Origin of the sequence: Anaerostipes rhamnosivorans (assembly GCF_005280655.1) — a bacterium.
Classification (GTDB): Bacteria; Bacillota; Clostridia; order Lachnospirales; family Lachnospiraceae; genus Anaerostipes; species Anaerostipes rhamnosivorans.
This window is the reverse complement of the sequence record NZ_CP040058.1, coordinates 1,455,344-1,510,199: the sequence shown is the minus strand read 5'-3', so window position 1 is coordinate 1,510,199 and position 54,856 is coordinate 1,455,344. Positions and strand designations below refer to the sequence as shown.

The following is a 54,856-nucleotide window of genomic DNA, read 5'->3' as shown; positions in this document are numbered from 1 at the left end:
TTCACCCAAAGAAAAATCTGATTCACCTACTAACAATAAAAAAAATATGAAAGAAAAAAATAAAAGGAAAATTCCATACATCATCATATTAAAAATCACGCTTGCTATATTCTCTGTTCGATACTTTTTTATGAACAACTGCCTCAAGCACATACAAAAAATTTTTATTAAGTCATACATCGTACAACAAATACTTACTATCATGATAAATAATACAAGATAATTCATTTTATATTTCCTCCTCTATTTTCGTGATTTTTTGATGGCAAATAATTAACCACAAAAAATCTCATAACACAAATGACAATTACGTTAAATATTAAAAACAAAATTCCCCACAAAGATATATGCGCCGAATAAAACACAACACCAATCGCATACATTCCCATTCCGAACAACTGTACCAAATTAAAACAAAAAATAAGAAGACAGTCTATTACAAAACAACAACCATCCAACACACGATTCAACTTCTTACGATCTACTTTTTTCATAAATCTCCTCCTCAAAATAAAAGAAATAGGGACGGCAACTTACCGCCCCATCTTTCTAGTTTGTACTTCCTGACTGAAACTCCACTGTCATGACTGGTTCTGTCCGATTCAAAGAAGTCTCCAAGGCTTCTTTGTACTCTTCTTTCGTTCTCCAACGACTGTTTTCATCCAACGTGTTCAAAAATTTCTTACTAATGAATCGGCTATATCTCAACGGTGCATTTTCATAAGGATTACTTCCAGCAATGTAAACTTGTACCTTCAAGGTACTTGTTTTTCCCAAAGAATCTGTCGCTGAATAAATGATTGCCTGCGTTCCACGATGAAGATTTTTCACTTCTTCCTTTCCAAACTTTTCAGGATCACAAATTACAGCTTCCAGCTTTTTACCTTGTTCATCATCTTCCTTATCCGTCACTACCGGATTCTTTTGAATTTCCTGTAATACTTTTTCTGCATCAGACAGTTCTTGGTCAAAATAGCCAAGATCATGAGCCTTGATCACTGGAGGATGATTATACTTCACATGAACAATTCCTTTTTTCTCTGTCACATTTCCAGCACTGTCTTCTACCCGGAAGGTGACATGAATATCTACCATTTCATCTTTCTTCAAATGTTTGAAATAAGTATCAATGGTTTCCGTTTCTGGTATGTTATCAAAAGTCTTTGTTTCTGGCTGATATCCCATAGAAGATTTGTCATATTCTATTTTTATAAGTTTTACATGGTCTAACATATCGCCATCTTCATTATCAGTACAAATTTTAATTAGCTTCCTTAGATCTTTACCTGTTACTTTTTCATTCTCTAATACAGTAACAGGATCGTTCAGATATAACTCAGGAAAACGATCCCATTGAGCCTGCATTGTAAAATCATTGGTTGGCAGAATACTTCCTGCCATGCTTTTTACGGATGCTGGCTGACTGGACATCTGAACACTTTTTGCATACATCCGGGTTACCGTGCCTTTTACAGAATTATCAGATTCTTCCCGTAACTGTTCATAAGACATTGTCTCACCTTCTGCATGTTTTTTAGGACTTGTTATCCCTGATTTAAACAGATTCCAACTCATGAATTTTGCGTTTGATACTTCAAAATTATTTTTCTGAAGCCTTACGTCTTTTTCTACGGTTTGTACTTGCTCTGGGACATCACCCTTTGCATCTTCCGCTGATTCATACTGTACCCGATAGATTTCTTTCCACTGGGCATATAAAGGAATCGTATCATTATCCTTGATTATTTCTCCACCATATATCTGACCCGGCAGATAAGAAGTTCCCGTTCCGTCCTGTTTTGTATTCCAGCAGACAAACTCATAACCAGCCCTAATCGGTACACTTCCTGTTAAAGTTAAGGATTGTCCATAGATTTTAGTCTGATTTCCCGGTGCCCCATTGCCACCATTGGCATTATACGCAATCGTTCCTTTCCATGGATTCCACTGAGCATACAATGTAACTGTACCGCCATTCTGGTCATGGGCATAGTTGCTGTTTTTTCCATAGGCTGTCCCGGTGCCATTCTGAGCCGTATTCCAGTTCTTAAAGTTATAGCCATGTCTAATCGGCGTTGTCTGGCTAATGCTTAGGCTTTGTCCATAGGTTTTTGTCTGGCTTCCCGGCGTTCCTGTACCTCCATTGGCGTTGTAGGCTACCGTGTGTCGCCATGGTGTCCATTGTGCCGTATGTGTGCGGTTCGCACAGACGATTGCCCCTACAGTCCCCGTCCAGCTTGTAAAGTTATAACCATAACGTGTAGGATTTCCCGGAGCAGTTACATAAGCCCCATCCGCAACCGTCTTTGTTGCTACATTTCCTCCATAACCATTAGAAAATGTAACCGTTCGATTAGGACGAGTGAAATTAAGCGTCGTTCCGCAACCTGTATAAAGTTTTTTATTTCCACCTTTGCTGTCTGTATTATTAATGCCCATACAGCGGGAGTTCACCTGAATGGTAATGTTCCTAGTTGTATTACTATGAACCAAAGGAGCGTCAGAAGTAATGTCACCATCACCCCCGTCCTTTGTATACTCCCGATAGTTTAATCTAAGTCCGTCTGGCTTGTCATAGTCTGCTGAACTCTTTTTATAGTGTGCAGACTGAGTATAAGACAAAGTAAATACAAAAACCGTATATGCATTGTCCGAAGATTGCTTTGTTTTTACACTGCTTACCTTCAGCTTGATGTTATGGTTGTTCGTTCCAGATAAGGAGCAGGTCCATGTGGATGAGTTATTCGTAAAATAGTCCCATCCAATATCCTTAGAATGTTTTACATTAATCCAGACTTTACTGGTTTTCCCGTCTCCCTTGATCTGGAAATAAAATTTCCCAGACTTGTTCATAGTTTTCCAGTCCGCTGTTTCGGAACTGTATGCCAGAACTGGAACAGTCCCCGGAAGTAACATGGTACATCCCAAAACTATACACAAAAGCCGTTTCCACCATTGTTTTTTCTTTCCTTTCATCTTTACATCACCGTTCCTTTTCTTCCAAAACAGAAGTTTTGCGACATTTCATCGTTTTTGTTTTCCCATCCATTTGATGGGTCTGTACCACCTCCACATCTAACAACCCTTTCTGATAATCCACACCATAATAGATGATTTTTATTTTTCCTTTTGAGTTCATTCCTGCTTTTAAATTGCGCTCAAAATCCTGCGCCATTTCTGCGTCGGAATGAAATTCCGAAGTTCCATCCATCGTGTTCTTCACCGCCTCAGAGACACAAGTACTAAGTTCCGTGTCTCTGGTGCTGGTACTGGACATTTTTGAAAATGCAACGATGGTAAGAAGTCCAAGGACAACCACGATCAACCCAATGATTGCATTTTTCATAGCCGCTCCTTTCTATGAAGCTGTTGTTGCTTTCTGTACGATTGTTGTAATCATCGTGTCTAAAGCGTCCCGGACTGCTGGTCCAAGAACTGCTGTTACTGCTCCGATTAAAAATACCCCGGCGAATACGGATACTCCACTCTCTGCTACAATCCCAATTATTTTTTCCATGTTTTTCTATCTCCTTTTCTTTACGATACTGATACTGCTTTGTTTGTAATTGTTGTGATCATTGTCTGTAAGGCCGTTTGTACTGCTGGCCCCAAGACTGCTGTTACTGCTCCGATTAAAAATACCCCGGCGAATACGGATACTCCACTCTCTGCTACAATCCCAATTATTTTTTCCATGTTTTTCTATCTCCTTTTCTTTACGATACTGATACTGCTTTGTTTGTAATTGTTGTGATCATTGTCTGTAAGGCCGTTTGTACTGCTGGCCCCAAGACTGCTGTCACTGCTCCGATTAAAAATACCCCGGCGAATACGGATACTCCACTCTCTGCTACAATCCCAATTATTTTTTCCATGTTTTTCTATCTCCTTTTCTTTACGATACTGATACTGCTTTGTTTGTAATTGTTGTGATCATTGTCTGTAATGCTGTCTGAACCGCTGGTCCCAAGACTGCTGTCACTGCTCCAATAAGAAACACTCCAGCAAATACTGCTACTCCACTTTCTGCTACTACTCCTATGATTTTCTCCATTCTTCTTTTCTCCTTTTCTTTATGAATCTATTGTTTTTGTTTCTTGGGGAGTTACGCTCCCCAAACCCCTAGTGTTTCAGCACCTTACAGCAAGTGAAACATGCTTCCAGGTGTCGTGTTTTTTTTTGGCGGCGCACGAATCCTCATAATTCCTCCTGTTTTCTGTAACAAAAAAAGACTGTAAATATTTTTACAATCTTTAGCCTTCATCTGGTTACCACAGTTCTACAAATTGAATTCGATCTCCGTTATACCATGTTTCCAAATACATTTTTTCTTCATAAACGTAAATTTTTTGTCTAATCCACTTTCCTGCACATTCCTTCTCATAATCATCTATAAGTGTTCCATAGTGTTCTACATCAAAGCACTTCTTTTTAAAACAACTCTCCGGGTGACCAAAAAGTAATTCAGAAAGAGAAATCCCTCCAAGATCAGCGATCTTCTCTAATCGTTCTTCTTTTGTCAGATGAATACCATGTTCCCAAGCAAAAGCAGACGCTTTTGTAACACCTCCTATTATCTGTCCAAATTCCTCTAACGTATAACCATTCTCTTTCCTGATCTTATAAATTCTTCTCCCTATTTCTTCACGATCCAGTATCATAGCACCTCCTGATTTACAGACCCTTTTCTATAATCTGATTTTGAATCAAATAAAAGAATGTGACCCTTTTCACATTCTTTTAAAATCAACGATGTTATTGAAGTCATAGACATTTTTTCCATAGCTTACCTCCTTCTTCTACTCACTTGATTGTGCCAATCTAACATAGCTTTTTCGCTCATATGTTTTGTCAGCGGAAAATAACGTATTTTTGACCTGATACTTTAGAGTAACAACGAACAAGTCGTCACTTTCTTTTGTTACTTCCAATGCTTCATATCCAGCTTCCCTTGTTTCTTCTTTACACTCTTGTATGATGTAATCTGAAAAATCAGCGGCTTTCATCTTTTGGGACATCGCCGCTTGAAATTTCTTTGCATTGTTTACCGATACTTGTGTATTGCTGTAAGAAACCAAAAACAGGCCAAACAGAATCGTTCCCATAAAAACAATGATGGCCTTTGGCAAATTGTCCATTCTATCCCTCCTTTAGAGCGCATAAGCTTCCAACTCATTTTTCGTCTGATACCGGAAAAAGAAAATCTGGATTGGATATTTTAATTCCAGCCGATAACAAGGACGGTCTTCGTAAAAACCGTCACTTGTAACGGTTAAGGTATACTCTTTTTCTCTTGCTTTCAAAAGCCATTCATCTATAACTTCTGATGAAAAATGGCTGGCCTGCATCTCTTCCACTGCTTCCGTTTGAAACTTCTGCGCTTCACTGACGGTTGCCCCGGTAAGCAGGATGGAAAGGAAGAAAAAAGCAACAAACACTAAAAACAATACGGTTGTAACCTGTGACATAATCTGCTTCATAATTCCTCCTTTCTACCTTTCTGAGGATATCCCATCCATATTGATAAGTAACAGTTTTAGACGTTTGGAATCTTTTAATCCCCTTGAATTTTTTACAACATAGAGAATGGAATACTCTTTAACAGAAGATCCCGTATTTAAATTGCTTCCTTCATACAGCGTCTTTTTTTCTTTGCCATCCTCTACCGTTACAAGATAGGTTTTGATTTGACCCGTCAAATCGCCGTCTTCTTGATCCTCTGCCTTAGCAAAAGTACGGGCATCCACGATATCCTCTTTTTTTACTTCCAGTTTTACTGTTTTCTTTGCTGTAATAGCCGGAAACCCTCTTTCCAGCAGTTCTTGATTACTTTTTGACTTCACAGTATCATTTATCTTACTCTGGTCTGACAGTTGATACATAAAAATGCCCCAAAATGCGGCAAGAATGATCCCCGCAACCACAAGTTCCACCGTCGCTTGTTTTACCAGCTTTATGACTTGTTTCATACGCCCTCCTTACCCACACAGGGCTTTTAAAAAGTCCAGCCCTGAGTGTTTCAAAAAGAGGATTGCCCCTGAAAAAAAGGCAACAAACAAGATTGTCACAAAAACGTTAAGCCCCATAGAGCCTACCTCACTGATCTCTTCATCTTCCATTTTTAATCTCCTTTTTATTCATATTTTCCTCTCACAAAAACATCCACCTGTTCTCCATTCAAAAAACTAAGAGAATACCAAGTACACCCTCTGTGAGAACCACTGCTTCCTAAACAATCTGTCCGGCAAAGATCCACACAATACTCTTCCATTTCCTGCAATTCATCTATCGTTATTTCTTCATTAGATCGCTCCATAATCTCTTTCTGCGTCACATAAAACACCTCCCTATAGTGAGTCACAAAGTACTTTAAAAACCCCGATCAGAATTGCTCCAAAAACAATTCCAATCCCATTTTCCGCTAGTTCCTGTATGATCCGGTCTAATTTCACTTCTATCACCTGCCTATACTGCTTTTAACATCATCTTTAAAAATCCCATACACAAAATAATCATGATCGTGCCGATCTGCATGACCATAACAAACGACGGGATATACATATTAGAGCCAAAAAGCGCTACCTTGTTTTCATTTTTCAAGTTTTCCGCCCGGTCAACCAACTGATTATTGTTTTCAATCAAGATTGCCAGCTGGTCAGAATTTTCCCCGCTGTCACCAATGCTATAGAGATTTCCCATCGCTGTTTGAATCTCCGGTGTTGTCACCTCATTGGCGAAATGGTCAAACGGAAGACTGGATTTTGGATGCTCTTCCATTTCAGAAAGCATCTTTTTTACTTCGTCTTTTAAAACAAACGGACATTTGTTTAAAGACTCTTTAATGGATAAGTACAGGTTTTTTCCCTGCAAAGATAAAATCACATTGGTCAGCCACACCGGGAATTTCATTTCCACAAGTTTTCTCAACCGTTTTTTTGCATTATTTAACTTTCTTGCTGGACTGGTCAGCATAAAATAAACAATTCCTACGCCAGCAATCCCTAAGTAAACATTTTTTAGAAAAATGCCTGCAAGAAAAAAAGGAACCGAAATCAACGTTTTCAACATTGCCTGTTTTCGTTCCTTTTTCTTATCCATATGACGAACAAGTTCCCAATCCCGGCTGATCTGTTCTGTATTTCCCTTGGTTGCGACTGTAAGCCAGGAATAATCTGTGGATCGTTGTACTTTTGCAAAGATAAACATATAACATCCAAGGAAAAGAGCCTGTGATATCTGGTAAGACAATTCCTTAAAAATATTGATCTGATCCCTTAACTGCATGAACATGATAGACATTGCCAAGCCTAAAATCATGCAAACAAAAATCATGACAACGGCAAGGACTCTCTGCCATTGTTTATCCTTCTGAAATTTATAAACCCGCTGTTGCCATCGGATCGTATCATTCAAAAGAATATGAAGCATTTGATGGAAGTTTCCACCTTCTTCTTCCACCCGGATTAGATAAGAGTGAAGCCGCCTGATTTCATCACAGTGGTATTCTTTTTCTATGATCTTAAAAGCATGTTGATACATGTCAGGATCATCGACATTTGTCTCGATCAGTTGAATTGCTTTTGTAATACATTCATACATCGGCTCTTCTTCCTGAAAAACCTTTCTCGTTTCCTTTAACGCCGGCAGAATCTTGTGCGGCTCCCGATCGTAACAGTTGATTAGCTGGCGCATATATTTTACAGTATCATCAAACCGCTTCTGCTCATGCAGGCGTTTGAACTCAGATAAAAACACCCGTGGCAGAAGCAAAAAGAAAATTGCACACAAAATCAGGATATATTTAATTTCCAACTGATACAGTTTTCCAAAACAGAAAACTGCAAACAGATACAAAAACAGGTTGCTGACATACTTTGTAAACGTATACTCATAACCATATCCATAAATCTCCGTCTGAAGATTTTTAAAATTAAGCAGTTGCAAGGTACTGATTTTTTTCTTCTTTTTCTTTCCTTTCTTTTTTCCCATATCTACTCCTTTCTCATAAATTCTTCCATCTGTGGATAAGGATTTTTAAATGGATTCTGAATCCCTACCCGTTTCAATTTCTTTTCAATTTCCTCTGTCAAGTCTCTGGAAATCAACTTTCCATCGTTAACGATCAACTGACACACATTGCGATCTTCCTGGTTTTTTCCAAAACAAACAATCTGTTCGATTCGGCGAATAATACGACCATCTGCCAACATTTTACGCCGAACATAAATACCAAGATTCAAATAGCTATAAGTATCACTTTCCATCTTCTCCCCAATGATTGGATCATCCATCATGTTTCGGAGCCGGACCGGGATTTTTCTAGCATCATCCGCATGAAGCGTCGTGATGCAGTTGTTTCCCGTAGAAATATTTTCAATCAGATACTTTGCTTCCGTACTCCGGGCTTCCGAAAGAAGAATCCAGTCTGTCCGAAGTCTTAAACAAGTCACAAGTGCATCTACATAACCAAAGGAAGGATTTACTTTTAATTCCACACAATCTTTCCCCGGATTCAGTTTGGAATAATGTACTTCCAAGTTATCCTCAATCGTGACCACTCTGGTCATCGCCGGAATCGTTAAAGTCAAATACTTTAACAACTCTGTTTTTCCAGCTCCCACAAGTCCTGCAATCGCTATGTTTACCTGTGCCAAAACCATACTTTTTAAAAAATACTGTATTTCCTTTGTACAGTAACCGTCTTTGATTATAGATTCATCCGTAAGTTTCGCATACGGAAGAGACTTCCGAATCGAGATAGTCTTTCCATTGACTGCCGCAGATTCATGGACAATTTCTATTCTTAACCCATTCCCTTCCGCTTCCACGACAGGATTCACAGAAGTCAGGTTTGCATTGACAGATGGAATGTTTCCAACATGGCTGGAAAACTGATTCAAAAATTCATCCGTCAAATGAACGTTTTCCACCAGATAACGACCTTTTTTCACATCGTCAACGATCAACTGACCATTGGCCCAGTTGATGTCTGTAATCTGGTCATTCTCTACAAAGGGAAGCAATGGGCCAAACTGTTCCGGCCTTAACCCTGCTAATTGTTTTTCACTCATTTTTTTGCTCTCCTATTCTTCGTCTTCTTCTTCCCCTCCGACACCTTTTGCAACATGACGCTTTGCAAGAGGAACAAGAACAAAAACTCCAAGTGCTGAAAATACCATCGCTCCAATTCCCATATACCGGACATGACGTTCCTTTGCAGTGTCTTTTGAAAAATCAGCCGCTTCTTTTACCCATTCCACTACATTCTGTTTTTCTGCTGTCACCTTTTTCGGAGCCGCCATCACAGATACGCTTCCAAACATCATCATGCATACCATAACCAACATCATCATTCTTTTCTTCATTTTTCTTCTCCTTTTTTATTTTCTTCTACATATACTTCTCTTTCACAATCCGTTTGTAAAATTTTTTGAATCAGCAATGCGTTTTTACTACAGTTACAAATCAATATTAATCGTCCATCTTCAAACACTCCATAATCACAAACAACAGGCCTTACATCATATCTCATAGAATGTCTCCTTTCTCTCGTATTACCTACAAAAACATCACCTAATGTCATTTCTTTACTCTCATTATCCATCTGTTCTAATAATAAGTCATTCGGTGTAATCTGTAATGTTTTACAAATATCCATTAGCCTATTTAATGATGGAAAATATAAACCGCGCTCCATTTGAGAATAGTTTTGATAATTCATTTCTATGGTTTTCGCAAATTCTTTTTGATTCATTCCTTCTCGTTGCCGATATTCTTTTATATTTCTGGCTATATTTTTACGATATTCCTTTTTAATTGTCTAAACCTCCTTCACCCAATCGAATTAAAAAAAACGGGAGCTTTACAACATAAATTACTGAGTATATGACCAAAACACTAGCAAAAAAGTTTTGAAAATCTTCTGCTGAAACATTCCCTTTTACAAGCCATGGAAGCCATCCATTTTGACAAACAACACAAAACAAAACAGCAAAAGAAAAACAATTCATGACACGTTGAAACAAACGACTAAAGATCTGTACAATAAAACGAATTCCCTTTAACAACTCTATTAAAAAGTGTTCCATACATCCTCCTTTCTTATTTTCTTTACCGTTCCTGTTTTCTTATGCCAAATAATTAAACAGTCCTTAGAATCCTCTAAGGCCATCCAGTTTCCCGGATTTAACCGATGTTCCGAAACAATCTCTTTCTGTTTCCTTGTCAGCTTCTTTGCTTGTTTCAATTTTTTTTCACCTCCATTTTTTGATACAATCCTTGTGAATAAAAACATCTTTTCGCTGTCTTGTTCGTATGTATTCCAAACCTTGTGTTGTTTCATCTACTGCTTTTCCACAGACCGGACAACATTTTCCGGCTACTTTTTCCCTCATTCGTTTATCCCATCTAATCATGATTACCTCTTTTAAACAATCTCCTTTCTACCACCACTCCAGGTCTAAAAACTCCTTGTCTGTCTCAGCCTCAAAATAGGGAGTGACTTCATAGTGATAAATATTCCCGCTTTGATATTGAATACAAAAATCTCCATTAGAATCACAAAAAGCACTGTGAATCGCTCCTTCCTCCCAGCGACCTCCAAGTGCTTTTTGATGCATCTTCATAACTTCTTTTGCAAATTCGATCAAATCTCCCTCAACCATATTCATTCCTTCATTCCTCCGGCATATAAAATTCTATTTCCCCGGAAACAAAAGCATCATAAAGTTCACTCATGACTTGTGTAGTCCTCATAATGCTTCGATACTTTCCGACACAAATCCAACGATTTAAAAAATTCAAACAAATCTTCTTATTTCTTTGTCCAAATTTTTCTAAATAGTATCTTTGCTTTTTCTGTGAAACTACAATCACTTTCTTTTGTTACCTTTCCACCTATTTTTTTCATTTTTATTTGTGTCACCTCCCTCATAGGAATTTCAATCCATTCCTCTTCTTTTTTGTAAACGAAATAATCCCCATGGATCATATTTTCATTTTTCAGAAGTTCTGTTATACTAGGATAAGAATTTTCGTATAACTTTTCAGAAGATAATACAACTTCTACTGATTCAAAATGTTCAAAATAAATTTGCACCTGATATTTCTGCGGTCCATAACATTTATTAAGTGCATATAACACAGCCGGCATCAAAAAAAAACCTAAAACAAAATAAATAAAGTCCATTTAGGAGTTCCTTTCCATGAATCTTCTTTCTTTTTTAAAAAAATTCATTTTCAATTTTACTTCTGCTTCTTTCCTGTTCATCTCTCTTAAAACTACTTATTACAAAGAAAAGTGGGAGCACCTCCTAACATCATTACTAGGAGGCTATCTCCTATTTCTTTTGCTTGTGGTCATTGTTTACTTCTATCGGCGAGAATCTTAACCTCACCTTACAATCATCCAGTTCCCATCCTTTTGAAGCTTCAAGTTAAACTGACTGATCTGTACTGCCTTTGTCTCCTGATCCAGATATTTGACCGCCACAGAAACTTTGATCTTCTCTCCGTCTTTCTGTATCACCGGATTTAAAAGTTCCATAAAGGAATAACTTTCCTTATTCACAGGTTTTAAAACATCCCCTTTGACATAGTAGCTGAGTTCTTTTGCCTGTGCTTGTGGATACAGTTTGAAGAATGTTTTAAGGAAATCTGTTACCTCTTGTGAAGTTTTGGAATCGACTGATCCATCTACCTCCGCAATTTCCGGCTGATAGCCGCTTTTCTCCGGCACACTGCTGATCGTTGGATTTTGAACAATGACCAGATTTCCACTTGTATCTACATGCACGACCACACGATATACAGAAGATACTTCCTTTTGTTTACTTCCCTCTTTGATCTCCTGTTTTAAAGAGAAAATCACTTTGTACTCATTGTCCTTTTCGGACGGCGAAACAGACCAAATTTCCACGTCTTTCACACTGGAAGACGTAGAAACTTTTTGTCCTAACACATCCGCATTCAAGGTCTGAAGTTCTTCTGTCAAGAACTTTCCTGCCTTTTCCGAACGATCACCTACGCCGCTGTCTCCGGCACTCCACGTATAATACGCTTCTGCAAAGTTTCGAACAAAGTTTTCTATCCCGTTTGTGTCCACTAGTTTTTCTTTTTCTACTTTCCTCTCATGCACCGTATGCATGTCAATCGCAGTAAAATTCTTGTAGATTCCAAAAGCGACACTACAAATCAAAAGAATCCACAGAAAAATTACTGATTTTCTGTGGACCCCAACTTTCATTACCCGGACTTTTTCCGGTTTCTGCTTTTTTTCTTTTTTTTGCTTTTTTATGCCTTTCATATAAGCTCCTTTCCTATTCAATCGGTGCTCCGGTATCGGGGCTGGTATCTGCTGGTTTATGTACCTCCCAATCCGAAGTGTCATGCGGTGCTTCGGTATATTCTTCCTCTGTAGTTGTCTCTACAGGTGCTTCCGTCATAGTTTCATCCTCTGTTGCTATTTCAGTCGTTGCCTTTGTCTTTTTTTCTTCTCTTGGTTTCCATATCGTACAGGCAACAAACACACATACCACCAAAACCACAATCCCTATTCCTATTTTTTTCATTTACACATTTCCTTTCTTTTATTTTGAAATTATCCAAAATGGCCCACCGGCACTGGCATCAGATTTGGCTTCACTGGCGATAAGATCAAGGCTCCATGTCTGTTGCGTTCTTTTTCTTGATCCACAATCTGCTACTGTGATTTTTCCATCTTTTATTCCCGTTAACACAATAAAGTGCCCATTATTTGTGAAATGTCCTGGCCCCATAAGAGCCACAACTAATTTCCCCGTTTTTAAAGCATTGATCACCTGCTTTTTATTTTTTTTCACTGCCTTACACTTTAGGTGATATTCCTTTGAAAGTGCCGGAACTATAGCATGCATCGTTGCGTTTCCCTGACAGTATCCATGTTTCTCCGACCAAGCACATGTCTGCCGTGGATTTACTTTTTTTCCGGTTAGCGTGGAAATACAGATTGCCATTGACGTTGGCCCACAGCCGCCACTTTTAATTGTTCCAGTACCATATGGAAGTTTCCACCATGCGGCATCTCCTTGATTATAGTACACAACCTTAAGACCACAGTTCCCTTCCAGCGTCCCAACCTCTGCGGAAGAATCTCCAGTGCTGGTGGAATAATACCGCATGACTTTTTCCGCATGGTTCGGGGTTCCTTTCGCCCCGGCGGGCATACACTCCCGGCTATACTGTTCTGAAAGTGCAAGAGTGTAAATCCCACCATGCTTCTTAATCCATGCAATCCAGCGATCCATACCGTAATTGTATCCCTGAATCGCTACTTTGATATGATCGATATCCGTAGGAGAATCCACATCCGCTTTTTTTAGGGCATCCCTTAATTCCTGTACCCCGGCGTTAATCGAACACTCCGCATGGCCTGTCGGAATTCCGTTTGGCCCTTGAACATGGCCGCCGCTTTTATTTTTTGTTACCAAACAATACAGACCATAGGCTCCTTCTGCGGCCTGCATCGGGTCTGGTTCTCTTCCTCCACTCTCTGCCATCATAAGTGCAAGTGCAAGATCGCAATATTCAGATATTTTATACTTGTCACAATATTTTTGGACCATAGGACGGCGGGCTTCAACTTCCTGTGAAATCCCGATTGCCCCAAAGTTACTGGAAGAACCAGAATCATCATCATCATCTGCAACCAGCACACACATGAATAAAACAAGCGCAAAAAAAGGAAGAGTAGCACCAGCAACTTTTCCAAGTTTTTTCATTGCTTATTCCTCCCTCTATTCTGTCTTCTTGGCATCGGCTGACTTGTTTTATCCTGATGCCCCGTATTAATAGAAGAACGTTCCTTATTCAATTCTTTTGATGCAAAGTTACCAGAAGCACGTTCTCTACTTCTTTCTTTTTCTACAAAAGAAGTTCCTCTGCCCGTAGAAGTATCGTTTGAAACATTTTGTCTTCTCTGTTCATTTTTCATTACAGAATCCTGAGAAGAGTTTTTTTCTCCTACAGGGACATTTCCCCGATTCCGATTCTTACTTTGCATCTGCTCCGAAGACGTTACCGGGCGTTTATGGACTTGTTCTCTCTGTGGCTCTTCTTTCCGGTTTTGTTTCTTCTGTTCCATTTCCCGGCGCTTTTCTCCAACCGTTTTACGATGGTTTTGAAGTTTTTCTTCCCTTTTTTCTTTACGTTCTTTCGGCTCTTCTTTTATACCTTCTTTCAAGTTCTCTACATTGCTATAAACCGCATATTTGGCTTGTGTAGGAACACTTTTGATCTTCTCTCCTGCCATTTTTGCTTTATCAACAACTTTTTGCGGCGTATCTAAGACAGCACCTATTTTTTGTCCAGTCCGTGCCCCTACATTATCTCGTTTTCCTCCTGTTTCCTGTCTGCTCAGGCTGGCTCCAACAGCACCTCCTACGGCTCCAGCCGCACCTGCGGTAACAACATTTCTAAGCCTGCGTTCCATACGTCGTGTCTGCCGCCGCAAAAACATTTGTGGCTTCCTGAAAATTCTTCCTCCTGTCTGTTGTCCATCGTTTTCCAGCTTAAACATGCCCAGAATATCAGGTAGTTTCGTATAGATACCTGCATAGGTAAGAACCTGTAAAAATGCTGTCATAAAAAATGGATAGCTTTTCGATACCGAATAAAACATCGTGGAAATACTAAATGCAACCGTAATGATTAACGTGATCCCGGCCCGGCTCATAATCGTATTAAACAACTTTTCAACACCTCTTCGGACAGTTCCCTCATATCCAGGGATCATAGACAAAAGAGCACTGATCGGTAAAAACATTGCAAAAATGATGAACAAAACTTGAGAAAGAATCATCATTCCGGCAAATAAAGCTACAAAAAAAGAAACTCCGATATTAAACAAAAACAAAAATACCACAGTTCCCAGCCGATTCCCTACTTGCGTTGTTGTTAAATTATTATTTTTCTTTTCCTCAATCTCTTTTTTTACAACCTTCTCCCGGTCTTCTCCGTCATTTTTGTTTGGACTGGTTGATTCCAGTTCTTTCACCCGGTCTTTTCCTAACTTTTTTACATCCGTGGAACCATACTGAAGGATCAGCCACGGCTGTCGGACTTGGATCGAAAATAAGTTATCCCGGATAAGATCCACACTGTCCGTTCCTTTTACAGAACTATCCGGTATTGTGATTTTCGTTCCTAAACTTAATGCCGCACTGCTTATGTCCGTAGAAAAACCATTCACCTTTTTGATAAGATCAGGGGCATAAGCAATAAATGACGCAGACACTAAAAACACAACAACAAAATTGACCACTGCATGAACCGCCTTTGTTGTTTCTCTCTTTAAAAGCCCTGTATAAATCACATAAGCACCCACAATCACAATAAAGAACAATAAAAATCCAGCATAAAAACCATCGGTAGAAATTCCTTTCTTTGTAACCCCCGCAAGTGTCTGAATATTTTTTCCAACCGTCTCAGCCATTTTGGTAATAAAATCTAATTTAAACGCTTCGGAAACGAGGTATCCCGTAGCATTCGAGATATATAAACTCAAACGCCAAATAAAGTTTGTAATCATGTACACGCCGTACATGACACTTTTTCCAATCCCGTCTCCCCAGTTCCAAGGAAGCCAATCCCATCCCGTATCTACATAGAAATCAAGCTGGTAATTATCAAGTCCATAACGAGAATACGCATGGTTTTTATCAATCGTAGAATCAACCAGTCCAGCCGCCTGGGCAACATTGCCCAAACATGCCAAAGCAATCACAATACCAATTGCAACAGCAATGATAATTCCAAGGATTTTCAATACCTTCTTTTTCTTCACTTATCATGCCCCCTTTTCCACTGGCGGACGAGTATCAAACGCATGGAACAAATCTGCAAAGACCGGATGAAATTGAATGACTCCAATATGTCCATATAAATCCTGCATTAATGCCTGACCATTCTCCAAGTTCCGAAGTCGTTCCTGATTTCCTTTATCTTCTGGATCAAGTCCAAAAAATTCCAATGTTTTTTTGATCTCTGTCAAGTCTGTGCTTCTGAACGCAAACTTGATTCCAATGTTATTTTTCATTTTTTCATCCAAAAGGTCATCCACATTCTGAGTGATGAAATAAACACCTGCGTTCATCGCACGTCCTGCACGGACGAGTTTATTACTAAGTGCTTTTCCCTGTGTTACCTGCAAGAAACTCCACGCTTCATCTAAACCCACCGCCTTAAAGACAGAGCGGTCTTCTTGAATGAAGTTTAACGCAAACGATGCAATGACGATCATCATTGCAATACTGAGGACCTCCGTGATTGTATAACTATCTGCTTCTTTATCCGGTTCCGGGAGTATCAGATCAGCAACCTGCAAAACATTTAGCTGTTTATCAAGACTGATAGACCCTTCTACCTTTCCAGATGAAAACAAAAGGATTCCTAAAGCACAGTCCGCAAAGCTTTCTATATGCGTTGCAATCAAGGACGCTTCTCTTGTCCCTTGTTTTTTTAATACGTCAATGACGCTTAAAAGCCCTGGTCTTTCACTGTCCGTGACTTCCCGGATAGCGGACATCAAAATCGGAAATTTCTCAGGATCTTTGTTGGAAATTCCTGTTAAATAAGTGAGAATATCCACCACAAGATTCTTTGCTTCCTCTCGATCCTCATAAATAATATAAGGATCTAACAGTCCGCGATTTTTTTGCTCTGATGTTAAATTTACAATATTTAGCTGATCCCTGATTTCCGGAAGATTTTCTATCCATCCTCCACGCTCGGATTTTGGATCCAGAATAAGAACCTTAGCACCAAACAATGCGGCGTAGTACATAATCATATTAGCAGAGAGCGATTTACCACCCCCTAAAGAACCTAAAAACGCCATAGCCAATGCATTCGTTACCGAACCTTTTACTCCCTGTGCCGCAAGAGCTGGCTGAATATAGACATTTTTTCCGGTATCCACATTGTACCCAATGTAGATTCCATGATCTTCTCCAAGCTGTTGCGTTGCACCAAACCCAAGACTTGCGATAAAATCAGAAGTGACATACTGAATATAGTCGTCCTCAAAACGTTTGCTTGCTGGAATAAATTCTTCAAACAAGCCTCGCATATCGCCAAACGGACGAACAAGTTTGATTTCCAGATCATCGTAAAAATCCCTAATTTCATCACATCTCATTTTGAGTTCGTCTTCGCTGTCTGCACAAACACGGATCACGTAGCTAATCTTGTACATAGAATCTTTTGTCTGATTCAAATCCGTTTCCAGTTCGGTAACATCCTCCAAAGCTTCTACTACTGTCTCAGATGATTCACTATCATTTTGATAGGCATGATCATCCAGATCCTTAAGCTCTTTCTTTTTATTTCTCACTTTTGTAAGTGCTTTTCGATTTTCTATCACTTCTATATTCATAGAAGTATCAACCGGAAAATTGAATTGCTGTTGCTGATAATAAAAAATTTCCGATCCCGGAAATTCTAACTCTCCAACAATATTAGAAATTGTAAAGCAAGAAACATAAGTTTCCTGTTTCTCTCCCACAATCTTCATAGACCGTTGTTTTTCTTCTATAAGACATCGGGATGGACGTAGAAGATCATACCTCTTTACAAGCGTTTCCCCTTTTAGTTTTTCTTTCGGAAGAGAATATTCATACTCTTCATATGGCACCGACACCTGACCATAAAGATGATCTAAAATATATCCAATATCATTTTTGGTAACTTTTCGGAACTGAAATCTCCTTCCAATCTTATTTTCCAAAAGTTTTTCAGCTTTTGAATATCGGCGAATTTCTTTGTCGCTCATACTCAGAAAATCACCCATAACTTTCCTATTTACTTCGCCTATAAAATCTCGGATAGTCTCCTTAAAAGTCTCCTTGAAATTTTGCAAATTCATTTCCTGATCATCTAAAACCAACTTAAACCCAAAAAAATAGCGATACGCCACTTGGCTATCACCAATCATTTCAACAAGCGCATCCGTCTGAGCATCAATTCTTTCCATTGCCACATCCGATAATGCGGATGTAACTAATTCCTTTGATTTTTCCTGCGTTGCCCGGATACTTGATTCCGTAGCGATCTGCAACGCATGAATATTTCCTGATCGTTGCTGAGCAATCAACTGACGAAACCTGTTATGAACCTGTTCTTTTTCTTCCGAGGAAAGAAAAGAATAATTATATGGAATCATTTCATAATAGGCATAGACTTCACCGCTTTGATTCCATATCAGATTGTTTTCAATATATTTAATCGGGAACATATAAATCACTCCTTACATATGTAATTGATTCATTCATAGTTTCTTTTTTTAATTTGACCGCTTTCCCCGCATAGGTAACTTTAGGCTGTAGATAATAAGAAAAAACCGATTTTATAAAACGATATGGTTTTTTCCCATCAAAAGCCTTTTGACTCATGAACCACGTTATCCCAACAGGAAGACAGATATACTTAATCAAAACATTTTGAATCATGGAGAATGGCGGCACATCCGCTAACATAATAATGAAAAGAAACATTGCCACAAACCACGCCATTTGACTAAATGTAACAGGAAAAGGAAGCTTAAAATCATTAATAGAATATAAAACTTTTTCTACACTCCATATATTCGTAAAACTTTTTACTTTTTTCAACTATTTTCTCCTTTCAATGACACTTGTTTCTGTAATCAGAAAATCTCTTTCTGCTTCCAGATCAGTTGCATAAGCATCCAAGTCAATGTCCTTCCTCCGGGCTTCCGATAATTCAGTTTCCAGCATCCTTTCTGCCACATCCCACATCGACCTACAACATCGATAATATTCTAATTCATCAACATGATTCAGCAACTCAAAAATATTACTGAACCACTTTTTCCTTATTTCTTCAATATCTTCTATCGGAATAAAATCCGATATTGATTCTATTTGTTCACATGCACGATTTAATTCCTCTAAATCATATTCCCCTTTTTCCAAGAAAAAAGGAAGTTCTGTATCTACGACTACATAACTTCCTTTCCCTAAAATATATTCAACTGCTGTGACATTCGTAGGCATCACAAACCATGTCCCTGTTTCATCTTTACTTTCTTTATTTTTTAAACAAACTCTCACTTTTTCCCCTTTCTTTCTATTCCATATTTTTTCTCTAGCTATGCGGCCGCAACTCCGTCCTCCTTTCTCAATTAAATTTTAAATAAATTACTTTTGTACCATTCCTTCACCCCCTACCCCCTATGCCCATCTCCCATAGGGGGAATCTCATTTTTTTGTTTTGGCTTATCTTTTATATTCGCAGATTCCATAGTCTGTTACTTCATAATTTCCTGTTCGGTACAAGAAATCTCCATAGTCTGCATAATCTATGTATTTTCGGATGGGATCCGGAATATCTCCTAATTCCCCATCTATAATAAGTTTTCGATAAGCCAACTCCTCCATAGACTTACATTCAGGATAAATTCGACATTCCTGATCCATTTTTTACTTCCCCCTCTATCCTATAATTTTCTTAAACAGATTTAATAACAATGTTTTTACGCCCGCCGTATTGAATACTAAACCTACCGCAATAAGAGCAACAACGCCAAACCCCAAAAGTTTCGTCATCTCTCTTTTAAAAAGTAGATAAACACCAATAACAGAGATACCAACTAACACTAAAGGCTGTAAATTACTAGTCAACCAACTCTGAATGTTTGCACCAAAATTCATTTTCTATTTCCTTTCTATTATTATCTCATTAATTTTTAGTTACGTTAATTTTCCATTTTTCAACTACATTAAAATCACCTCCTCAATGGAGGCTTTTTCCTGTTCCAATATTTTCTTTTGCTTCTTTGTCAATTCCGCATGTTCTACCATTTCATTCAATAGGTCTGTCTCCCGTATGGCATCCAGACCTAAAACCATCTTTAAAGTCGGAGCTACCTGTCTAGCAATCCAATTCATTGTCCTATCCAATGTGTATGGTTCCGGGGCAGTTGTAAGTTTTAACTTTCCCCGGTTTTCTCCAATAAAACACGCCCAACGAATATTCGTTTTCCAATCCGCCCGGCGTTTTGTATCATCCCGGTCTATAAACCGGATATAATAATTAATAATTGAAAAGACTGTTGTTTCCAGATCGTAACGATATAAAAGATCCTCTACAGTATGCTGTGCCCGATCATCTTTAAGTCTTAGCTCAAACCGATTTTTGATGGGCGTTTCATCTACGGGAATACCAAACTTGATATACTGCTCATAATCTTTCTCATATAAACAGATGTAAACATCCGATTTTAAGGATCCAATATAGAGTGTATTTCCCATTCCCAAACGATCTTCTTCTCTGTTTCTAATCAATTCTCCGGAGCGATAAGACTTAAAGGTACGAAACCTTGTAATACACTCACGATCCTGACATTTCCTTGTCAGTTCTGGTACACTCAAGATCCCGGTCATATCATTGATCGCCAAATCAAGCCGTTTCATGACGGCTTTAACCGACATACAAGCTTGAAAAAAATCAAACCACGATCGGCCTTGTGCTTCCAAGAAGCTTTCATACTGCCGACATCCCTTTCCTTTTAACTCTAGCAACACTCCTTTCTCTACATCATCCGATGCCATGATAAAAATATTTCCGATAACATAACTTTCTTGATAATTGTTTGGTGCATGATCTTCATGCACCATAAAATCAATATTCAGTTTCAAAATTTCTTTGATGATCCATTCGACTTCCGTCGTTGGAAATCGAACTTTTACGTAATCAAAAAGAAGTGTCAGCGACGCTTCTGGATTAAACCTTTCCAAAATTTCTTCCATCACTTTTTTTGTATCATCCGGTGGAACAGCTTTTCCACCTTCAATTTGATTTAGGTACTGTCGACTAATTCCTAGTGCCACGGAAAGTTTGCTTTGCGAAATACCGTAATCAAGACGCTTTTTTCTAAATTCTTGTACCCATGCATTCATTCATACCTCCCAATTCTCAATTAAAAAAAAAGTGTCAACTAGAGGCATTCTTGTTGACACCCTGAAAAAGTCCTCTAAGCCCTGATGTTTACAGGACTTTTAGACTGTTGACAGTTGCATTTGTACCCCCCTGTTAGTGTCCGGGGGTTTTAATTTGCTGGTGCGGCAAGCCGCACCAGCAACAGGCGACACCTACGGCTTCCGCTTCGCACGCCGCCTGTGCCGCCTGTGCTACCTATTTACTTACATACGGACCCTAAGATACCGCAAGATCACATCAACATCTTCCAAAATTTTCTTCTCTTCTTTGGAAAGATCGCTGTCTTGATTGGGAAAAGATAATTCAAAATCACAAACAGCTTCCCCTAATCTTAAATAAAACCGATCAGAGAATTCCCCTTTTTTATCCAATACTTCCGCCAGAAGATCATGCACGTTGTCAGAGAAATATTCTTTCAAACTCTTACTTCCAGCATAAGTCAACAGGCATTGTAAAACTTCGGAATCCATAATCTTATACATATCTTCTGCAAACTGCCCGTAATTAACGCAAAGACCACACATCCTTTCTTCTGTATCCAAATACCCAACTGTGATTTTTAGAAATTCCACATTCTTTTCGATCATTCTTCTATCCTTTCTTTGTGTTGTCCGACTCTTTGTCTTTGTAATTTCCCGATTTCCCTTAAAAAATCATATCCTTTTGGGACTAACGGAGTATAAAACTCAGAAATGACCCCATTTCCAGCATCTACATATCCACGGCCTTTTGTCCGCTTGAAAAAGAAATCCTTATCCTGCTCTCCAAACATCATGGAGTAGCCTAATTCACTCATGCGGCCTAATGCCACACGAAAATTGAACTGGTCACGCATCCCATCTTGTAGATATTTTGCGTCTGGTCTTTGACAAGCTAAGATAATAAAATAACCAGACTGCCGACCCAACATCGCAATCTGGTTCAATTTCTCCATTACTGGCATACTTGCCTTATTCCCTAACAAATTCATAAAAGCCACATATTCGTCAAAGACGAGGAAATGTGGCTCCAAGCCTAAATAGGCATAATTTTCCCCGGTCTTATAACCCGGCATCCGCTTCATTGCTTCGTTCCTTTCTAGCATTTCATCACAAAAGTGTTCAATACAAGAAATCATTTCTTCTTTCCTGTGATGAACATCTGGCAGAACCGTTTCCAAATCGGCAAGATCGGCATTTTTCGGATCAAGAATCGTCAACACAGCATTTGTATGAAGTAACATCCAAATGATACAAAGAAGAAAATACGTCTTCCCTCCTCCAGTCGCTCCAGCAATCAACATATGTGGCAATGTGTCATATTCCCAGTAAACATTATCCATTAATTTTAGACAGCCGTTTGAAATCTCCATTTCTTCTATACTGATCCGGCTTCCAATCGTATCATACAAAAGCTCGTACTCCACATAGGATTCCTTAAGTTCTTTTACAATCAACTCACAAAATAGCCCCGTTTCCAATTTCTTTTCCAAATGCAAAAGTTGATCTTGATATTTTCCCATCGTGATTCTTACATTAATTCGGATAATTCCATTATCCAGCGTATAATAGACTTTGGGAAAATATGTAATCTTCTCTTTGCTTTTACTACCGCCCGGAAGATCTTTAAAAAACGAATCCTGAGACTGTACCGCCTCTGATTCATACCATCCATTTTGAAGCAACATCCGGGCTATTTCCTGACGATGCACCCGTTGTTTCCATTGATCTATCCGAAAATAATGATAAGACCATGCAACCGCCACACAGACAAGTACAGTCACACAGAAAGAAAAAAGGACAAACGGAAAATTGATATTCCATTTGATCTGGTCCAAGTTATGCAAACTAATCCCACTAAAATCCGAAATTTGCCACCAATTCAATAGCAAAAAAACGCTAAGGAAGATAGGAGATAGCAAAAAAAAGACAAAAGAAAAGATCAGGTTTTTATCTCTTATCCTGATCCGCTTTCCTTTTGCAAAAAATCTCATTTTTTTAATAAAATCCTCCATAACAGATTACAAGGCCGCCTGTTTCTTCGTCTGGCTGTTCGTAAAACCGAAAAATATGCTCTATGTGATCCTTACACATATCGCTTTCTACAGAAACTTCAAGATTCTCACCCGGATCACAAGTTTCCACAGCATCATAGAGCAACTCTTCTGCCCTAGATTTAAATTCTGGTAACACAACACTTTCAAAATCCTTGATATATTGATCCAAGATTATAATATTACTCATTTTTTTTATTCCTTCTTTCCCGACACCTCTTTTTTAGGTGGTTGATTTGAATTATTCTGCCCTTTTCCTTTCAAAACAATATCATCCGCTTTTAGATACCAGTCAACATCGGCACCTCTAAATGTTGCATTCGCAACGGTATCAATAACAGGATTTATCAATTCAACAAACGAATTATATTCGTATTCTTTCACAGGCACATCAGCCGGGATACTAACTTGAATCATGCAGCCTTGTTCCCTGCATTTCAGATCATAAGTGCGTTCTTTAATTTCATCTGATACTGTTCCATCCTCATTTGTCAACCGAACCTCCCGGCGTAATGCCGAAAACTTTAGTTGCCCAAACGTCCTTTCTTTATCTACTACAATTCCCTCTGGTAATCTCATATTTTCCTCCTTCTTACGCTTTTACCATGTCATCTGCCAACATTTTGTATTTTGTAAATCCACGACCATTAATGTTGTATCCTTCTGCCACAATACGTGGATTTACCAGTTTTACCTTTTCTTCAAATTCAAAATGTTTCTCTCCCACCGAAGCAGGGAGTAAAACCATAACATCATCTGCTTTCTGCACCTCAGAAAACAGATTATATGTACGACCAATAACAGTCATACGATTATTTACCCGACCCTGTTCAACTTCTCCTTCTCCGGCAAATTCCAGAGTTCCAAATGTTTTCTCCATATCTGGTATTACATGTTTTAAATTCATTAATTTTCCTCCTTTAATAATTTTGATATTTCTTCATTCTTTTAATTATTCTCTACTTGGGGAGTTACGCTCCCCAAACCCCTAGTTTACGGCATTTTCCAGCAAGTAGAATCTGCTTCCAAATGTCGTATTATTAGGCGGCTCTCGAATCCTCATATTTTTTCCCTCCTTTATATCAATAAATAATAATATAAAACTATAAAATTCATTGAAAATAAAACTTTTCCCATAATACTCCTCTCACTTCTCTATTTTTTAATTATTTTTACAATTTTATCTTTAGCATCATAATCTATATAATAATCAGATGGGGACTTTTCATATTCCCTCAATACATCTTTTTTGGTTCCCTTTGAAGTAATTACATCATCCTCATATTTTAATGAATATCCAGATGACAATTTATTCTCTATGGAACTTAGAGATTGTTTTATTTCTTCCTTTTTCTGTTTGTCAACATTTGAAATGGAAAGAGACAGACTAAAAGACAAAACACCCATGATAATAACACAAAATACGGATAAAATAGATTCATTAAGACTAAAAAAATCTACACAAATACAAATCAACATGCCTAAAAACATAATCACAATAGACAAAACAACAAAGTAAATAATTGTCATATCTCCTCCTTAAATTCTAATTTTTGTTTTATTCTTATCTTTTAGTATTTTCCCAATGCTTTTTTACTCCTATCTCCATTTTAATGCCAGAGACATAGTTAGAAGAAATGACATTCCAGATACCAACATTGCAAAATTTCTATCCTCCAGAATACTTTCATTATTCTTTTTTAGATATATTAAATACTCTAAAAATATGAATATATAAAGAATAATATTTCCTATAAATAAAACGTTTATGATTTTCTCCATAATTCTCCTCCTATTCAGGACCATAATTTACATCGAACCGCTCCGTTGTAGTCGGTTTCAGCTTTCTGGTTGTCGTAGGCCGTGGCCACTTGTCGTCTTTTGGGTGTCTTCGGTCGTTGATTTTGATTTTTTATTCTTCTTTTTTGCAGTTGTGATTTTTTTCTACAAACCTAAAATAATTTACTAAATATAATTATCTTAGATTTATAGAAATATATAGATTGCTTAATAACATCTATGGGGATAGAGAATAAAATGAATGATTTTATTGTTTATGCCATTAAGCAATCTAAAAAAAGTATTTTTAAAATAATCTGTAATTGAACCTCCTTCCTCCCTTTTACCTCTGGGAATGAGGCGGTGCTGTTCTCTGTCTTGTCTTTCCTATGCCCACGGTTTATTCCCTACTCTCTTAAAGGCACGTATTATTCTGCAATATCCCTTACAGCCCAGCCAACGCTGGCGTTATCTCGGTAATACATAAAACCAACTTAAAAGTCTCAAACACATTTCTATGTACGACATTACTATATCCTCAGACGGCACTCATTCAGTTGTCAATGTTCACAGTATTTCCGAAATTAAAATGGGATTTTTAGAACGAACGTTCCTTGATTTCTAAGACATAATACTTTAGAATAAAGTTGTTATTATATTGTCTTATCGAAAGATAAGTCCCAAAGAGGTTTCAAGCGCCAACTTGGAATCTCTTTTTTTATTTAATTCAATCTGGCAATCACTTCACTGCCTAAATCAAAAAAATGAAACCGAACTAGGACTTCTCCTTTAGTTCAATTTCATTATACAACTTACGTTTTTTTAAATTTCTCTCCAAAAAACCTCATAAAATAGAATAGGAACCTGCTCTTTTAAAAGAACGGTTCCTACTATATTATAGAATACTATATTCTAAGCTTCCGGAAAGACAGAAAGCAGTTCCTCTTTTGCCGCATTCAGTTCCGCCGCCTGCTCCCCGTTGATCTTATCAATCTTCACATGCTTCATGGCCTTTTTCATAGAAGTGGCCGCATCCTTGATGGCTTTCTTTTTTTCTTTTTCAATATCCTTCTTGTGTTCGACAAGATACTGTTCTGCCTGTGCAAGGGCCTGCTCTGCCTCGTGGTAGGCCTGAACTGCCTCTTTGTGCTCCTCGTCAAACGCTGCATTTTCCTGTGCGTCACGGATGGCCTGTTCAATCTCGTCCTCAGACATATTGGAACTCGAAGTGATCACGACACTCTGCTCCTTGCCCGTTCCCAGATCTTTTGCCGACACTTTCAGGATCCCGTTGACATCGATATCGAAGGTCACCTCGATCTGAGGCACTCCCCTCACGGCACGTTTGATGCCCTTTAACCGGAAGTTTCCGATGACCTTATTCTCTTTGGCCATCATGCGCTCACCCTGCAAGACTTTAATATCTACGGCAGTCTGGAAGTTTGCCCCTGTGGTAAAGACCTGGCTGTGGCGTGTGGGAATGGTAGAGTTTCTCTCAATGATCCTTGTGGCCATGCCTCCCATAGTCTCAATAGAGAGGGAGAGCGGAGTCACATCCATCAAAAGTACTTCGTTGGTCCCTGCCTCTCCCGCCAGCTTTCCTCCCTGGATGGCAGCTCCCAGCGCAACACACTCGTCAGGGTTTAAGGACTGGTCCGGACGCTTCCCTGTGATCTCCCCAACTTTCCTCTGGACCGCAGGGATTCTTGTGGAACCTCCCACCATGAGCACACGGCTCAATTCTCCTGCAGACAGCCCTGCATCTTTTAGTGCGTTTCTGACCGGTTCCTCTGTCTTAGCCACAAGTCCGTAGGTCAGCTCTTCAAACTTGGTCCTGGTAAGCTGAATGTCCATATGGTGTGTCTCTCCCCGGTCTACCACGATGAACGGCAGGTTCACATTGGTCTCTGACATGCTGGACAGCTCGATCTTGGCCTTCTCCGCAGCCTCCCTGATCCTCTGCATAGCCTGTACATCAGACTTAAGATCAATCCTGTCTGTTTTTTTGAAGGTCTCCACCAGATAATCTGCCACTGCCTGGTCAAAATCATCCCCGCCCAGATGATTGTTCCCTGAGGTTGCCAGAACCTCAATGACTCCGTCCTCAATCTGGATAACCGACACGTCAAAGGTTCCGCCTCCCAGGTCATAGACCATGATCTTTTGTTCTGTTCCGTTGTCCAGGCCATAAGCCAGTGCCGCAGCCGTGGGCTCGTTGATGATCCTCTTCACATCCAGCCCTGCGATCCTTCCCGCGTCTTTGGTCGCCTGCCTCTGAGCGTCATTAAAATAAGCCGGTACTGTGATCACTGCCTCTGTCACCTGGGTTCCCAGATAGCTCTCTGCATCGTCCTTTAATTTCCTCAGAATCTGTGCAGAGATCTCCTGGGGAAGATATTTCTTTCCGTCAAGTTTCACCCTGTAGTCTGTCCCCATATGTCTTTTGATGGAGGCAACAGTGCGTTCCGGATTGGCCGCTGATTGTCTTTTGGCGGCGTCTCCGATGAGCCGCTCTCCGTTTTTCGTCAATGCCATAACGGAAGGGGTTGTCCTTGATCCCTCCGCATTGTGTATGACCACCGCTTTTCCGCCTTCCATTACTGCGGTGCAACTGTTGGTCGTTCCTAAATCAATCCCTATGATCTTACCCATAAGTCCTCCTGTTTGTGTTCTTTTGTTAATAAGGTCTGCAGCAGCAGTTGATCAAAAGATTCAGCATACAAAGCTGCATACAGCAGCTGCCTCCCATACTGCTCCTTCCGTAGCCGGAACCCATATTTTGATACCAATTTCCACCTTGCTGCATCTGTTTTAAGAACATCTGGTATTCCATATTGGAGGGTTCCATCTGTACTGCTGTCTGGGCATGTTCCAAAGCTGTCACGTTGTTGCCAATGCCTAAATTGGCTACAGCACTGAAATAATACCACTGAGCACTCCTCTGGGAAATGCGGCTGAGCACCTGTAAAGCCTCCTGATAATGGCCCGCCCGCAGATAATTAAGCGCCGCCGCCATCTCCGCTGAACCGGTTCCGGCGTTTTGGTACCCTCCGTAGGAAGACTGTCCTCCCTGATACGGATTTCCGTATGGATTGCCTCCCGCTGAACCGTATTTTCTAAAGTCCATGACCTTCTTGTACGCCTCCTGGACTTCTTTAAACTTCCGCTCCGCATATTCCGGCTGGTTTAAGTTGGCATCCGGGTGATACTTTTTGCTCAGTCTCCGGTATGCTTTTTTAATCTCCTCATCGGTCGCATCCTGTGATACGCCGAGGATTCTATATGCTTCATCCATCTCTATCTTCCTCATTGCCTTTTCTTTTGTTCTTTGCGATCTCAAACTTGGTCCATACACCAGAATAAATGATATTCCTGAGAATTTCAATATCCTTGAGGATCGGAAGACGCTCCAGCACTGCGGCACACTCTGTCATCATCATCGTCAGGATTGTCTCTGCCTTCTGTTCAAATCCCGCATCCTCCTCATAAAAACTCCAAGGATTATATCGTCCGTGCTCCTGGTCTTCCGCCAGGTCCTCATAGGCGTCCATGAGATAAATAAACTTCCCTAAGAAAAATCCCATTTTTCTCAGATCCTCAGACCACTCATCTTCCCTGCACACAAAGATCTCCCCCAGCATCTCTCCCGTGAGTCCCGCCACCCGGTCCAGCTGGTTCACCTCCTCTTGTTCGCACATGGAAAGCTTCTTAATATAGTTCCGGACCGCCCTGCTCTGTCTCGGATATCTGCCGCTGATCTCTGAACAGGCTTTCTTAATACTGTCTGCCAATAAAAGGCTTTTTAGTTTTCTTTCATCCTGCCAGTCATCCAGCAGATTATAATAAGTAAGAAGCATCCCCATATCCGCTGCGTAGTCACTCAGCTGATTGCACAGCACCTTCTGCCTTTTGGTGGGGTGCAGTCCACAGAAATGCTTACCGGAACAAAGCTTCGGTTCATAGAGCCCATTCAGCAGGATCGTTAAAAATGTCATATCATAACTCAGCGTCAGCTGACCCCTTTTCCCGTAATTCTTATAAAGGCGCCGGCACAAGCCGCAGTAATAGGCGCGGTACCGCTCAAAATCCTTAATCTTCATCTCCGGTCTATTGACGGTCAAATACCCAAACATGTAAACCTCCTTTTATGATCTTGCCTGGAACTCTTTGCGGCACTTTGGGCAGGTGATCACAATCTTTCCCTTGCCCTTCGGCACCCTGATATCCTGGCCGCATCCCGGACAGCGGAAAAACTTATGTGTCTTACGCTGCTGAAAGTGCAGCTTCTTCTTTGCAAAAAAGCCTGTGATCTTACTGGTCCTTCTTAAGAATGCCGCATTTTCCGCTGATCTTTTAGAGATATTTCTGGAAAGAACCCTGAAATAACTATACACCAGCAAAACAATTCCCAGATCATAGAGAAGAAAAAACTTCTTTATAAAAACAGGAACAAACATGGCAATCAAAGCCACAACCATTAAAAATTTGGAAAGGGAATCCGCCCCATAGCGTCCCCTTAAAAAATTTTGAATCTTATCTCTCATCATCTCACCTTTCTTTTTCTTAAAAACTGAACCCATACCGCGCAAAGCGCGCTCACCCGAGGGTTATAAAATACGGGGTGCCCTGAGGGTATAGATACCATTATAGCATTTTCATTTACTAGAAAACATAAAGAAATTATAAAATGTCTGAACTTTTTGTGTCATAGAAATTTCCCTTTTTCATATAATGAACAAAGGAGATGATGAGATGACAGATTTAACAAGGCTTCGTATGGAACAGGAAAAACTGAAACTGAATCAAAAATACAGCTCCCATTCCGATCCGTTTCACACAGACCCGGAAGAGGGCGCCAGCTATTGGTCTTTTCTGAAGCTGCGCACAATCTTTTCCGTCATCCTTCTGCTGTTTGTTTTATCCCTGTCTAAAACTGCAGGCAACAAGGATGCCCAAAAGATCAAGTCCGTCATTCAGCACATCGACCAGAGGGATCCCTATACCCAAAAAGCCCTGAATGAAATCCAAAAAAATTTCCGCTGACTCCGGTCAGCAAAACAGCCGCTTTCCATTAAAAGGAAAGCGGCTGTTTTCATTTTTTCTTTTTTGGTTTTGGAAACGGAAGTTCCTCAAAGGTAGCTCTTAAAAACTGGCTGACCAGCTCCGTATTTTCCAGTTCCTCTATGAGAAAATAGGGCTTTGCCCCCTCATAGGGCGGTTCCTTTGCACAGTCCGGCAGAATCTTTTCCCCTGCTTGCGTGATCTTTACAAACAGCTGATTGCCGCAGATGACACCGATAAATTTTCCGTCCAGATACACACCATATTCCCCGAACATCTTCCGGCAGCGGACATTTCCCGTATCTTCCAGCTGTCCGCATACATACTCTACAAATTCAGCACTTGATGCCATACGCTCACCTCCCATCCTGCACATAGAATATCAAAAGGAACAGGACACCTGTATGTCCTGTTCCTGAATCTTTTCTTTATTTCTCTTCTTTTATCTGGCAGAAGCTTTTCTTTCCCTTTTTCAGCAACAGACGTTCTTTATCGTCAAAGTCCGCGGAAGAATAAACCTTCTTAAAGTCTGTGACCTTTTCACCGTTCACAGAAACCCCGCCCTGGGTCACGGTTCTTCTGGCGTCGGATCTTGTGGAACAAAGCTTTGCATCCACCAAAAGCGTCAGGATATCAAGGCCTTCCTCAAGCTGTGCCTTTGGATATTCATGTATCGGCGCATCCTCACTGGCCGCACCTTTGACAAACATGGCCTTCGCACCGGCCTGTGCCTTCTTTGCTTCCTCTTCTCCGTGGACGATCTTTGTCACTTCGTATGCCAGCACTTCTTTTGCCTTGTTGATCTCGGCATCCTGAAGTGCGCCCAAAGACCTTACCTCTTCCATCGGCAGGAAGGTCAGCAGTCCCAGACACTCTTCCACCTTTACATCCTCAATATTTCTCCAGTACTGATAAAATTCATAAGGAGAAGTTTTATCCGGATCCAGCCATACTGCGCCTGACATTGTTTTTCCCATTTTAACTCCGTCACTTCTTGTGAGCAGAGTCAGGGTCAGTCCAAATGCGTTCTTCTGTTCCTTGCGGCGGATCAAGTCCGCTCCGGCCAGAATGTTGTTCCACTGGTCATTGCCGCCCATCTCTAATGTACATCCATATCTGCGGTTCAGTTCCAGGAAGTCATAGGCCTGCATGAGCATATAGTTAAACTCAAAGAATGTAAGACCCCTTTCCATACGCTGTTTATAACACTCCGCTGTCAGCATTTTGTTGACGGAAAAATGAACTCCGATCTCCCGGAGAAATTCTACGTAATTAAGGTCTAAAAGCCAATCTGCATTGTTTGCAAGAATCGCCTTGTCATCATCAAACGAGATGAACCGGGATAACTGCTCTTTAAAGCGCATGGCATTGTGTTCGATGGTTTCCTTGGTCATCATATTCCGCATGTCGGATTTTCCGGAGGGATCCCCGATCATGGTCGTTCCTCCGCCCAAAAGCGCTATGGGTCTGTGGCCTGCCTTCTGCATGTGCATCATAGCCATGACCGTCAGGAAGTGGCCTGCTGTGAGACTGTCTGCGGTAGCGTCAAATCCGATATAAAACGTTACCTTCTCTTTGCCAAGCAGATCGCGCAGTTCCTCATGGGTGGTCTGAGCGATAAATCCTCTTTCTTGTAAAATATCATATACATTTTCACTCATTCGTCTACTCCTTTATCTAAATGGTTCTTTTCCTATTTATTTCAGCTGTCTGACTGCATGGTCCTTTACGGGAACTCTTCAATGATCTTTAACAGCAGCTCCCACGTCCGCTTCACAGAAGAAATCGAAAGCCTCTCATATGTGGTGTGGATGTCAAAGATATCCGGTCCGAAGGCAACGATATCCAGCCCCTTGATCTTGGAAGCAAAAATACCGCACTCAAGACCTGCATGAATCATCTCCACCTTCATATCTTTTCCGTAGATCTGACAGTACTTATCCAGAAATACCTCTCTCAGCACAGAATCCTTTTTGTACTCCCAGGCCGGATAATCATTGGTCCGCTCATAGCTTCCATGAAGCTTCTCTGCCAGTGACTTAAGATTTCCGGCCAGTTCCTCCTTATAAACCGGGGCTGAACTCCGGACTCCAAAGGAAAAGGAGATCTTTCCGGCCTCCATCTTAAGAATCCCAAGATTCAAGGAACTCTCCACAAGCCCCTCAATATCCCTGCTCATCGTATGGATTCCGTTGGGCGTATGGGTCAGGAAATAAAGGACTCTCTCCTGTGCCTCAGATGTCAGACATTCTTCAGCCTCCGCATCAAAAAACTCAAGGTTGACTTCAATTCCATCATCCGTATCCTGGAACTGCTCCTTGCAGTATAAAAGCAGTTTCGCTGCGGCCTCTTCTATAGCATCCCTGTCCTCATAGACCAGCTTGGCATAGCATTCGTTTGGGATAGCGTTGTCCTTCTGTTCCTGGGCACCATAGATGCGGATCAAATGGATCCCTTCCATGTACTCAAGCATCCGCCCCATTAAAATATGGGCGTTTCCATGGTTTTTGTCAATCTCTGTGCCAGAGTGTCCGCCCAAAAGTCCTGTGATAGAGATCTGGCAGATGCTGCCCTGTCTCTTCTCATATTCAAGAGGCAGGGTAACCTTAACTGTGGTACCTCCCGCGCACCCTGCAAGGAGAATCCCTTCCTCCTCAGAATCAATATTTAAAAGATATCTTCCTTCAAGGACGGAGGTATCAAGGGCCGTGGCTCCCTCCATGCCTACTTCTTCCTCCGTTGTAAACACGACTTCCAAAGGAGGATGCGAAACCGTGTCATCATCTAAGAGGGCAAGGCAGTATGCTACAGCAATACCGTCATCTCCTCCTAAGGTTGTTCCTTTTGCCCGGACAAAGTCCCCGTCAATTTCCAGTTCCAGTCCATCCTTTGTAAAATCCACTGGACTGCCAGGCTCCTTCTGGCATACCATATCCAAATGTCCCTGAAGGATCAGAGCAGGCTTATGGGCACAAGAAGGAGAGGCCTCCTTTTTGATGATCACATTATAGTGATCGTCCTGCAGTACAAAAAGGCCTCTCTGTCTGGCAAAATCCACACAGAAATCACTCACAGCCTTACAGTTGTAAGAGCCGTGAGGAATTCCGGTAAGGATTTCAAAATATTCAAAAACTTTTTTTGGTTCTAAATGGCTTAATACCCCAAAAGTCTTCACCTCTAATTTTTAAAACTGTGGATCGGCGCAGGAATCCTGCCGCCGCGGTTAATAAAGTCATCACAGGAGAATTCATTGACCGGCATAACTGGTGCGTATCCTAAAAGACCGCCGAACTCTACCTGGTCTCCCACATCTTTTCCGATAGCCGGTATGATGCGGACTGCGGTTGTCTTTTGGTTGATCATTCCCAGAGCCATCTCATCGGCGATCATTCCTGCAATCGTGGATGCCTTTGTTTTTCCAGGAATTGCGATCATATCAAGTCCTACAGAACATACACAGGTCATGGCCTCCAGTTTTTCCAGTGTCAATGCGCCTGCGTTGACCGCATCGATCATTCTCTGGTCCTCGCTTACTGGAATAAACGCTCCGCTTAAACCTCCCACGTAAGAAGAAGCCATAACTCCGCCCTTCTTCACCTGGTCATTTAACATGGCAAGCGCTGCCGTTGTTCCCGGGGCACCTGTAAACTCAAGTCCGATCTCCTCTAAGATCTCTCCCACACTGTCGCCCACAGCCGGGGTCGGTGCAAGGGAAAGGTCAATGATCCCAAACGGGATTCCGAGACGTTTGGAAGCCTCTTTCGCTACCAGCTGTCCCACACGGGTGATCTTAAATGCAGTCTTCTTGATCGTCTCACACAGAACCTCAAAGTTCTCCCCGTGCACAAGTTCAATGGCACGTTTTACAACTCCCGGTCCGCTGACTCCAACGTTGATGACAGAATCTGTCTCTGTCACTCCGTGGAACGCACCCGCCATAAATGGATTATCATCCGGGGCATTGCAGAATACGACAAACTTTCCGCATCCCAGACAGTCAGTTTCCTTTGTTAATTCAGCAGTCTCCTTAATCATCTCACCGATCAGCTTCACTGCGTCCATGTTGATTCCAGTCTTAGTACTTCCCACATTCACGGAGGAGCACACAAAATCTGTAGATGCCATGGCTTTCGGAATGGAACGGATCAAGAGCTCGTCTGCTTTTGTCATTCCTTTACTCACCAGCGCGGAGTAACCGCCCAGGAAGTTGACGCCTACCTCCTTAGCCGCCTTATCCAGCACCTTGGCAAGCTCTACGAAATCATCGGAAGTCTTGCAGACATTTCCGCCCACCAGTGCAATCGGAGTGATGGAGATCCTCTTGTTGACGATAGGAATGCCAAACTCCTTCTCTATATCCTTCCCTGTTTTCACCAGATCTTTCGCAACTGTGGTGATCTTTGTATAAATATTTTCTTTTACTTCAGAGAGTGTGGAACCTACGCAGTCTAAAAGACTGATCCCGATAGTGATCGTACGCACATCCAGGTTCATCTCTGAGATCATCTTATTGGTTTCAATTACTTCGTTAATATTTATCATTTCAGACCCCCGTTAAATCCTGTGCATAACATTAAAAATCTTTTCGTTCTGTGCCTGAATGACAACGCCCAGTTCTTCCCCGATCTGTTTCAGTTCTTCTGAAAATACTGTGATATCCTTTGTGGCCTCGGAAGAGTCCACAACCATCATCATATTGAAGAATCCCCCTGTGATCGTCTGGGAAATATCCAGAATGTTCACATGGTTATTGGCCAGATAGGTGCAGACCTTTGCGATAATCCCAACATTATCTTTCCCTACCACTGTAATTACTGTCTTATCCATTTTTAATCCTCCTAAAAATATGTATCTTAACTGACTTTGGTGATGGATGAAATGCAGTCTCTCTTTGCCACTTCCATCAGAAAATCCGGCTTTGTCAGTGCTACCTTTACGGTCTCATAGGCAAGCTCGGCAAAGTTGTTCTCCTTGCTTAAATGTCCCAGATATACCTTCTGGGTCTTTTGGGTCACGGTATCTTCAATCAGCTGGGCACACCGCTCGTTGGATAGATGCCCATGGTCGCCCAGTATGCGCCGCTTCAGATAATATGGATAGCTTCCCACCTGGAGCATGTTCACGTCGTGGTTTGCTTCCACAAATAAAATATGGGAATCCCTGATCTTTTCCACCAGATATTCGTCATAGTCTCCCAGGTCTGTGGCAATGCTTGCCTTAAACCCTTCTGAATAGAAGGAATAGCACACAGGATCTGCCGCGTCATGCCACACATGGGATGCTTCCACAGTAATGTCGTCAAGCCTAAACGGGTGATCTGCTTCAATGGGATGGAACAAGCTCTTCTCCACTTTTCCAATATGCCTGCTTCCTAAAACCGCATCGATGGTTTTTGCCGTGGCAAAAACCGGCAGGCCGTATCTCCTCATCATCACTCCCAGCCCCTTGATATGGTCAGAGTGCTCATGGGTAACCAAGATCCCGGTAAGCTCATCGGCCCTGGTATCCAGTTCCCCCAGGGACTTTTCTATTCTCTTTGCACTGATGCCGCAGTCCACCAAAAGCTTCGTATCCTTTGCCCCTACAAAGATAGAGTTTCCCTCACTGCTGCTTGCAATACTTGATAATTCCATTCTCATACCTCAATTCATCTTCGTCCGCATAAAAGCGCGGTCCGAATCTATCTGCCATTATATCATAAGGTTAGGAAAATTGTATAGTTTTTTTATCCGTACTCTGTGATAATTGAAAGAGACAGTTTTTGTTCATTATCTCCAGTCGACTCTGGTAAGGCCTCCTTCCGATAATGAACAAAAACTATCTCAGATCGGTACCTAATGTTTAGCTGGCTCATTTATTTAATAAATAATTTATGACCTATCTGAAAAAGCAAGCCGAATAACTGTTACTGCCTACAAAAGTTTTTCTCCGTTGTCGTATGGAGGCCTTTCCAGAGCTGACTGGAGACAACGGAGAAAAACTCCCTTGAAACTATTTCTCTTTCTGCTGCGTCTAATTTTTGTAGCTACAAATCAAGGAGGTTTCATTCATGAAAAAGACATCGGAGATGGAAAGCCTGACAGCAGACATCATTGTCTCTGAATATGAGAGCCTTTACCGTATGGCATATACTTATGTGCACAATGAGAGTGACGCCATGGACATCGTTCAGGAGAGTGCCTGCAAGGCCATCACAAAATGCCACACGGTAAAGCCTCAATATGTAAAGACATGGCTTTACCGGATCACCATAAACACTGCAATTGACCTGATCAGGAAAAACAAAAAGGAAGTCATAGGGATCGAGGATTACGAATACGGATCTGAGGATTCCTACCGGGATTTTGATACGTTAGACGCGTTAAATGTATTGAGCCCCAGAGAAAAACAGGTAGTCATCCTGCGTTTCTTTGAGGATCTGAAGCTTTCGGAGATCGCTGAAATACTAAATGAGAATTTAAACTCAGTAAAATCTCTGCTCTACCGAAGCCTGAAAAAATTAAAAGTCGAATTGTCAGAAGGAGAATCATATCATGGAAAATAAAAAGAAAATGGATCGTCTCAAACAACAGTATGAAGACATTGAAATTCCAAAAGAGCTGCACCAAAAAGTGATGGATTCCATCGAGAAAGGAAAAGCGGAAAATGAAAGAGCCCGAAAAAAAGCACGTTTTACGGCGTTTGGAACAAAATTAGGATTATCTGCCGCGGCTGCTCTTTTTGTCATCACCGTGGCCGCAAACACAAACCAGAACATTGCCTATGCTATGACAAAGGTTCCTGTGCTGAAAAGCATTGTCAAGGTGGTCACCTTCCGTTCCTATGAGGAAAAGGAAAACAATATGGAAGCAAAGATCAAAACACCGAAAGTAACCGGTCTGAAAGATAAAAAGACCCAGAAAGAATTAAACAAAGAGATGGCACAGTACACAGATATAATAAAAAAGGAATTTGCAAAGGATCTCCGAAAAAACAGCAAAACCCACAAAAGTCTCACCACAGACTATAAAGTCCTGTTGAACAACAACTCCTTCCTTTCCATACAGATCCGCACTGAAACCTCTGAGGGAAGCTCAAACGCCTACAGCCGCATTTATAATATCAATAAAAAAACCGGCAAGATCATGAAGCTTCGCGGCCTGTTTCATAAAAATGCCGACTATCAAACGGTCATATCCAAAGAGATCAAAAGACAGATGCGGCAGCAAATGAAACAGGATCCTTCCAAATCTTATTTTATTGATACAAAAAAAGACGATGTTCCCGTAGATGAGTTCAAAAAGATCTCTGCTTCACAGAACTTTTACCTGAAACCGTCTGGTGACCTTGTCATCGTCTTTGACAAATATGAGGCTGCTCCCGGATACATGGGAACTCCAGAATTTACGATCTCAAAAAAACTGCTTTCCTCTATTTTAAAGTGATGCAAAGAACCTGACAGACTGCTGTCAGGTTCTTTCTGTTATAATAGATGTATCAAACGAAAAGAAAGGAGTCTTCCCATGAATGACTTAACATTTATCTCTGTGGACCAAAGCAATATTGATAAGGAACACATTTGCTGTGCCATAACAGAAAAGAAAGGTGAAACTTGTGTTTCCTCAAAAAAAACCTGGATGAAGCAGCGTTTTGCTGACGGCTTGGTATTTCGTAAGCTGGATGCCCGCGGAAAAGTGTTCATCGAATATATTCCCGCTGAAAATGCCTGGCTGCCTGTGACAGCAGAACAATATATGCACATCAACTGTCTCTGGGTTTCAGGAAAATTCAAGGGGCAGGGGCTTTCTGACCAGCTTTTGAACCAGTGTATAGAAGATGCCAAAAAAGCAGGAAAATCCGGCCTCACCGCACTTTCCTCCGCAAAGAAAAAACCATTTCTGTCTGATCCAGGTTATCTGAGACACAGAGGATTTCTCACTGCGGATACCGCACATCCTTTCTTTGAACTGCTCTATCTGCCCTTCGATGAGAATGCACCGATTCCCACATTTAAGGGCTGTGCAAAAGATGGAAAGATCAACGAGGACGGTATGGTGATCTATTATACCAATCAATGTCCGCACACTGCAAAATATATCCCTCTCCTTCAGGATGTCGCTAAGCTTCATGGGCTGCCTCTCACCGTCCATAAAATCGAAACAACCAAGCAGGCACAAAATGCTCCTGCTCCATTTACTGCTTTCAGCCTATTTTACCAGGGATTGTTTGTCACAAATGAGATCCTGTCAGAGAAAAAATTTGAAAAATTTATTCAGGAGACTGTTCTCCCTTCCCTATAGGCCTTCCAGCCTTAGAATATCGGCGATCTGCTGCCTTGTCTCATGAAGACTTCCGGAGTTGTCGATGACATGGGTAGCGGCTGTTCTGAAGCTGTCTTCACCCGGCTGACTCTTAATCATAGAGGCTGTCTTCTCATCGGAGTAGCCTCTTCCCTCCTTAAGCCTCTGATATCTCAGCTCTTCTCTGGCAAACACATACCAAAGCTGGTCAAATCTCTGCTCAAATTCCGCCCCTGTGAGCAGGGCCGCTTCATATACTATGAACCGGACCTTAGAATCCTTCTCCATCTCATCTATCCGGTGTTCGATCGCTTTTACTACATTGGGATGCGTCAGGCTGTTTAACAGCTTCAATTTTTCTTCATCGCCAAATACAATGGCACCCAGGGCAGCACGGTCAATGCTCCCCTTCTCTGTAAGGATTTGTTCACCGAGCTGCTTCACCAATGCTTTAAAGTTTACTGCTCCCGGCTCCATCAGCTCATGGGCTACCCGGTCTGCCTCAATAAGGCCGGCACCGTAATCATTCTTTAAAATATTTAAAACTTCGCTCTTGCCGGAGCCCACACCACCGGTGATTCCAATGACTTTTTTCTTCATTTATTTAGCCTCATACCAGCTGCTTCCTGTGTGAATATCAATACTCAGCGGTACAGAAAGCTTTGCTGCGCTCATCATCTCTTTTGTAAGGATTTCTTTCACTTCTTCCACCTCACTGTCATAGGCCTCGATCAGAAGCTCATCGTGGATCTGCAGGATCAGGCGGGACTTCAGTTTCCTTTTTTTCAGTTCCATATTGACCCGGATCATGGCGATCTTAATAATATCCGCCGCTGTTCCCTGGATCGGTGAGTTCATGGCAACACGCTCCCCGAAATTCCTCTGCATAAAGTTGCTGGACTTTAACTCCGGTATTGGACGGATGCGCTGGAACATCGTGGTCACAAAGCCCTCTTCTTTTCCTTTTTCCACTTCCCGATTCAAATATTCCTTTACCTTCGGGTACGTCTCAAAGTACTTGTCAATATATTCCTGTGCCTGCTTTCTCGTGATCTTCAAATCCTGGCTTAAGCCAAATGCGCTGAGTCCGTAGACGATCCCAAAGTTGACTGCCTTGGCATCCCTTCTCTGAATGCTGGTGACCTGATCAATCGGCACTCCAAACACCTCAGAGGCCGTTCTGGCATGAATGTCCTGCTCCATCTCATATGCATGGATAAGATTTTCATCTCCTGAGAGGTGGGCCAGCACCCGAAGCTCGATCTGTGAATAATCCGCATCCACAAACGTATAACCTTCCTCTGGCAAAAACACTTTTCGGATAGCCCTTCCAAGTTCTACTCTGGCAGGGATATTCTGCAGATTCGGCTCTGTGCTGCTGATCCTTCCTGTAGCCGTGATGGTCTGGTTGAACTTTCCGTGAATCCTCTCATCCTCCCCAATATAATTGGCCAGTCCATCCGCATACGTGGATTTCAGTTTGGTCAACTGCCGGTACTCAAGGATATAAGAGATGATCGGATATAAATGCTCGATCTTTTCTAATACATCCACACTGGTGGAATAGCCGGTCTTTGTCTTTTTTCCGCCTTCCAGCTTCATGTGCTCAAAGAGAACCACACCCAGCTGCTTCGGTGAATTGATATTAAATTCCTCGCCGGCTTCTTTATAGATCAGGTCCTTGAGTTCCTCGATCCGCCCTACCAGCTGATCCCCATACTGTTTCAGCGCTTGTCTGTCCACATGGATACCCCGCACTTCCATATCATGGAGGGCCACCATGGTTGGAATCTCAATCTCTTCATATAAAGAAAGCATACCGGTCTCTTTCAGCTTCTTCTTCAGAGGCTCCACACACGCACATGCAACATAGGCTTCGTAACCAATGATCTGTTCCCCTTCCGGGATCAACTCACCCTGTTCAAATATACTTTTTCTCTTGTCCAAAAGTTCCTTTTTGGATGGAAGCAGAACCCCCAGATAATCTCTAGAAATATCGTCATACTCGTAAGTGCTCTTTAAAGGATTTAAGAGATAGGCCGCCAGAGCCGCGTCAAAAATACTCCTGTCTTCCTCACTCAGAGAAAGCTCATTCAGAAACTCTTTCACATCCATCATACTCACTTCCGGCACCAAACGGTACAGTTCTCCCGCCTGTCCCATCAGATATTCATCTGTGAGAAACCCTTCTGTCTGAAACAGAAATACTTCGGTTCCTCCCGTGCAGAGCCCGAGAAATGTGCTGTCTTGTTCATGGTACAGCGCAAGTCCTGCAGCCTGGCTTTTTTTCGCCTTGGTAAAAATCTGGTCTGCTTCATCCAGATTTGAAACCTTGCGGATGTCCACGGAAAACTCTTCTCCATGTTCTCCCTCAAACTTCTTTAAGACAGACTTGAATTCCAGCTTTTTCAGCAGCTGATAAGCCTCCCCTGTAAAAATATCATTGATCTTCGCGTCCTCAAATGAAAGCTCAATGGGGCAGTCCAGCTTAATGGTTGCCAGTTCTTTGCTTAAAACACCCTGATCGTAAAACTCTTCCAGCTTGTTTTTCGCCCTCTTTGGCATCACATCCTCAATGTGTTCGTGGGCATTTTCAATACTCTTAAACTCCTTGATGATCTTAGCCGCTGTCTTTTCCCCAATCCCCGGGATCCCCGGAATATTGTCGGAGGCATCGCCCATCAACGCTTTCATGTCGATGAATTCTTTTGGGGTCACCCCGTAAGCTTCCATGACGTCCTTTGCAAAATAATCTTCTACTACATTTCCGCCGCCCTTTGTCTTTGGAATGCGGATCTGTACATTTTCTGTGGCCAGTTGTAAAAGATCCCGGTCCCCAGAAATGATCCTTACCTGGTAGCCCTCTTTTTCACCAACCACAGACATTGTTCCGAGCAGGTCATCCGCCTCATAGCCTTCTTCCATCATTAGCGGGATATCCATAGCCTTCAGCACGTCTTTTATCACCGGAACCTGTTCCCTCAGTTCCTCTGGCATAGGTTTTCTGGTGCCTTTGTATTCCTTAAACATTTCGTGCCTGAACGTAGGCGCTTTCAAGTCAAATGCTACAGCAAAGTGGGTGGGCTTTTCCTCATCCAGGAACTTAAACATGATATTTAAAAATCCGAGGATTGCATTTGTATGCAGTCCCTGGCTGTTGGTCATATCCGGCAGCGCATAAAACGCCCGGTTCAGGATGCTGTGGCCATCGATCAGCATTAATTTTTTTTCCATAAGTCTGTCTTCTCCTTTATTTCTATGAGTCATTTTAGCATAAGGAAAAATGAAAAGAAAGGGGGCAGACACAAAACGGACTTTTTCTCTTTTCCTGTGCAAAAAATTAGAACAGTTGAATTCCTTTCGACATACACTGAAAAGAATTCAACCGTCCCCGGGTCTTTCCTATATTTTATTTTTAACTGTTGCTTCTGTCATCTTGAGTTCAGGAAAACATTGGTGTAGAGAGATATCTGTCACCGGTATCCGGAAGCAGTGCTACGATCTTCTTTCCTTTGTTCTCTGGACGTTTTGCCAGCTGAATGGCAGCCCAGAGAGCCGCTCCTGAGGAGATTCCAACAAGAATTCCTTCTTTTCTTGCAATGGCTCTTCCCAATTCAAATGCATCCGCATCCTCCACGGCAATGATCTCATCGTAGATCTTTGTATTCAGCACGTCCGGCACAAATCCTGCTCCAATACCCTGGATTTTATGAGGTCCGCTCTGACCCTTTGAGAGCACTGGGGATCCTGTAGGCTCTACTGCCACGATCTGAATGTCAGGATTTTTTTCCTTCAGATATTCTCCGGTTCCGGTGATGGTTCCGCCGGTTCCAATGCCGGAGACAAAGAAATCAATTTCTCCGTCCGTATCGTTCCAGATTTCAGGCCCTGTTGTTTTTTTATGGCGTTTCGGATTTGAAGCATTCACAAACTGTCCTGGGATGAAGCTGTTCTCAAGTTCTTCTGCCAGTTCCTCAGCCTTGGCGATGGCTCCATTCATGCCTTTGGTGCCGTCTGTAAGTACAACTTCCGCTCCATATGCCTTTAACAGATTCCTGCGCTCTACGCTCATGGTTTCCGGCATTGTAAGAATAATGCGGTATCCTCTGGAAGCCGCGATAGACGCCAGTCCGATCCCAGTATTTCCGGAGGTTGGCTCAATGATCACAGATCCTTCTTTTAACTTTCCAGCCGCCTCTGCATCCTCGATCATCTGTGCCGCTACACGGTCTTTGACGCTTCCTGCCGGATTAAAGTATTCCAGCTTAGCAATGATCTGTGCGTCTGCTCCATATTCCTTTTCCAGACGGTTTAAGCGCACCAGCGGTGTGTTTCCTATTAACTCTGTCACATTCTGATAGATTCCTGCCATAATGGTTCTCCTTTTCTATATTCCTATATTTCCTACGTGTTTAGTATGTTTTAATTATATGTACCACTTCTTTGTTTGTCAAGATTTTTTTAAGATAATTTGAAAATAGTCTAAGACCTTTAACTTGAAAAAGGTTCCTTCCTTTGGTATATTCTATATTGTTACCGGGTGAGCACCTACCGTATGCGAGGCTATTTTCTTGCATGCGGTTTTTGTCTTTTAGGAGTTTTTACATGAAAAGAGAAATACATAAAGCAGAAAGTCCAGTCTTTACATTGATAAAGTTCTGCATCCCCCTTATTTTAAGCGGTATCCTACAGCAGCTTTATAATTGGGTGGATGCATTTATCGTTGGGAATGTAGCAGGAGAAAACGCACTGGCAGCAATCGGATCAACAAGTACCATCATCAATCTATTTCTTACCGCGATTACGGGTTTTACTCTTGGACTTTCTATTTTATTTGCACAGAAATTCGGAGGCGGGAGAAATGATCATATATCCAAAATCCTCTCAGTATTTTCTGTAGTCCTGGGCGGAACTTTCTTATTCATATCAGTCATAGGCATTGCCGGGGCATATCCATTGCTCCGCATCATGAACACCACACAGGAAACCATTCATATGGCAAAGGCCTATCTTCAGATCATACTGATTGGAATACCGCTTCTTGCCATATATAACGTATATGCTTCAGCGCTCCGCGGAATTGGAAACAGCCGCGCACCTTTTGGATCTGTGCTCTGTTCCTCTGTCGTAAATGTCATATTAGATATTATGTTTGTTGGGGGACTGCATTGGGGTGTTACCGGGGCGGCCGCTGCAACAGTGATCTCTCAGGCTGTAATGACAGTATTTATCATATTGTACAGCGTAAAGAAATATCCATTCCTGTGTTTCACTATAAAGAAATGGTCACTGGACTCTATGGTCTTGAGAGAAGGACTTCACCTGGGGATACCTCCTATGATTCAATCTTGCATCAGCTCATTCGGCGGCCTTATCCTGCAAAACTTCATGAATGGATTCGGTACTCAGACAGTTGCGGCTATCACAACAGCATATCGTGTCGATACGATCATACTGCTCCCAATCATAAACCTTGGTTCTGGAATATCTACAATGGTTGCACAAAATTTTGGAGCGGGAAAAAGAAAACAGATTACTAAGATTGTATATGCTGGAACTGCTATGATGATTTGTGTATCTTTGTTGCTAACGTGGCTTGTATTAGAAACCGGCGGATATTTAATTTCCATGTTTGGAGTAAGTCCTGCTTCAGCGGAGATTGGAAAGGACTTTTTTCAGAGAATTGCCGCATTTTATGTGATTTATGGCCTCGCGATGTCAATCCGTGGTTATATAGAAGGAATTGGAGATGTCTTATACTCAAGTATATCGGGAATGATTGCGTTGATTTCCCGTATTATATTTTCTTATGCTTTTGTTGGAGTATGCCAAAATATGATCATTGCATATGCGGAAGCCGGCTCCTGGGGTGTTTTGTTTTTACTGTATGTATCACGTATCCTGTGGAAGAAAAAGGTTTCCTTCCAAAATAAAAATTAATATAGAACAAAAGTCTCGGCTTCCCAGGATACCGGGAAGCCTGCCAAGCCTTTCTATATGACAAAATCATTGCCGCCCTTAGCAGCGGCGCGATCTAAGATATCCTGAATTGTAACACTGTTTAAATAATCCCGGACAACCCTTTCAAGCCCCTCCCAGATAAAAATGGTGGGACAGTCATAATAGCGGTCACACTGGTTGGTCTCATCATCCAGACATGCCACCGGGGCGATGCTCCCCTCTGTGATCTCCAGTACATCTGCGATCGTATATTCTGAAGGCTTTTTGGAAAGCTGGTATCCTCCCCTTGGTCCTCTCAGGCTTTTTAAATATCCGCACACACTGAGCTGGCGCACGATCTGTTCTAAATACTTGATAGAGATTCCCTGACGTTTAGAGACATCTTTTAATGAAATCCATTCTCCAGTATTATGCTGTGCCAAATCATATAACAGACGAACCGCATATCTTCCTTTTGTTGAGATCTTCATGGGTTCCCCCTTATTCCTACTTTTTCTCTATGTTATATTCTTATTGTAAAGAATCCTGTGTCATCTGTCAAAGTGTTTTTCTCTATTTTAGATAAGGCCCCTGTCTGGAAAGATATGTTCACAAAACTGAACGTTTATTATTGACAATCTTAATTAGAGATGATATTATAGTCAAGGTCGTTATGACAGTAAGCCGGCGTGTCGGAATTGGCAGACGAGACAGACTCAAAATCTGTTGTCCTTACGGGCGTATGGGTTCGAGTCCCATTGCCGGCATATATCAAAAGACAGGTTTTAATACAAAAACAGCTCTCCATTTTGGAGGGCTGTTTTTGTATCTATTCTCATTTATTATATGTATTACAGTCCACAGTTTCTCACTCAATCATACTGTTCAATGGATTCCCAGGAGGAACAATAGGCAGGACATTATCCTCCCGTCCCAGAATAAATTCAATGACTGTGGGAACCTTTTTTGTTTTCTTAGCCTCTAATAATGCATCTCCTATGTCTTCTGTTCTCTGTACTCGAATCCCTTTTGACCCATAACTCTCTGCCAGACGCACGAAATCCGGAAAAAACTCAGGACAATCTGCTGATGGGCCGCTGCACTCCAAAGGACAGCTCTGACGGTAGCGGGTACAGGTGGAAGCATAATGTTTGTCATAAAACATCTCCTGCCATTGACGGACATTTCCCAAATATCCGTTATTTAAAATACAGACAACCACCGGAAGCTCATAGGCTGCTGCCGTGGCAATCTCCTGAAGATTCATCTGGAATCCCCCGTCCCCGCAGATGGAGATCACATCCTTGTCCGGGTTGCCCAGCTTTGCTCCTATGGCGGCGGGAAAACCATATCCCATCGTACCTAAACCTCCGGATGTGATCAGCTGCTTTTTATCATTCAATTCAAGAAACTGTGTTGTCCACATCTGGTTCTGCCCCACGTCTGTCGTAATGACCGCTCGTTCGAATATCGTATTGATTTCACCTATCACATCCCAGGCGTTGATCTTATCAGGGTACTTTGTTCTCAACACCAGCGGATGCTGCTGTTTCCAAAGTGTGATCTTGTTTTTCCAGTCTTCAATGTCCAGGATTTTGGCATGTTCAGACAGTGCAGAGATGACGCCTTTTGCATCTGCTGTGATTGGCACATCGACGCCGATATTTCGTGAAATCATCTTTGGTTCTATATCTGCATGGATCACCACTGCCTGCCTGGCAAACTCATCTGCATTTCCAATGATGCGGTCATTAAATCTGGTGCCGATGGCAAACAATACATCACATTGGCTGACCGCTGTGTTGGCGGCAAAGCTCCCGTGTATGCCCAGATTTCCAATGTAAAGAGGATGGCTAGTGGGAACGGCTCCTTTGCCCATAATTGTCGTTACCACTGGAATCCCTGTTTTCTCTGCTAAGTGCGTCATTTCCTTGCCGGCATGGGCGATGTTGACACCTCCTCCTGCCAAAAATAAAGGTCTTCGGCATGTTCCCAGAATATCTTCTACCTGCCGGATCTGTTCCGGGGGAATATCCGCCTCCGGCCGCAGTTTCCCATTGGCAGAATACAGATCAGGACCAAGCTCCTGCTGGATATCTTTCGGCAGGTCAACCACCGCTACTCCGGGTTTCCCTGTTTTGGCAGCCTCAAATGCTTTTTTTATGGCAGACCCCAGTTCTTTACGGTCGCGGACCGTGACCGCATATTTACAGACCGTCTTCACAATAGAGACAGTGTCAACCTCCTGGAAAGAATCCTTTCCAATCAAACCCGTGGGAACCTGCCCTGTAAAACAGACAAGGGGAACACTGTCTATGTTGGCCGTGGCAATGCCTGTCACAAGATTGGTCGCGCCCGGACCGCTGGTCACCAGACAGACTCCTGTTTTGCCTGTGGTGCGGGCATAGCCGTCTGCGGCGTGAATCAGCCCCTGTTCATGCCGGGGAGTGATCACCCGAATGCCCCTCTCACCATAGAGCGCATGAAATAAATCTATAGCCTGGCCTCCAGGATAAGCAAATAAGGTATCTATTTTCTCCTCCTTCAATGCTTTAACGACCAATTCTGCTCCTGTTATGTTCATCGTACCTACCTCCATCCTTTATGTGTTATATGCAAGCATTCGCTTGCATATAGGGTAATATGATGCGGTACTGCCATAAAGACAGTACCGCTCTATTTATTCGGAAGCTTTTATAGACTGCTCATTTTGTTGTCGTCCTGAATTCCATGCAGGAACACAGAAACGGTTTGTTTTATAAAGGCTTCTCTGCTGATCCCCATAAGCTCATGGTCGAAGGAAGCATTCAGAAAAGTGAATCCAAATGTACTGGAGAAAAGCGTCAAAGCCATTGCCTCAAAATCCAGTTTGGGAATCTTCCCTTTTTGCTCCATCTGCTCAAAGTAATCTGTAAGCGACGACATGAATGCCTGAGGAATCTTCATAATAAACGGGGCCGTGTCCTCATAGATCTGAGGGGCTCTGAGACCAATGGACAGTTTCACAAAGTCCGGAGTTATCCTTTTCATGTATTCCGTCATGAACATCTCCAGGTCATGGGCTAAGTCCCACCGAATGTCACAGAAAACCTCCGGCGTCAAATTTCCTCTCCATTTTTCCTGGTCAATACCGCTCATTACAATGCTTTTCTTATTATGAAACTTCCTAAACAGAGTACATTCGTTGACCCCGGCTTCATTTGCGATATCCTTTGTGGTAGTCGCCACATAGCCTTTATCTCTTACTAAGGACATGGCAGCATCTATGATTTTCTGGCTGGTCTCATCCATTTATCCTTCATTCCTTTCTGTAATGCAAGTGCTTACTCTCATTGTATCTTCTCCTATCATGGATGTCAAGCACTGTACTTTCCGACTGTCTGATTGGATTAAATGATAATTCCAAGGCATCCTAAGACCAGAGATATAACTGTCACGAAAATTGCTGCCATAAAATAATTTCTATGCTTCCGCAGATATCCCCATACCAGCATTACGTCTAAGAGGGGCAGAATTCCTGGTAAGATGCTGTTTAAAATATCCTGTAACTTTGTGACCTGTCCGCCCACAGCCCACTGAATCGGTGTAGACACAGTCACATATGTGGATGCTAATCCGCCCATCATAAACAGTCCTAGAACACTTGCCGCCATTATGACGATATTGATGATTCCCGATTTTAACATATTTTCTGCAAACGTGTAGCCAAATTTATAGCAACGGCTGGTCAGAATATATCCGATTGTAAATGCAATGACAGTTAGGCAGACAACGGGTCCAATCCCCCCTAAGACATTGCCTTGTTTTGCCAAAGGCAGGAATAACCCAATCAAAAGATACATCAGAGTTGACCATGTAATCGTATCGCCGATGCCAGCTAACGGCCCCATTAATCCAGTTTTTACATTGATGATGACTTCGTTGGGAATTGACTCATAATTTTTCGATTTTGCCTCTTCCATTGCCAATGATAATCCTAAGTTCGGTCCCCCGCCGAAATGTCCTTCTGTGTTAAAAAAAGTCATATGACGCTGCAGGGCCTCAATGTAATGAGGATCATTTTTCTTGCCCGGATAAAATCTCTTTAACGCTGGGATCATGGCATTGCAGAAACTAGGCGCCATCATGCGCACAAAGCTATGTCCGGTTTCACACCATATCCACCAGCGTGTCCACGCCCTGAAAATATCCCCTTTAGATAACGTACAGTCCCCGGAAGTTCCTACCGCCACAGACTCATCTTCGTCCTCTTCATCCTCATCTTCCTCAGATGCATCTGCACTGTTTCGTGTAAATGTTATGTACATATAAGTAACAAATGCTCCTGCAAGTAAGAGAGGGATCGTTCCTAAGCCTGTGTACTGCACCAGAAAAAAACCTGCAAAGAAGAAGATCACATATTTAGGCTTCGCGATCAAATTGGTTATGATGGCAAATCCCACAGCCGGCAGACAGGCACCCATCGCAGCTAAACCATTGGTCAGCCATGCGGGGATATGATTCATGACGCCTGCTAAGACATTACTTCCATAATAAATTGCAACGGTTACCGGAACCGCGATCAATAGGATTCTAACGAGAAACGGAACATAAATCCCCCAGATCCCAATTCCTCTTTCATCTCCTCTGTTTGCCGCCTCATCCGCTTTTTCAACGAAAAACCCATTGATCAGATATACAAGGTTTGTCACCTGAGAACCTAACAGCCCAACGGGGACAGCCAGAGCGACCGCGGCGTTTGTGTCAAGCCCCGATGCAATGGCAATGGGAATCGCAACATAAGCCGCAAGGCATGGATCTGTGGGCTGGTTTCCCCCAGCAGCAACAATGCCCAGATAAATCAGCTGGATGGATGCCCCAATGATCATGGCTGATTTCATATCTCCCATCACAAGTCCCACAAAAACAGCATTAAAGATTACAGTATTAATATTAAAACCGCCAATCGTATAGCAAATACAACTTTTCCAAACTCCGCATATTACTCCCAAGATAATAGCCTGGGTCAATGTTATGGTCATATATTTTTCCTCCTATAATTTTCATCCTAATTGATACGGGTAATTTTTCCCCCGTATTCTTGAATTAATTTACTCCAATTATTTTTCAGATCATTCCCGGGCTCCTGGTATTCCTCCTGCTGACAGCCAATCCTCTTTGCTTTTGAAAGTCCCATTTTGTGATAAGACATGATCTCAATTCCTGCTAACCCGGGATATTTTCTGCTGATATCTGCAATGCCTTTTAAATGTTCTTTTGTATCATTTACTCCGGGAATCAAAGGACACCGCAAAATAATGCTTGCCCCATGCTCATAGAGATAGGCCAGATTACCCAGTATCGGCTGATTGGAAACACCAGTAAGTTTTTTATGCATTTCTTCGCCGGTTGCCTTATAGTCCCATAAGAAGGTGTCAATATAGGGCATAATGTTCATATAGTGTTCCAAAGATGAATATCCGCTTGTCTCCAAAGCAGCCGTGATCTCATGTTCTTTAGCCGCCTCAGCTAATTCTGTGGCAAACAACGCCTGCATCATAGGTTCTCCGCCAGTAATTGTTATTCCTCCACTGGAAGATTTAAAATAACGCCGGTCTTTTATAACCTGATGGATGATTTCTTCCACACTCATATATTCTCCTACGAGCCGCAGAGCATGGGCAGGACAGCTCCGGGAAAGTCCACGCTTCCTGGCAGTACTAAGAACATCGGCTTTCTTCATATCTTCAAAGATCCATCCGCAGGTGCCGCACTGTATGCAGGCGCTCCCGTAGTACTGCAGTCCCACATGAGAGGACAATCCTTCCGGATTATGACACCACAGACAGTGCATTGGACATCCCTTTAAAAATACAGCACTCCGAATTCCCGGGCCGTCATGAATGGAAAAATGCTGAATTCCAAAGACTAATCCCTTTCTCATGATCATTCCCCGTAGATCGTGCGGCTTAATATTTCCTTCTGAAGGGTCCGGTCCAAGTCAACAAAAAATTCGCAGTAGCCGCCGACTCTGACGATCAGATCCCTATGTTTATCAGGATGAATCATTGCATCCTTGAGATCCTCTGCATTTGTCGTATATACCTGGATCTGCGGGCCGCCCTCCTCTATATATGTTTTTAACAACTGTTTCATGGCGGTTCTTCCTGATTCGTCCGCAAAGAAAGAAGAGTTCATTTTAAAACTCAGCGCAAAGGCGCCTGTAATTTTATCTGCGTCTAAGGCCAGAACAGAATTCAGCAGTCTTGTGGGCCCATTGACATCTTTGCCCTGGCTTGGTCCCATACTGTCGCTGAACGGCTCACCTTTTTTTCTGCCATCCGGTGTCGCTTTGGCAATCTCCCCATGATAAATATGAAAAAAGTATCCAAATAAGGTGGAGACAAAAACATCCCCCAGTCCGCGTTCATTCAAAGCATCCACATGCTGTGTAAAATAGTCCAGCACTTCATTGGCGATCCCATCCACATTGCTCTGATCATTTCCGTAATGTTCACCGCAGTCTGCCAATAATCTCCGTTCATATTCATAGCCCTCAAAATCTGCATTTAACACTTCGTCCAAATGCTTCAACGTCATGCTTTTATCTTCAAACACTACTTTTTTGACGGCATACAAGGAATCCGCGGCAGTTCCGATCCCATAGGCATACACTGACCATTCCATGGGCAGTTCACTGCCTCCCTGCAGCATGTCTTTTCCATTCTCGATACATCCGTCAATCAGAAGGGAAGAATAGGGGTCGTAGCAGCGATCCTTCATCAATCTCTTTTTTTCCGCTGCTTCTTCATAGTCCGCTCCGATGGCAATATTAAGTTCGTTTTTATAAGCACTAAAATAGTCATCAAACGTGAGGATTTCATAGATACCATCTCTATACTTCCTCATAACCTCTTCAATCAATACCGGAAACGCGATTGCTTCACAAACTCCATAACTGGGCTGTTTCCCCGGGACCTCCAGTTCCACACAGCCCATATTATAATAATCGTTGGCATCTTCACGTGGAAAACCAAGTTTCATTAAACTTTGGATCCAGACTTCATCATTCAACAGCATCGGCTGTCCTGAACCAGACCCCGTTGTCAAAATCGCTTCCTCATAGAGCCACTCTGGATTCTTTTTGTTAATGCGCAGCCCGATATTCGGATACGGCACGCGCACATCGGCTGCCACCTGTAAACAAATGCGTGTCAGGTCATTGGATGCATCATTTCCATCCCTGTCAATACCACCCAATGTGACACTTTCTACAGTCCGCATTCTCGGCTCATTTACCTTCAACCAGACACAAGATAACAATTCTTTCGCAAATTCTTCTGTAATTTCCGAAGACTCCAGGTCCTTTTGATAAAATGGATACAAATATTGATCCATCCGCCCCAGAGACAATGCAGATCCACCCTGGATATTTGCGATGATATGCAGCATCCACATCAATTGAACGGCCTCATAAAAATTGGATGCCGGTGATTCTGCGACAGTATGAAGCACCTTTGAAATCTTGTTCAATTCTTCCGACCGTTTTACAGATACTAATCTTTCCTCACCTGTCTTTACAGCGGTTTCTGCATAGCGATGGATAAAAGCGATTACCGCATCTGCTGCGATCACTGCGGCCTGATAATATTCCTTCTTCTTTTGATCCTTCGTTTCGTTTCCAAGTATCTGAACTCTGTCACGAGTAGATTTTAATCCTTCCCTGATGATCCGGTCATAGTTTAAACTTATATGGTTTCCGATAAAATAAGGGAGTTCATCAAAGAGTTTTTTTGACTCCGGGTCATAGTTAATCTTAAAAGCTCTTTCTAATTCCCGCCCAATTTCATACGGCTCAATATCCTTATCTTTATATCTTACTTTCATATCGGAGATCAGATCCTGCAGATCCTCATAGGGAATGGAAGAATCCTGATAAACACGAGCCATCAAAGACCAACGGCTTTTTTTGCTTCCAAAATTTTCTTCAAAACTTTTTACGTGCTCTTCATCAAATATAATCTCATCTGTGACTACGTTTTTTTTCTTTCCGTCCAGATATGTATCCAGGGTCGTTACTGCCTTCTCCCTCTGTTCTTCCTTTGACATCAGGTCCTTCTTTAATGGACACTGTCCAAGCATGGTACCTGTGATCAGTTCATAGGGAAGCACGACCTGTTCTGTCCTTTCCAATACATGCTGGAATGCTTTCGCACGCCGGATCTGTACCGGTTCCCCCATTGTTTCTTTTAAAGACTCTCCTACAAATTCATACAAGTTCTTTTCCCTTACGCCTTGATTGAGCTCCTGAATAAAATCCTTTAGACCGGCAATTCGCTGATTCATATAACATCCTCCTTTTTATTTCTGACTTTCTTAATGTAGCTGAGGAAATATCTTCTTTAACATATCCAAAGATTCTTGTTTGTCCGTGGGGATCATTTGAAAATAAATATGGATTCCCTCTCTTTCAAGGTCAAATACAGTCTGAGCCTCTTGTTCATTCAAACCTAACTGTTTATATATCTGCTGCCTGTCTTGAATGATGGACATTTGCCCAAGCGATATATCAGAAAAAACCAACCCCATATCTTTGCATTTCCTGATCATATTCACGTCTTTAAACAATACAAACACATTCATATTCCCAAATTGGTTCTTGTTCCATACTTCCACTGCTTTCTCCACGGAGAAAATGCTAATCTTTATGTCATCCGGCGCAGCAAATTTTAAGATGTTCTTACGCATTTTGTCCTTTGATATCTCGTCATCGATCACAACAATTTTCTGTGCATTGATCGTACTAACCCATTGTGTAAGCACCTGTCCGTGGATCAGCCGGTCATCCACACGAACCATTAATTTTTTAGCCATATTAAACTCCTTTCATGACTTCCTACTTCTAATCTTCATCGTCGTCATCTGATGAAATAAACCTTTCAATATCTACCCGGGAAATTCCTGATTTAGCATTTTCAACTGCATCGAGTGAAAAATTCTTTTCCTCCAGAATACCCGGACTTTGTCTGGATATGACAACATGGAGCAGCATCGGTAAATTTACCCCAGTCACAAGTTCAAACACTTGATGATTCTCCTGTGCATATTGCAGGACCTGATTGCACGGTGTCCCGCCGTACAAATCAGCGAGTACAATACTTCCTTTGGGAAAGGATTCAAATGTTTTTGAAAACATGCTGCGATACTCATCGATATCATCCCCTTCCTCCAGAGAAAATGCAGCTATGTTTTCCGGTTCACCGAACAGCATTTTTGCTGTATCGATCAGCCCAACTGCAAACGGGCCATGACTCATAACAATAATTCCCGGAATATCTGGATTTACTTTAGATTGTGTATAGCTTTTCATCTGTTCCCTCCTTGTTCTCTGTAGCTTTGATTAGTTTCATTATTTTCCTCCTTGTCCATTACCGAAAATATTTATTTTCGTTCATGAACATATTACAATATTTCATGTCCATAGTCAATCATTTTATGTTTATTCCCAAACATTGATATTCATTTGTGAACTATCCACCAGAAGATTTTGATATTCTTTCAGTTTTGTGCTATGTTTATTGGTATCATAATGTTCGATCACGAAAGGAATTTATGCTTATGAACAGCCGAATTGAATATCTTTTAAAGAAACTGGACGAAGATGGCATATTAAACGTCAATGATCTGGCAGATGAATTCCATGTTTCCTCTGCAACTATACGCAGAGATTTATCCTCTCTTGAACAACAGGGAAAGTTAAAACGTATTCCAGGAGGTGCCATAAAGCCATCCAGCGGATCTGTCATGGCCCTGGAAACCGACTTTAACATGTCAAGCAAATTACAATTAAATTCTGTCTCAAAGAAAAAAGTTTGTGAAATAGCGTGCAAAGAAATACAGGATGGCGAATGTATTTTCATTGACGGCGGAACCACCTCCGCTTATATGTTCAAATTGCTGCAGAACAGACCGGTCACCATTGTTACAAACAACCATCTGTTCGCCTCTCAGATCACACCTCCAACAACCGCAAGAATCATCATGGTCGGCGGGATCTATATGTCCGACTTTGCAATGACCTATGGTCCGACTGCTGTTAACCAGATTCAAGGATATAATTTTGACCGCTGCTTTATCGCCTGTGTCGGCATTGATCTTCAAGAAAATTATGCATACTGTACTGAAATCGAGACCAGTGAAATCAAAAATATCGCCTGTCAGAAATCAAAACACCGCTATCTATTAATTGACGATTCCAAAGTGGACGTCATAGGCTTTTGCACTCTGAAACCACTTCATTTTTTTGATGCCATTTTTTGCGACAAAAAAAGGCCGGGATTGGAATATCCCGACAATTTTCATTTTCCTATATAATTTGTATGCATAGCGCCGCAGTATGATCCTCACGGAGCGTTATTATGTCTTAAGAGGCTCCGTTGGAATTTTCTACGACATAATAAAAAGCCGAATGGCTGACTAATAAGTCAAATCCATCCGGCTTTTACCTGTTCTTATTTTGATTTCAGTTCTGTAAGTAATTCTTCAATATCGTCAAGACATGCCCCGCAGATACTCCCTGCGCCAGTGGCATCTTTGACTGCGTCCACGGTAGTTGCGCCGTCTTCATAGGCATCTATTATTTCTCCCACGGTCACATCGACACATGGACAGATGATATCGTCTCGTTCCATTCCTTCCACCTCCATTGTTTTATGGAGTTATTATGAACCTAACATCCGCAGAATATACTTATTTTTTTTCAACTTTCTCCAAAAGGCCTTTCTTCTTAAGC

69 protein-coding genes and 1 tRNA gene (2 of these 70 cut by a window edge) are annotated in these 54,856 nt (G+C 41.7%); 7 read left to right on the top strand and 63 right to left on the bottom strand.

All coding sequences use genetic code 11. The features are described from left to right. The 44 genes from AR1Y2_RS07445 to AR1Y2_RS07265 form a co-directional block, all read right to left on the bottom strand. Positions 1-228 carry the 5' portion of a hypothetical protein gene (locus AR1Y2_RS07445; RefSeq protein WP_022261451.1) on the bottom strand. The gene continues 183 nt to the left of window position 1, outside the view, so only the first 228 of its 411 coding nucleotides appear in the window; its start codon is at positions 226-228; its stop codon lies beyond the left edge, outside the window. Then, positions 225-494 (bottom strand): hypothetical protein, encoded by a 270-nt coding sequence (locus tag AR1Y2_RS07440; RefSeq protein ID WP_022261450.1) that lies wholly within the window; start codon positions 492-494, stop codon positions 225-227. Before AR1Y2_RS07440 ends, AR1Y2_RS07445 begins: the two co-directional genes overlap by 4 nt. A gap of 55 nt (positions 495-549) precedes the next feature. Further along, complete coding sequence (locus AR1Y2_RS07435; RefSeq protein ID WP_137328389.1) at positions 550-2,976, bottom strand: InlB B-repeat-containing protein; 2,427 nt, start codon at positions 2,974-2,976, stop codon at positions 550-552. Between the two features lie 7 nt (positions 2,977-2,983). Continuing rightward, positions 2,984-3,346: a hypothetical protein gene (locus tag AR1Y2_RS07430; protein WP_022261448.1), complete on the bottom strand. Its 363-nt coding sequence runs from the start codon at positions 3,344-3,346 to the stop codon at positions 2,984-2,986. Positions 3,347-3,358: 12 nt separating this feature from the next. Continuing rightward, positions 3,359-3,517, bottom strand: a complete 159-nt coding sequence (locus AR1Y2_RS17780; RefSeq protein ID WP_022261447.1) for a hypothetical protein — start codon at positions 3,515-3,517, stop codon at positions 3,359-3,361. Positions 3,518-3,537: 20 nt separating this feature from the next. Next, a complete protein-coding gene (locus AR1Y2_RS17775) occupies positions 3,538-3,696 on the bottom strand; it encodes a hypothetical protein (RefSeq protein WP_175403609.1) in 159 nt (52 codons plus the stop codon). 20 nt (positions 3,697-3,716) lie between these two features. Further along, positions 3,717-3,875, bottom strand: coding sequence for a hypothetical protein (locus tag AR1Y2_RS17770; RefSeq protein ID WP_175403609.1), 159 nt, complete (start codon positions 3,873-3,875; stop codon positions 3,717-3,719). A gap of 20 nt (positions 3,876-3,895) precedes the next feature. Continuing rightward, the gene (locus AR1Y2_RS17765) at positions 3,896-4,054 is read right to left on the bottom strand and encodes a hypothetical protein (RefSeq protein WP_022261446.1); all 159 of its coding nucleotides are present in this window, start codon (positions 4,052-4,054) and stop codon (positions 3,896-3,898) included. A gap of 214 nt (positions 4,055-4,268) precedes the next feature. Then, a complete protein-coding gene (locus AR1Y2_RS07425; RefSeq protein ID WP_022261445.1) occupies positions 4,269-4,661 on the bottom strand; it encodes a helix-turn-helix domain-containing protein in 393 nt (130 codons plus the stop codon). A gap of 138 nt (positions 4,662-4,799) precedes the next feature. Then, on the bottom strand, positions 4,800-5,138 hold the full coding sequence (locus AR1Y2_RS07420; RefSeq protein ID WP_022261443.1) for a hypothetical protein: 339 nt from the start codon (positions 5,136-5,138) through the stop codon (positions 4,800-4,802). Positions 5,139-5,150: 12 nt separating this feature from the next. Beyond that, complete coding sequence (locus AR1Y2_RS07415) at positions 5,151-5,480, bottom strand: hypothetical protein (RefSeq protein ID WP_022261442.1); 330 nt, start codon at positions 5,478-5,480, stop codon at positions 5,151-5,153. A gap of 12 nt (positions 5,481-5,492) precedes the next feature. After that, positions 5,493-5,969: a hypothetical protein gene (locus tag AR1Y2_RS07410; RefSeq protein WP_022261441.1), complete on the bottom strand. Its 477-nt coding sequence runs from the start codon at positions 5,967-5,969 to the stop codon at positions 5,493-5,495. A gap of 9 nt (positions 5,970-5,978) precedes the next feature. After that, positions 5,979-6,119, bottom strand: a complete 141-nt coding sequence (locus AR1Y2_RS17760; protein ID WP_022261440.1) for a hypothetical protein — start codon at positions 6,117-6,119, stop codon at positions 5,979-5,981. A 14-nt stretch (positions 6,120-6,133) separates the two neighbouring features. Then, entirely contained in the window at positions 6,134-6,334 is a 201-nt protein-coding gene (locus AR1Y2_RS07405; protein ID WP_022261439.1) for a hypothetical protein, read from the bottom strand. Positions 6,335-6,465: 131 nt separating this feature from the next. After that, positions 6,466-7,989, bottom strand: a complete 1,524-nt coding sequence (locus tag AR1Y2_RS07400; protein WP_022261438.1) for a type II secretion system F family protein — start codon at positions 7,987-7,989, stop codon at positions 6,466-6,468. Between the two features lie 2 nt (positions 7,990-7,991). After that, positions 7,992-9,071: an ATPase, T2SS/T4P/T4SS family gene (locus AR1Y2_RS07395; protein WP_022261437.1), complete on the bottom strand. Its 1,080-nt coding sequence runs from the start codon at positions 9,069-9,071 to the stop codon at positions 7,992-7,994. Between the two features lie 12 nt (positions 9,072-9,083). Then, entirely contained in the window at positions 9,084-9,365 is a 282-nt protein-coding gene (locus AR1Y2_RS07390) for a hypothetical protein (protein WP_022261436.1), read from the bottom strand. Beyond that, positions 9,362-9,754 carry a helix-turn-helix transcriptional regulator gene (locus AR1Y2_RS07385; RefSeq protein WP_022261435.1) on the bottom strand — a complete coding sequence of 131 codons (393 nt, stop codon included), beginning with the start codon at positions 9,752-9,754 and terminating at the stop codon, positions 9,362-9,364. The genes AR1Y2_RS07390 and AR1Y2_RS07385 overlap by 4 nt, the downstream gene beginning before the upstream one ends. Positions 9,755-9,812: 58 nt before the next feature. Beyond that, complete coding sequence (locus AR1Y2_RS07380) at positions 9,813-10,088, bottom strand: hypothetical protein (RefSeq protein ID WP_022261434.1); 276 nt, start codon at positions 10,086-10,088, stop codon at positions 9,813-9,815. After that, positions 10,073-10,294 carry a DUF6906 family protein gene (locus AR1Y2_RS18385; RefSeq protein WP_408608830.1) on the bottom strand — a complete coding sequence of 74 codons (222 nt, stop codon included), beginning with the start codon at positions 10,292-10,294 and terminating at the stop codon, positions 10,073-10,075. The genes AR1Y2_RS07380 and AR1Y2_RS18385 overlap by 16 nt, the downstream gene beginning before the upstream one ends. After that, the gene (locus tag AR1Y2_RS17755; protein WP_175403608.1) at positions 10,254-10,415 is read right to left on the bottom strand and encodes a hypothetical protein; all 162 of its coding nucleotides are present in this window, start codon (positions 10,413-10,415) and stop codon (positions 10,254-10,256) included. The genes AR1Y2_RS18385 and AR1Y2_RS17755 overlap by 41 nt, the downstream gene beginning before the upstream one ends. Positions 10,416-10,442: 27 nt before the next feature. Then, complete coding sequence (locus tag AR1Y2_RS07375) at positions 10,443-10,670, bottom strand: hypothetical protein (protein WP_022261432.1); 228 nt, start codon at positions 10,668-10,670, stop codon at positions 10,443-10,445. 143 nt (positions 10,671-10,813) lie between these two features. Further along, complete coding sequence (locus tag AR1Y2_RS07370; protein WP_022261431.1) at positions 10,814-11,188, bottom strand: hypothetical protein; 375 nt, start codon at positions 11,186-11,188, stop codon at positions 10,814-10,816. A 204-nt stretch (positions 11,189-11,392) separates the two neighbouring features. Then, complete coding sequence (locus tag AR1Y2_RS07365; RefSeq protein ID WP_022261429.1) at positions 11,393-12,304, bottom strand: conjugal transfer protein; 912 nt, start codon at positions 12,302-12,304, stop codon at positions 11,393-11,395. A 13-nt stretch (positions 12,305-12,317) separates the two neighbouring features. Next, positions 12,318-12,569, bottom strand: coding sequence for a hypothetical protein (locus AR1Y2_RS07360; RefSeq protein ID WP_022261428.1), 252 nt, complete (start codon positions 12,567-12,569; stop codon positions 12,318-12,320). An 18-nt stretch (positions 12,570-12,587) separates the two neighbouring features. After that, positions 12,588-13,757, bottom strand: a complete 1,170-nt coding sequence (locus AR1Y2_RS07355) for a lysozyme family protein (RefSeq protein WP_022261427.1) — start codon at positions 13,755-13,757, stop codon at positions 12,588-12,590. Beyond that, the gene (locus tag AR1Y2_RS07350) at positions 13,754-15,820 is read right to left on the bottom strand and encodes a CD3337/EF1877 family mobilome membrane protein (protein ID WP_137328388.1); all 2,067 of its coding nucleotides are present in this window, start codon (positions 15,818-15,820) and stop codon (positions 13,754-13,756) included. The genes AR1Y2_RS07355 and AR1Y2_RS07350 overlap by 4 nt, the downstream gene beginning before the upstream one ends. A gap of 3 nt (positions 15,821-15,823) precedes the next feature. After that, positions 15,824-18,268: a conjugal transfer ATPase TcpF gene (gene tcpF, locus AR1Y2_RS07345; RefSeq protein WP_022261425.1), complete on the bottom strand. Its 2,445-nt coding sequence runs from the start codon at positions 18,266-18,268 to the stop codon at positions 15,824-15,826. Continuing rightward, positions 18,255-18,644: a conjugal transfer protein gene (locus tag AR1Y2_RS07340; RefSeq protein WP_022261424.1), complete on the bottom strand. Its 390-nt coding sequence runs from the start codon at positions 18,642-18,644 to the stop codon at positions 18,255-18,257. The genes tcpF and AR1Y2_RS07340 overlap by 14 nt, the downstream gene beginning before the upstream one ends. Further along, positions 18,645-19,106, bottom strand: a complete 462-nt coding sequence (locus AR1Y2_RS07335) for an antirestriction protein ArdA (protein ID WP_022261423.1) — start codon at positions 19,104-19,106, stop codon at positions 18,645-18,647. It abuts the gene before it with no gap. 165 nt (positions 19,107-19,271) lie between these two features. Further along, positions 19,272-19,472 carry an antirestriction protein gene (locus AR1Y2_RS07330; protein WP_022261422.1) on the bottom strand — a complete coding sequence of 67 codons (201 nt, stop codon included), beginning with the start codon at positions 19,470-19,472 and terminating at the stop codon, positions 19,272-19,274. A 15-nt stretch (positions 19,473-19,487) separates the two neighbouring features. Continuing rightward, positions 19,488-19,706 (bottom strand): hypothetical protein, encoded by a 219-nt coding sequence (locus AR1Y2_RS07325; protein WP_022261421.1) that lies wholly within the window; start codon positions 19,704-19,706, stop codon positions 19,488-19,490. 63 nt (positions 19,707-19,769) lie between these two features. Then, complete coding sequence (mobT, locus tag AR1Y2_RS07320) at positions 19,770-20,954, bottom strand: MobT family relaxase (protein ID WP_022261420.1); 1,185 nt, start codon at positions 20,952-20,954, stop codon at positions 19,770-19,772. Between the two features lie 243 nt (positions 20,955-21,197). Then, positions 21,198-21,581, bottom strand: a complete 384-nt coding sequence (locus AR1Y2_RS07315; RefSeq protein ID WP_022261419.1) for a hypothetical protein — start codon at positions 21,579-21,581, stop codon at positions 21,198-21,200. Continuing rightward, positions 21,578-22,987: an FtsK/SpoIIIE domain-containing protein gene (locus tag AR1Y2_RS07310; protein WP_334290785.1), complete on the bottom strand. Its 1,410-nt coding sequence runs from the start codon at positions 22,985-22,987 to the stop codon at positions 21,578-21,580. Before AR1Y2_RS07310 ends, AR1Y2_RS07315 begins: the two co-directional genes overlap by 4 nt. Then, on the bottom strand, positions 22,971-23,216 hold the full coding sequence (locus AR1Y2_RS07305; protein ID WP_022261417.1) for a hypothetical protein: 246 nt from the start codon (positions 23,214-23,216) through the stop codon (positions 22,971-22,973). Before AR1Y2_RS07305 ends, AR1Y2_RS07310 begins: the two co-directional genes overlap by 17 nt. Positions 23,217-23,221: 5 nt before the next feature. Continuing rightward, on the bottom strand, positions 23,222-23,605 hold the full coding sequence (locus tag AR1Y2_RS07300; RefSeq protein WP_022261416.1) for a YdcP family protein: 384 nt from the start codon (positions 23,603-23,605) through the stop codon (positions 23,222-23,224). 13 nt (positions 23,606-23,618) lie between these two features. Beyond that, positions 23,619-23,933, bottom strand: coding sequence for a YdcP family protein (locus AR1Y2_RS07295; RefSeq protein WP_022261415.1), 315 nt, complete (start codon positions 23,931-23,933; stop codon positions 23,619-23,621). A 248-nt stretch (positions 23,934-24,181) separates the two neighbouring features. Next, on the bottom strand, positions 24,182-24,556 hold the full coding sequence (locus AR1Y2_RS07290) for a hypothetical protein (protein ID WP_022261414.1): 375 nt from the start codon (positions 24,554-24,556) through the stop codon (positions 24,182-24,184). 69 nt (positions 24,557-24,625) lie between these two features. After that, the gene (locus AR1Y2_RS07285) at positions 24,626-24,808 is read right to left on the bottom strand and encodes a hypothetical protein (RefSeq protein WP_022261413.1); all 183 of its coding nucleotides are present in this window, start codon (positions 24,806-24,808) and stop codon (positions 24,626-24,628) included. Between the two features lie 909 nt (positions 24,809-25,717). Further along, entirely contained in the window at positions 25,718-27,457 is a 1,740-nt protein-coding gene (gene dnaK, locus AR1Y2_RS07280) for a molecular chaperone DnaK (protein WP_137328387.1), read from the bottom strand. A 25-nt stretch (positions 27,458-27,482) separates the two neighbouring features. Then, positions 27,483-28,100: a J domain-containing protein gene (locus AR1Y2_RS07275; protein ID WP_243118888.1), complete on the bottom strand. Its 618-nt coding sequence runs from the start codon at positions 28,098-28,100 to the stop codon at positions 27,483-27,485. Then, positions 28,093-28,938: a DUF5685 family protein gene (locus AR1Y2_RS07270; RefSeq protein ID WP_137328385.1), complete on the bottom strand. Its 846-nt coding sequence runs from the start codon at positions 28,936-28,938 to the stop codon at positions 28,093-28,095. The genes AR1Y2_RS07275 and AR1Y2_RS07270 overlap by 8 nt, the downstream gene beginning before the upstream one ends. A gap of 12 nt (positions 28,939-28,950) precedes the next feature. After that, positions 28,951-29,385, bottom strand: a complete 435-nt coding sequence (locus AR1Y2_RS07265) for a hypothetical protein (RefSeq protein WP_137328384.1) — start codon at positions 29,383-29,385, stop codon at positions 28,951-28,953. 172 nt (positions 29,386-29,557) lie between these two features. Between AR1Y2_RS07265 and AR1Y2_RS07260 the strand changes: the two genes are divergently transcribed. Continuing rightward, positions 29,558-29,848: a hypothetical protein gene (locus AR1Y2_RS07260; protein WP_243118887.1), complete on the top strand. Its 291-nt coding sequence runs from the start codon at positions 29,558-29,560 to the stop codon at positions 29,846-29,848. A gap of 49 nt (positions 29,849-29,897) precedes the next feature. Here the strand turns inward: AR1Y2_RS07260 and AR1Y2_RS07255 are convergent, their stop codons facing one another. The 6 genes from AR1Y2_RS07255 to AR1Y2_RS07230 all read right to left on the bottom strand — a co-directional run bounded on the left by AR1Y2_RS07255 (position 29,898) and on the right by AR1Y2_RS07230 (position 35,499). Beyond that, the gene (locus tag AR1Y2_RS07255) at positions 29,898-30,218 is read right to left on the bottom strand and encodes a TfoX/Sxy family protein (RefSeq protein ID WP_137328382.1); all 321 of its coding nucleotides are present in this window, start codon (positions 30,216-30,218) and stop codon (positions 29,898-29,900) included. Between the two features lie 76 nt (positions 30,219-30,294). Beyond that, positions 30,295-31,527, bottom strand: a complete 1,233-nt coding sequence (gene tyrS, locus AR1Y2_RS07250; RefSeq protein ID WP_137328381.1) for a tyrosine--tRNA ligase — start codon at positions 31,525-31,527, stop codon at positions 30,295-30,297. A 65-nt stretch (positions 31,528-31,592) separates the two neighbouring features. Next, on the bottom strand, positions 31,593-33,041 hold the full coding sequence (locus tag AR1Y2_RS07245; RefSeq protein WP_137328380.1) for an aminoacyl-histidine dipeptidase: 1,449 nt from the start codon (positions 33,039-33,041) through the stop codon (positions 31,593-31,595). A gap of 2 nt (positions 33,042-33,043) precedes the next feature. After that, positions 33,044-34,408, bottom strand: coding sequence for a PFL family protein (locus tag AR1Y2_RS07240; RefSeq protein WP_137328379.1), 1,365 nt, complete (start codon positions 34,406-34,408; stop codon positions 33,044-33,046). Between the two features lie 12 nt (positions 34,409-34,420). Continuing rightward, positions 34,421-34,693, bottom strand: coding sequence for an ACT domain-containing protein (locus tag AR1Y2_RS07235; RefSeq protein WP_137328378.1), 273 nt, complete (start codon positions 34,691-34,693; stop codon positions 34,421-34,423). A gap of 26 nt (positions 34,694-34,719) precedes the next feature. Further along, positions 34,720-35,499: an MBL fold metallo-hydrolase gene (locus AR1Y2_RS07230; RefSeq protein WP_137328377.1), complete on the bottom strand. Its 780-nt coding sequence runs from the start codon at positions 35,497-35,499 to the stop codon at positions 34,720-34,722. A 416-nt stretch (positions 35,500-35,915) separates the two neighbouring features. On the opposite strand from AR1Y2_RS07230, the gene AR1Y2_RS07225 reads away from it, so the two are divergent. The 3 genes from AR1Y2_RS07225 (at position 35,916) to AR1Y2_RS07215 (ending at position 38,145) form a co-directional block, all read left to right on the top strand. Continuing rightward, positions 35,916-36,410 carry an RNA polymerase sigma factor gene (locus AR1Y2_RS07225; protein ID WP_137328376.1) on the top strand — a complete coding sequence of 165 codons (495 nt, stop codon included), beginning with the start codon at positions 35,916-35,918 and terminating at the stop codon, positions 36,408-36,410. Further along, positions 36,400-37,290, top strand: coding sequence for a DUF3298 and DUF4163 domain-containing protein (locus AR1Y2_RS07220; protein ID WP_137328375.1), 891 nt, complete (start codon positions 36,400-36,402; stop codon positions 37,288-37,290). Before AR1Y2_RS07225 ends, AR1Y2_RS07220 begins: the two co-directional genes overlap by 11 nt. Positions 37,291-37,368: 78 nt before the next feature. Next, positions 37,369-38,145 carry an N-acetyltransferase gene (locus tag AR1Y2_RS07215; RefSeq protein WP_137328374.1) on the top strand — a complete coding sequence of 259 codons (777 nt, stop codon included), beginning with the start codon at positions 37,369-37,371 and terminating at the stop codon, positions 38,143-38,145. Here AR1Y2_RS07215 and coaE read toward each other — a convergent pair. The 3 genes from coaE to cysK all read right to left on the bottom strand — a co-directional run bounded on the left by coaE (position 38,140) and on the right by cysK (position 42,517). Further along, positions 38,140-38,745, bottom strand: a complete 606-nt coding sequence (gene coaE, locus AR1Y2_RS07210; RefSeq protein WP_137328373.1) for a dephospho-CoA kinase — start codon at positions 38,743-38,745, stop codon at positions 38,140-38,142. The genes AR1Y2_RS07215 and coaE overlap by 6 nt on opposite strands. Then, positions 38,746-41,379: a DNA polymerase I gene (polA, locus tag AR1Y2_RS07205; RefSeq protein ID WP_137328372.1), complete on the bottom strand. Its 2,634-nt coding sequence runs from the start codon at positions 41,377-41,379 to the stop codon at positions 38,746-38,748. It abuts the gene before it with no gap. A gap of 208 nt (positions 41,380-41,587) precedes the next feature. Then, positions 41,588-42,517, bottom strand: coding sequence for a cysteine synthase A (cysK, locus tag AR1Y2_RS07200; RefSeq protein WP_137328371.1), 930 nt, complete (start codon positions 42,515-42,517; stop codon positions 41,588-41,590). Positions 42,518-42,750: 233 nt separating this feature from the next. Here cysK and AR1Y2_RS07195 point away from each other — a divergent pair, with 233 nt between their 5' ends. After that, on the top strand, positions 42,751-44,085 hold the full coding sequence (locus AR1Y2_RS07195; RefSeq protein WP_137328370.1) for an MATE family efflux transporter: 1,335 nt from the start codon (positions 42,751-42,753) through the stop codon (positions 44,083-44,085). 53 nt (positions 44,086-44,138) lie between these two features. Here AR1Y2_RS07195 and AR1Y2_RS07190 read toward each other — a convergent pair whose 3' ends face one another. Continuing rightward, a complete protein-coding gene (locus AR1Y2_RS07190) occupies positions 44,139-44,576 on the bottom strand; it encodes an RrF2 family transcriptional regulator (RefSeq protein WP_137328369.1) in 438 nt (145 codons plus the stop codon). Positions 44,577-44,768: 192 nt separating this feature from the next. On the opposite strand from AR1Y2_RS07190, the gene AR1Y2_RS07185 reads away from it, so the two are divergent. Continuing rightward, positions 44,769-44,852: transfer RNA gene (locus tag AR1Y2_RS07185), tRNA-Leu, on the top strand. A 101-nt stretch (positions 44,853-44,953) separates the two neighbouring features. Here the strand turns inward: AR1Y2_RS07185 and ilvB are convergent. From ilvB to AR1Y2_RS07150, 7 genes are all read right to left on the bottom strand, one after another. Further along, complete coding sequence (gene ilvB / locus AR1Y2_RS07180) at positions 44,954-46,669, bottom strand: biosynthetic-type acetolactate synthase large subunit (protein ID WP_137328368.1); 1,716 nt, start codon at positions 46,667-46,669, stop codon at positions 44,954-44,956. Between the two features lie 110 nt (positions 46,670-46,779). Next, positions 46,780-47,376 (bottom strand): TetR/AcrR family transcriptional regulator, encoded by a 597-nt coding sequence (locus tag AR1Y2_RS07175; RefSeq protein ID WP_137328367.1) that lies wholly within the window; start codon positions 47,374-47,376, stop codon positions 46,780-46,782. 98 nt (positions 47,377-47,474) lie between these two features. Next, positions 47,475-49,106: a PTS system mannose/fructose/sorbose family transporter subunit IID gene (locus AR1Y2_RS07170; RefSeq protein ID WP_137328366.1), complete on the bottom strand. Its 1,632-nt coding sequence runs from the start codon at positions 49,104-49,106 to the stop codon at positions 47,475-47,477. Between the two features lie 26 nt (positions 49,107-49,132). Next, the gene (locus AR1Y2_RS07165) at positions 49,133-50,008 is read right to left on the bottom strand and encodes a glycyl-radical enzyme activating protein (RefSeq protein WP_175403607.1); all 876 of its coding nucleotides are present in this window, start codon (positions 50,006-50,008) and stop codon (positions 49,133-49,135) included. A 2-nt stretch (positions 50,009-50,010) separates the two neighbouring features. Continuing rightward, positions 50,011-52,410 carry a pyruvate formate lyase family protein gene (locus tag AR1Y2_RS07160; RefSeq protein ID WP_137328364.1) on the bottom strand — a complete coding sequence of 800 codons (2,400 nt, stop codon included), beginning with the start codon at positions 52,408-52,410 and terminating at the stop codon, positions 50,011-50,013. 30 nt (positions 52,411-52,440) lie between these two features. Further along, on the bottom strand, positions 52,441-52,938 hold the full coding sequence (locus tag AR1Y2_RS07155) for a PTS system mannose/fructose/N-acetylgalactosamine-transporter subunit IIB (RefSeq protein WP_137328363.1): 498 nt from the start codon (positions 52,936-52,938) through the stop codon (positions 52,441-52,443). A 28-nt stretch (positions 52,939-52,966) separates the two neighbouring features. Beyond that, on the bottom strand, positions 52,967-53,434 hold the full coding sequence (locus AR1Y2_RS07150) for a PTS sugar transporter subunit IIA (RefSeq protein WP_137328362.1): 468 nt from the start codon (positions 53,432-53,434) through the stop codon (positions 52,967-52,969). A gap of 248 nt (positions 53,435-53,682) precedes the next feature. Here AR1Y2_RS07150 and AR1Y2_RS07145 point away from each other — a divergent pair, with 248 nt between their 5' ends. Further along, positions 53,683-54,438, top strand: a complete 756-nt coding sequence (locus AR1Y2_RS07145) for a DeoR/GlpR family DNA-binding transcription regulator (protein WP_175403606.1) — start codon at positions 53,683-53,685, stop codon at positions 54,436-54,438. Between the two features lie 137 nt (positions 54,439-54,575). Here the strand turns inward: AR1Y2_RS07145 and AR1Y2_RS07140 are convergent, their stop codons facing one another. Beyond that, positions 54,576-54,755 (bottom strand): (2Fe-2S)-binding protein, encoded by a 180-nt coding sequence (locus tag AR1Y2_RS07140; RefSeq protein ID WP_175403605.1) that lies wholly within the window; start codon positions 54,753-54,755, stop codon positions 54,576-54,578. A gap of 58 nt (positions 54,756-54,813) precedes the next feature. Beyond that, positions 54,814-54,856, bottom strand: partial view of an AI-2E family transporter gene (locus tag AR1Y2_RS07135; protein ID WP_137328359.1) — the final stretch only. 1,097 nt of this gene lie beyond the right edge of the window; only the last 43 of its 1,140 coding nucleotides appear in the window; the start codon falls outside the window, past its right edge; it ends in the stop codon at positions 54,814-54,816.

What these genes read in the sequence shown, in the direction of transcription:
- AR1Y2_RS07255 (WP_137328382.1), bottom strand. Translation starts at nt 30,218, where the DNA reads ATGGCATCAAGTGCTGAATTTGTAGAGTATGTATGCGGACAGCTGGAA.
- AR1Y2_RS07360 (WP_022261428.1), bottom strand. Translation starts at nt 12,569, where the DNA reads ATGAAAAAAATAGGAATAGGGATTGTGGTTTTGGTGGTATGTGTGTTT.
- AR1Y2_RS07160 (WP_137328364.1), bottom strand. Translation starts at nt 52,410, where the DNA reads ATGAATCAGCGAATTGCCGGTCTAAAGGATTTTATTCAGGAGCTCAAT.
- AR1Y2_RS07230 (WP_137328377.1), bottom strand. Translation starts at nt 35,499, where the DNA reads ATGGAATTATCAAGTATTGCAAGCAGCAGTGAGGGAAACTCTATCTTT.
- AR1Y2_RS07440 (WP_022261450.1), bottom strand. Translation starts at nt 494, where the DNA reads ATGAAAAAAGTAGATCGTAAGAAGTTGAATCGTGTGTTGGATGGTTGT.
- AR1Y2_RS07415 (WP_022261442.1), bottom strand. Translation starts at nt 5,480, where the DNA reads ATGAAGCAGATTATGTCACAGGTTACAACCGTATTGTTTTTAGTGTTT.
- polA (WP_137328372.1), bottom strand. Translation starts at nt 41,379, where the DNA reads ATGGAAAAAAAATTAATGCTGATCGATGGCCACAGCATCCTGAACCGG.
- AR1Y2_RS17755 (WP_175403608.1), bottom strand. Translation starts at nt 10,415, where the DNA reads ATGATTAGATGGGATAAACGAATGAGGGAAAAAGTAGCCGGAAAATGT.
- dnaK (WP_137328387.1), bottom strand. Translation starts at nt 27,457, where the DNA reads ATGGGTAAGATCATAGGGATTGATTTAGGAACGACCAACAGTTGCACC.
- AR1Y2_RS07290 (WP_022261414.1), bottom strand. Translation starts at nt 24,556, where the DNA reads ATGACAATTATTTACTTTGTTGTTTTGTCTATTGTGATTATGTTTTTA.
- AR1Y2_RS07370 (WP_022261431.1), bottom strand. Translation starts at nt 11,188, where the DNA reads ATGGACTTTATTTATTTTGTTTTAGGTTTTTTTTTGATGCCGGCTGTG.
- AR1Y2_RS07365 (WP_022261429.1), bottom strand. Translation starts at nt 12,304, where the DNA reads ATGAAAGGCATAAAAAAGCAAAAAAAAGAAAAAAAGCAGAAACCGGAA.
- AR1Y2_RS07295 (WP_022261415.1), bottom strand. Translation starts at nt 23,933, where the DNA reads ATGAATTTAAAACATGTAATACCAGATATGGAGAAAACATTTGGAACT.
- AR1Y2_RS07150 (WP_137328362.1), bottom strand. Translation starts at nt 53,434, where the DNA reads ATGAAAAGCTATACACAATCTAAAGTAAATCCAGATATTCCGGGAATT.
- AR1Y2_RS07220 (WP_137328375.1), top strand. Translation starts at nt 36,400, where the DNA reads ATGGAAAATAAAAAGAAAATGGATCGTCTCAAACAACAGTATGAAGAC.
- AR1Y2_RS07375 (WP_022261432.1), bottom strand. Translation starts at nt 10,670, where the DNA reads ATGAATATGGTTGAGGGAGATTTGATCGAATTTGCAAAAGAAGTTATG.
- ilvB (WP_137328368.1), bottom strand. Translation starts at nt 46,669, where the DNA reads ATGAACATAACAGGAGCAGAATTGGTCGTTAAAGCATTGAAGGAGGAG.
- AR1Y2_RS07235 (WP_137328378.1), bottom strand. Translation starts at nt 34,693, where the DNA reads ATGGATAAGACAGTAATTACAGTGGTAGGGAAAGATAATGTTGGGATT.
- AR1Y2_RS07385 (WP_022261435.1), bottom strand. Translation starts at nt 9,754, where the DNA reads ATGAATCAAAAAGAATTTGCGAAAACCATAGAAATGAATTATCAAAAC.
- mobT (WP_022261420.1), bottom strand. Translation starts at nt 20,954, where the DNA reads ATGAATGCATGGGTACAAGAATTTAGAAAAAAGCGTCTTGATTACGGT.
- AR1Y2_RS07410 (WP_022261441.1), bottom strand. Translation starts at nt 5,969, where the DNA reads ATGAAACAAGTCATAAAGCTGGTAAAACAAGCGACGGTGGAACTTGTG.
- tyrS (WP_137328381.1), bottom strand. Translation starts at nt 31,527, where the DNA reads ATGAGTGAAAATGTATATGATATTTTACAAGAAAGAGGATTTATCGCT.
- AR1Y2_RS07300 (WP_022261416.1), bottom strand. Translation starts at nt 23,605, where the DNA reads ATGAGATTACCAGAGGGAATTGTAGTAGATAAAGAAAGGACGTTTGGG.
- AR1Y2_RS07270 (WP_137328385.1), bottom strand. Translation starts at nt 28,938, where the DNA reads ATGTTTGGGTATTTGACCGTCAATAGACCGGAGATGAAGATTAAGGAT.
- tcpF (WP_022261425.1), bottom strand. Translation starts at nt 18,268, where the DNA reads ATGTTCCCGATTAAATATATTGAAAACAATCTGATATGGAATCAAAGC.
- AR1Y2_RS07315 (WP_022261419.1), bottom strand. Translation starts at nt 21,581, where the DNA reads ATGATCGAAAAGAATGTGGAATTTCTAAAAATCACAGTTGGGTATTTG.
- AR1Y2_RS07190 (WP_137328369.1), bottom strand. Translation starts at nt 44,576, where the DNA reads ATGAAGATCTCAACAAAAGGAAGATATGCGGTTCGTCTGTTATATGAT.
- AR1Y2_RS07165 (WP_175403607.1), bottom strand. Translation starts at nt 50,008, where the DNA reads ATGAGAAAGGGATTAGTCTTTGGAATTCAGCATTTTTCCATTCATGAC.
- AR1Y2_RS07145 (WP_175403606.1), top strand. Translation starts at nt 53,683, where the DNA reads ATGAACAGCCGAATTGAATATCTTTTAAAGAAACTGGACGAAGATGGC.
- AR1Y2_RS07430 (WP_022261448.1), bottom strand. Translation starts at nt 3,346, where the DNA reads ATGAAAAATGCAATCATTGGGTTGATCGTGGTTGTCCTTGGACTTCTT.
- AR1Y2_RS07265 (WP_137328384.1), bottom strand. Translation starts at nt 29,385, where the DNA reads ATGGGTTCAGTTTTTAAGAAAAAGAAAGGTGAGATGATGAGAGATAAG.
- coaE (WP_137328373.1), bottom strand. Translation starts at nt 38,745, where the DNA reads ATGAAGAAAAAAGTCATTGGAATCACCGGTGGTGTGGGCTCCGGCAAG.
- AR1Y2_RS07435 (WP_137328389.1), bottom strand. Translation starts at nt 2,976, where the DNA reads ATGAAAGGAAAGAAAAAACAATGGTGGAAACGGCTTTTGTGTATAGTT.
- AR1Y2_RS07310 (WP_334290785.1), bottom strand. Translation starts at nt 22,987, where the DNA reads ATGGAGGATTTTATTAAAAAAATGAGATTTTTTGCAAAAGGAAAGCGG.
- AR1Y2_RS18385 (WP_408608830.1), bottom strand. Translation starts at nt 10,294, where the DNA reads ATGTTTTTATTCACAAGGATTGTATCAAAAAATGGAGGTGAAAAAAAA.
- AR1Y2_RS07225 (WP_137328376.1), top strand. Translation starts at nt 35,916, where the DNA reads ATGAAAAAGACATCGGAGATGGAAAGCCTGACAGCAGACATCATTGTC.
- AR1Y2_RS07380 (WP_022261434.1), bottom strand. Translation starts at nt 10,088, where the DNA reads ATGGAACACTTTTTAATAGAGTTGTTAAAGGGAATTCGTTTTATTGTA.
- AR1Y2_RS17765 (WP_022261446.1), bottom strand. Translation starts at nt 4,054, where the DNA reads ATGGAGAAAATCATAGGAGTAGTAGCAGAAAGTGGAGTAGCAGTATTT.
- AR1Y2_RS07325 (WP_022261421.1), bottom strand. Translation starts at nt 19,706, where the DNA reads ATGAATTTTGGTGCAAACATTCAGAGTTGGTTGACTAGTAATTTACAG.
- AR1Y2_RS17760 (WP_022261440.1), bottom strand. Translation starts at nt 6,119, where the DNA reads ATGGAAGATGAAGAGATCAGTGAGGTAGGCTCTATGGGGCTTAACGTT.
- AR1Y2_RS07355 (WP_022261427.1), bottom strand. Translation starts at nt 13,757, where the DNA reads ATGAAAAAACTTGGAAAAGTTGCTGGTGCTACTCTTCCTTTTTTTGCG.
- cysK (WP_137328371.1), bottom strand. Translation starts at nt 42,517, where the DNA reads ATGGCAGGAATCTATCAGAATGTGACAGAGTTAATAGGAAACACACCG.
- AR1Y2_RS07330 (WP_022261422.1), bottom strand. Translation starts at nt 19,472, where the DNA reads ATGGATCAGGAATGTCGAATTTATCCTGAATGTAAGTCTATGGAGGAG.
- AR1Y2_RS07400 (WP_022261438.1), bottom strand. Translation starts at nt 7,989, where the DNA reads ATGGGAAAAAAGAAAGGAAAGAAAAAGAAGAAAAAAATCAGTACCTTG.
- AR1Y2_RS07390 (WP_022261436.1), bottom strand. Translation starts at nt 9,365, where the DNA reads ATGAAGAAAAGAATGATGATGTTGGTTATGGTATGCATGATGATGTTT.
- AR1Y2_RS07215 (WP_137328374.1), top strand. Translation starts at nt 37,369, where the DNA reads ATGAATGACTTAACATTTATCTCTGTGGACCAAAGCAATATTGATAAG.
- AR1Y2_RS07240 (WP_137328379.1), bottom strand. Translation starts at nt 34,408, where the DNA reads ATGATAAATATTAACGAAGTAATTGAAACCAATAAGATGATCTCAGAG.
- AR1Y2_RS07140 (WP_175403605.1), bottom strand. Translation starts at nt 54,755, where the DNA reads ATGGAACGAGACGATATCATCTGTCCATGTGTCGATGTGACCGTGGGA.
- AR1Y2_RS07170 (WP_137328366.1), bottom strand. Translation starts at nt 49,106, where the DNA reads ATGACCATAACATTGACCCAGGCTATTATCTTGGGAGTAATATGCGGA.
- AR1Y2_RS07420 (WP_022261443.1), bottom strand. Translation starts at nt 5,138, where the DNA reads ATGGACAATTTGCCAAAGGCCATCATTGTTTTTATGGGAACGATTCTG.
- AR1Y2_RS07195 (WP_137328370.1), top strand. Translation starts at nt 42,751, where the DNA reads ATGAAAAGAGAAATACATAAAGCAGAAAGTCCAGTCTTTACATTGATA.
- AR1Y2_RS07395 (WP_022261437.1), bottom strand. Translation starts at nt 9,071, where the DNA reads ATGAGTGAAAAACAATTAGCAGGGTTAAGGCCGGAACAGTTTGGCCCA.
- AR1Y2_RS17770 (WP_175403609.1), bottom strand. Translation starts at nt 3,875, where the DNA reads ATGGAAAAAATAATTGGGATTGTAGCAGAGAGTGGAGTATCCGTATTC.
- AR1Y2_RS17775 (WP_175403609.1), bottom strand. Translation starts at nt 3,696, where the DNA reads ATGGAAAAAATAATTGGGATTGTAGCAGAGAGTGGAGTATCCGTATTC.
- AR1Y2_RS07275 (WP_243118888.1), bottom strand. Translation starts at nt 28,100, where the DNA reads ATGGATGAAGCATATAGAATCCTCGGCGTATCACAGGATGCGACCGAT.
- AR1Y2_RS17780 (WP_022261447.1), bottom strand. Translation starts at nt 3,517, where the DNA reads ATGGAAAAAATAATTGGGATTGTAGCAGAGAGTGGAGTATCCGTATTC.
- AR1Y2_RS07285 (WP_022261413.1), bottom strand. Translation starts at nt 24,808, where the DNA reads ATGGAGAAAATCATAAACGTTTTATTTATAGGAAATATTATTCTTTAT.
- AR1Y2_RS07175 (WP_137328367.1), bottom strand. Translation starts at nt 47,376, where the DNA reads ATGGATGAGACCAGCCAGAAAATCATAGATGCTGCCATGTCCTTAGTA.
- AR1Y2_RS07305 (WP_022261417.1), bottom strand. Translation starts at nt 23,216, where the DNA reads ATGAGTAATATTATAATCTTGGATCAATATATCAAGGATTTTGAAAGT.
- AR1Y2_RS07155 (WP_137328363.1), bottom strand. Translation starts at nt 52,938, where the DNA reads ATGGCTAAAAAATTAATGGTTCGTGTGGATGACCGGCTGATCCACGGA.
- AR1Y2_RS07260 (WP_243118887.1), top strand. Translation starts at nt 29,558, where the DNA reads ATGACAGATTTAACAAGGCTTCGTATGGAACAGGAAAAACTGAAACTG.
- AR1Y2_RS07425 (WP_022261445.1), bottom strand. Translation starts at nt 4,661, where the DNA reads ATGATACTGGATCGTGAAGAAATAGGGAGAAGAATTTATAAGATCAGG.